At 75.7% G+C, this 56,476-nt stretch carries 48 protein-coding genes, 1 tRNA gene and 2 pseudogenes (1 of these 51 cut by a window edge); 28 read left to right on the top strand and 23 right to left on the bottom strand.

Annotation, left to right across the window (positions count from 1 at the left end; genetic code table 11):
• Nucleotides 1-488: the beginning of a DNA repair helicase XPB gene (locus tag IEY75_RS05410; RefSeq protein WP_189113093.1), read on the bottom strand. 1,174 nt of this gene lie to the left of the window's left edge; the window shows 488 of its 1,662 coding nt (coding positions 1-488); it begins with the start codon at nucleotides 486-488; its stop codon lies beyond the left edge, outside the window.
• Nucleotides 489-564: 76 nt separating this feature from the next.
• Nucleotides 565-2,982 carry a helicase-associated domain-containing protein gene (locus tag IEY75_RS05405; protein WP_189113092.1) on the bottom strand — a complete coding sequence of 806 codons (2,418 nt, stop codon included), beginning with the start codon at nucleotides 2,980-2,982 and terminating at the stop codon, nucleotides 565-567.
• A gap of 64 nt (nucleotides 2,983-3,046) precedes the next feature.
• On the opposite strand from IEY75_RS05405, the gene IEY75_RS05400 reads away from it, so the two are divergent.
• The gene (locus tag IEY75_RS05400; RefSeq protein WP_229789372.1) at nucleotides 3,047-3,646 is read left to right on the top strand and encodes an HAD family hydrolase; all 600 of its coding nucleotides are present in this window, start codon (nucleotides 3,047-3,049) and stop codon (nucleotides 3,644-3,646) included.
• Nucleotides 3,647-3,730: 84 nt separating this feature from the next.
• Nucleotides 3,731-4,117, top strand: a complete 387-nt coding sequence (locus IEY75_RS05395; protein ID WP_189113090.1) for a cold-shock protein — start codon at nucleotides 3,731-3,733, stop codon at nucleotides 4,115-4,117.
• 33 nt (nucleotides 4,118-4,150) lie between these two features.
• Here the strand turns inward: IEY75_RS05395 and IEY75_RS05390 are convergent, their stop codons facing one another.
• From IEY75_RS05390 to IEY75_RS05380, 3 genes are read right to left on the bottom strand one after another with little or no spacing between them, the layout of a single operon-like run.
• The gene (locus IEY75_RS05390; protein WP_189113089.1) at nucleotides 4,151-4,963 is read right to left on the bottom strand and encodes a 1,4-dihydroxy-6-naphtoate synthase; all 813 of its coding nucleotides are present in this window, start codon (nucleotides 4,961-4,963) and stop codon (nucleotides 4,151-4,153) included.
• A gap of 58 nt (nucleotides 4,964-5,021) precedes the next feature.
• Nucleotides 5,022-5,678: a futalosine hydrolase gene (locus tag IEY75_RS05385; protein WP_189113088.1), complete on the bottom strand. Its 657-nt coding sequence runs from the start codon at nucleotides 5,676-5,678 to the stop codon at nucleotides 5,022-5,024.
• Entirely contained in the window at nucleotides 5,675-7,207 is a 1,533-nt protein-coding gene (locus IEY75_RS05380) for a hypothetical protein (protein ID WP_189113087.1), read from the bottom strand. The genes IEY75_RS05385 and IEY75_RS05380 overlap by 4 nt, the downstream gene beginning before the upstream one ends.
• A gap of 94 nt (nucleotides 7,208-7,301) precedes the next feature.
• Here IEY75_RS05380 and IEY75_RS05375 point away from each other — a divergent pair, with 94 nt between their 5' ends.
• The gene (locus IEY75_RS05375; RefSeq protein WP_189113086.1) at nucleotides 7,302-8,144 is read left to right on the top strand and encodes a DUF3027 domain-containing protein; all 843 of its coding nucleotides are present in this window, start codon (nucleotides 7,302-7,304) and stop codon (nucleotides 8,142-8,144) included.
• 2 nt (nucleotides 8,145-8,146) lie between these two features.
• Here the strand turns inward: IEY75_RS05375 and IEY75_RS20775 are convergent, their stop codons facing one another.
• Nucleotides 8,147-8,332, bottom strand: a complete 186-nt coding sequence (locus IEY75_RS20775; protein ID WP_229789411.1) for a DUF2530 domain-containing protein — start codon at nucleotides 8,330-8,332, stop codon at nucleotides 8,147-8,149.
• A gap of 256 nt (nucleotides 8,333-8,588) precedes the next feature.
• On the opposite strand from IEY75_RS20775, the gene IEY75_RS05365 reads away from it, so the two are divergent.
• The 4 genes from IEY75_RS05365 to thpR all read left to right on the top strand — a co-directional run bounded on the left by IEY75_RS05365 (nucleotide 8,589) and on the right by thpR (nucleotide 11,933).
• Nucleotides 8,589-9,026, top strand: a complete 438-nt coding sequence (locus IEY75_RS05365) for a MarR family winged helix-turn-helix transcriptional regulator (RefSeq protein ID WP_189113084.1) — start codon at nucleotides 8,589-8,591, stop codon at nucleotides 9,024-9,026.
• Between the two features lie 66 nt (nucleotides 9,027-9,092).
• Nucleotides 9,093-10,370 (top strand): MFS transporter, encoded by a 1,278-nt coding sequence (locus IEY75_RS05360; RefSeq protein WP_189113083.1) that lies wholly within the window; start codon nucleotides 9,093-9,095, stop codon nucleotides 10,368-10,370.
• 154 nt (nucleotides 10,371-10,524) lie between these two features.
• A complete protein-coding gene (locus IEY75_RS05355; protein ID WP_189113082.1) occupies nucleotides 10,525-11,283 on the top strand; it encodes a maleylpyruvate isomerase family mycothiol-dependent enzyme in 759 nt (252 codons plus the stop codon).
• Between the two features lie 65 nt (nucleotides 11,284-11,348).
• On the top strand, nucleotides 11,349-11,933 hold the full coding sequence (gene thpR, locus IEY75_RS05350; RefSeq protein WP_189113374.1) for an RNA 2',3'-cyclic phosphodiesterase: 585 nt from the start codon (nucleotides 11,349-11,351) through the stop codon (nucleotides 11,931-11,933).
• A 36-nt stretch (nucleotides 11,934-11,969) separates the two neighbouring features.
• On the opposite strand, the gene sepH is transcribed toward thpR, so the two are convergent.
• Both sepH and serC read right to left on the bottom strand, forming a co-directional pair.
• Entirely contained in the window at nucleotides 11,970-13,058 is a 1,089-nt protein-coding gene (sepH, locus tag IEY75_RS05345; protein WP_189113081.1) for a septation protein SepH, read from the bottom strand.
• A 173-nt stretch (nucleotides 13,059-13,231) separates the two neighbouring features.
• Nucleotides 13,232-14,407, bottom strand: coding sequence for a phosphoserine transaminase (gene serC / locus IEY75_RS05340; RefSeq protein ID WP_373290209.1), 1,176 nt, complete (start codon nucleotides 14,405-14,407; stop codon nucleotides 13,232-13,234).
• A 216-nt stretch (nucleotides 14,408-14,623) separates the two neighbouring features.
• Between serC and IEY75_RS05335 the strand changes: the two genes are divergently transcribed.
• Nucleotides 14,624-15,052 carry a hypothetical protein gene (locus IEY75_RS05335; protein WP_189113080.1) on the top strand — a complete coding sequence of 143 codons (429 nt, stop codon included), beginning with the start codon at nucleotides 14,624-14,626 and terminating at the stop codon, nucleotides 15,050-15,052.
• Nucleotides 15,053-15,095: 43 nt separating this feature from the next.
• On the opposite strand, the gene IEY75_RS05330 is transcribed toward IEY75_RS05335, so the two are convergent.
• Nucleotides 15,096-16,202 carry a citrate synthase 2 gene (locus tag IEY75_RS05330; RefSeq protein ID WP_189113079.1) on the bottom strand — a complete coding sequence of 369 codons (1,107 nt, stop codon included), beginning with the start codon at nucleotides 16,200-16,202 and terminating at the stop codon, nucleotides 15,096-15,098.
• Between the two features lie 167 nt (nucleotides 16,203-16,369).
• On the opposite strand from IEY75_RS05330, the gene pdxH reads away from it, so the two are divergent.
• From pdxH to IEY75_RS05305, 5 genes are all read left to right on the top strand, one after another.
• Nucleotides 16,370-17,017 carry a pyridoxamine 5'-phosphate oxidase gene (gene pdxH, locus IEY75_RS05325; protein ID WP_189113078.1) on the top strand — a complete coding sequence of 216 codons (648 nt, stop codon included), beginning with the start codon at nucleotides 16,370-16,372 and terminating at the stop codon, nucleotides 17,015-17,017.
• Nucleotides 17,018-17,252: 235 nt separating this feature from the next.
• Entirely contained in the window at nucleotides 17,253-17,414 is a 162-nt protein-coding gene (locus tag IEY75_RS05320) for a hypothetical protein (protein WP_189113077.1), read from the top strand.
• Nucleotides 17,415-17,514: 100 nt separating this feature from the next.
• A complete protein-coding gene (locus tag IEY75_RS05315; RefSeq protein ID WP_189113076.1) occupies nucleotides 17,515-19,104 on the top strand; it encodes a 2Fe-2S iron-sulfur cluster-binding protein in 1,590 nt (529 codons plus the stop codon).
• Nucleotides 19,105-19,160: 56 nt separating this feature from the next.
• Nucleotides 19,161-19,646, top strand: coding sequence for an NUDIX domain-containing protein (locus IEY75_RS05310; RefSeq protein WP_229789369.1), 486 nt, complete (start codon nucleotides 19,161-19,163; stop codon nucleotides 19,644-19,646).
• Nucleotides 19,647-19,750: 104 nt separating this feature from the next.
• A complete protein-coding gene (locus IEY75_RS05305; protein WP_189113075.1) occupies nucleotides 19,751-20,767 on the top strand; it encodes a trypsin-like serine peptidase in 1,017 nt (338 codons plus the stop codon).
• Nucleotides 20,768-20,782: 15 nt separating this feature from the next.
• On the opposite strand, the gene IEY75_RS05300 is transcribed toward IEY75_RS05305, so the two are convergent.
• Entirely contained in the window at nucleotides 20,783-21,436 is a 654-nt protein-coding gene (locus IEY75_RS05300) for a hypothetical protein (protein ID WP_189113074.1), read from the bottom strand.
• Nucleotides 21,437-21,545: 109 nt separating this feature from the next.
• Here IEY75_RS05300 and IEY75_RS05295 point away from each other — a divergent pair.
• From IEY75_RS05295 to IEY75_RS05280, 4 genes and pseudogenes are all read left to right on the top strand, one after another.
• A pseudogene (locus IEY75_RS05295) lies at nucleotides 21,546-22,148 on the top strand (nitroreductase family protein); the annotation flags it as partial.
• A gap of 140 nt (nucleotides 22,149-22,288) precedes the next feature.
• A complete protein-coding gene (locus IEY75_RS05290) occupies nucleotides 22,289-22,579 on the top strand; it encodes a type II toxin-antitoxin system VapB family antitoxin (protein WP_189113072.1) in 291 nt (96 codons plus the stop codon).
• A 96-nt stretch (nucleotides 22,580-22,675) separates the two neighbouring features.
• Nucleotides 22,676-23,209, top strand: coding sequence for an inosine/xanthosine triphosphatase (locus tag IEY75_RS05285; RefSeq protein ID WP_189113071.1), 534 nt, complete (start codon nucleotides 22,676-22,678; stop codon nucleotides 23,207-23,209).
• A gap of 38 nt (nucleotides 23,210-23,247) precedes the next feature.
• Nucleotides 23,248-24,417 (top strand): acyl-CoA dehydrogenase family protein, encoded by a 1,170-nt coding sequence (locus IEY75_RS05280; protein ID WP_189113070.1) that lies wholly within the window; start codon nucleotides 23,248-23,250, stop codon nucleotides 24,415-24,417.
• Between the two features lie 38 nt (nucleotides 24,418-24,455).
• Here the strand turns inward: IEY75_RS05280 and IEY75_RS05275 are convergent, their stop codons facing one another.
• Nucleotides 24,456-25,382: a CDP-alcohol phosphatidyltransferase family protein gene (locus IEY75_RS05275; RefSeq protein WP_189113069.1), complete on the bottom strand. Its 927-nt coding sequence runs from the start codon at nucleotides 25,380-25,382 to the stop codon at nucleotides 24,456-24,458.
• Nucleotides 25,383-25,536: 154 nt separating this feature from the next.
• Here IEY75_RS05275 and IEY75_RS05270 point away from each other — a divergent pair, with 154 nt between their 5' ends.
• The 4 genes from IEY75_RS05270 to IEY75_RS05255 all read left to right on the top strand — a co-directional run bounded on the left by IEY75_RS05270 (nucleotide 25,537) and on the right by IEY75_RS05255 (nucleotide 31,453).
• Nucleotides 25,537-26,352, top strand: coding sequence for a DUF4230 domain-containing protein (locus tag IEY75_RS05270; RefSeq protein ID WP_189113068.1), 816 nt, complete (start codon nucleotides 25,537-25,539; stop codon nucleotides 26,350-26,352).
• Between the two features lie 173 nt (nucleotides 26,353-26,525).
• On the top strand, nucleotides 26,526-28,124 hold the full coding sequence (locus IEY75_RS05265; protein WP_189113067.1) for a N,N-dimethylformamidase beta subunit family domain-containing protein: 1,599 nt from the start codon (nucleotides 26,526-26,528) through the stop codon (nucleotides 28,122-28,124).
• Nucleotides 28,125-28,162: 38 nt separating this feature from the next.
• Nucleotides 28,163-29,533 carry an L-serine ammonia-lyase gene (locus IEY75_RS05260; RefSeq protein WP_189113066.1) on the top strand — a complete coding sequence of 457 codons (1,371 nt, stop codon included), beginning with the start codon at nucleotides 28,163-28,165 and terminating at the stop codon, nucleotides 29,531-29,533.
• Nucleotides 29,534-29,596: 63 nt separating this feature from the next.
• Nucleotides 29,597-31,453 (top strand): CDP-alcohol phosphatidyltransferase family protein, encoded by a 1,857-nt coding sequence (locus tag IEY75_RS05255; RefSeq protein WP_189113065.1) that lies wholly within the window; start codon nucleotides 29,597-29,599, stop codon nucleotides 31,451-31,453.
• On the opposite strand, the gene IEY75_RS05250 is transcribed toward IEY75_RS05255, so the two are convergent.
• Both IEY75_RS05250 and IEY75_RS05245 read right to left on the bottom strand, forming a co-directional pair.
• Nucleotides 31,443-32,492 carry a glycosyltransferase family 2 protein gene (locus tag IEY75_RS05250; protein WP_189113064.1) on the bottom strand — a complete coding sequence of 350 codons (1,050 nt, stop codon included), beginning with the start codon at nucleotides 32,490-32,492 and terminating at the stop codon, nucleotides 31,443-31,445. The genes IEY75_RS05255 and IEY75_RS05250 overlap by 11 nt on opposite strands.
• A 39-nt stretch (nucleotides 32,493-32,531) precedes the next feature.
• Nucleotides 32,532-33,164: a carbonic anhydrase gene (locus IEY75_RS05245; protein ID WP_189113063.1), complete on the bottom strand. Its 633-nt coding sequence runs from the start codon at nucleotides 33,162-33,164 to the stop codon at nucleotides 32,532-32,534.
• A 308-nt stretch (nucleotides 33,165-33,472) separates the two neighbouring features.
• On the opposite strand from IEY75_RS05245, the gene IEY75_RS05240 reads away from it, so the two are divergent.
• The 3 genes from IEY75_RS05240 to IEY75_RS05230 all read left to right on the top strand — a co-directional run bounded on the left by IEY75_RS05240 (nucleotide 33,473) and on the right by IEY75_RS05230 (nucleotide 36,306).
• On the top strand, nucleotides 33,473-34,195 hold the full coding sequence (locus tag IEY75_RS05240; RefSeq protein WP_189113062.1) for a cytidylyltransferase domain-containing protein: 723 nt from the start codon (nucleotides 33,473-33,475) through the stop codon (nucleotides 34,193-34,195).
• 849 nt (nucleotides 34,196-35,044) lie between these two features.
• Nucleotides 35,045-35,767 carry a hypothetical protein gene (locus IEY75_RS05235; RefSeq protein ID WP_189113061.1) on the top strand — a complete coding sequence of 241 codons (723 nt, stop codon included), beginning with the start codon at nucleotides 35,045-35,047 and terminating at the stop codon, nucleotides 35,765-35,767.
• 14 nt (nucleotides 35,768-35,781) lie between these two features.
• Nucleotides 35,782-36,306: a flavoprotein gene (locus IEY75_RS05230; RefSeq protein WP_189113060.1), complete on the top strand. Its 525-nt coding sequence runs from the start codon at nucleotides 35,782-35,784 to the stop codon at nucleotides 36,304-36,306.
• A gap of 776 nt (nucleotides 36,307-37,082) precedes the next feature.
• Here the strand turns inward: IEY75_RS05230 and IEY75_RS05225 are convergent.
• Nucleotides 37,083-37,155, bottom strand: a tRNA-Arg gene (locus IEY75_RS05225).
• 77 nt (nucleotides 37,156-37,232) lie between these two features.
• Nucleotides 37,233-37,760, bottom strand: coding sequence for a YbhB/YbcL family Raf kinase inhibitor-like protein (locus tag IEY75_RS05220; protein WP_189113059.1), 528 nt, complete (start codon nucleotides 37,758-37,760; stop codon nucleotides 37,233-37,235).
• 122 nt (nucleotides 37,761-37,882) lie between these two features.
• Here IEY75_RS05220 and IEY75_RS05215 point away from each other — a divergent pair, with 122 nt between their 5' ends.
• Nucleotides 37,883-40,873, top strand: a complete 2,991-nt coding sequence (locus IEY75_RS05215; protein WP_189113371.1) for a glycine--tRNA ligase — start codon at nucleotides 37,883-37,885, stop codon at nucleotides 40,871-40,873.
• A gap of 72 nt (nucleotides 40,874-40,945) precedes the next feature.
• Here IEY75_RS05215 and IEY75_RS05210 read toward each other — a convergent pair whose 3' ends face one another.
• From IEY75_RS05210 to IEY75_RS05195, 4 genes are all read right to left on the bottom strand, one after another.
• The gene (locus tag IEY75_RS05210) at nucleotides 40,946-42,355 is read right to left on the bottom strand and encodes an FG-GAP-like repeat-containing protein (protein WP_189113058.1); all 1,410 of its coding nucleotides are present in this window, start codon (nucleotides 42,353-42,355) and stop codon (nucleotides 40,946-40,948) included.
• Nucleotides 42,356-42,467: 112 nt separating this feature from the next.
• Nucleotides 42,468-43,637: a PepSY-associated TM helix domain-containing protein gene (locus IEY75_RS05205; RefSeq protein WP_189113057.1), complete on the bottom strand. Its 1,170-nt coding sequence runs from the start codon at nucleotides 43,635-43,637 to the stop codon at nucleotides 42,468-42,470.
• 149 nt (nucleotides 43,638-43,786) lie between these two features.
• The gene (locus IEY75_RS05200) at nucleotides 43,787-44,287 is read right to left on the bottom strand and encodes a DinB family protein (protein WP_189113056.1); all 501 of its coding nucleotides are present in this window, start codon (nucleotides 44,285-44,287) and stop codon (nucleotides 43,787-43,789) included.
• A gap of 75 nt (nucleotides 44,288-44,362) precedes the next feature.
• The gene (locus IEY75_RS05195; RefSeq protein ID WP_189113055.1) at nucleotides 44,363-46,225 is read right to left on the bottom strand and encodes a Xaa-Pro dipeptidyl-peptidase; all 1,863 of its coding nucleotides are present in this window, start codon (nucleotides 46,223-46,225) and stop codon (nucleotides 44,363-44,365) included.
• A 106-nt stretch (nucleotides 46,226-46,331) separates the two neighbouring features.
• Here IEY75_RS05195 and IEY75_RS05190 point away from each other — a divergent pair, with 106 nt between their 5' ends.
• Nucleotides 46,332-46,979 (top strand): HAD family hydrolase, encoded by a 648-nt coding sequence (locus IEY75_RS05190; RefSeq protein WP_189113054.1) that lies wholly within the window; start codon nucleotides 46,332-46,334, stop codon nucleotides 46,977-46,979.
• 90 nt (nucleotides 46,980-47,069) lie between these two features.
• Here IEY75_RS05190 and IEY75_RS05185 read toward each other — a convergent pair whose 3' ends face one another.
• From IEY75_RS05185 to IEY75_RS05170, 4 genes are all read right to left on the bottom strand, one after another.
• Nucleotides 47,070-47,705, bottom strand: a complete 636-nt coding sequence (locus IEY75_RS05185) for an MBL fold metallo-hydrolase (protein WP_189113053.1) — start codon at nucleotides 47,703-47,705, stop codon at nucleotides 47,070-47,072.
• Nucleotides 47,702-48,790 (bottom strand): S-(hydroxymethyl)mycothiol dehydrogenase, encoded by a 1,089-nt coding sequence (locus tag IEY75_RS05180; protein WP_189113052.1) that lies wholly within the window; start codon nucleotides 48,788-48,790, stop codon nucleotides 47,702-47,704. The genes IEY75_RS05185 and IEY75_RS05180 overlap by 4 nt, the downstream gene beginning before the upstream one ends.
• A gap of 181 nt (nucleotides 48,791-48,971) precedes the next feature.
• Nucleotides 48,972-50,564 carry a sensor histidine kinase gene (locus IEY75_RS05175; protein WP_229789368.1) on the bottom strand — a complete coding sequence of 531 codons (1,593 nt, stop codon included), beginning with the start codon at nucleotides 50,562-50,564 and terminating at the stop codon, nucleotides 48,972-48,974.
• A 3-nt stretch (nucleotides 50,565-50,567) separates the two neighbouring features.
• The gene (locus tag IEY75_RS05170; RefSeq protein WP_189113051.1) at nucleotides 50,568-51,338 is read right to left on the bottom strand and encodes a response regulator transcription factor; all 771 of its coding nucleotides are present in this window, start codon (nucleotides 51,336-51,338) and stop codon (nucleotides 50,568-50,570) included.
• A gap of 634 nt (nucleotides 51,339-51,972) precedes the next feature.
• On the opposite strand from IEY75_RS05170, the gene IEY75_RS05165 reads away from it, so the two are divergent.
• Both IEY75_RS05165 and IEY75_RS05160 read left to right on the top strand, forming a co-directional pair.
• Nucleotides 51,973-56,025 (top strand): Pls/PosA family non-ribosomal peptide synthetase, encoded by a 4,053-nt coding sequence (locus tag IEY75_RS05165; protein ID WP_189113050.1) that lies wholly within the window; start codon nucleotides 51,973-51,975, stop codon nucleotides 56,023-56,025.
• 76 nt (nucleotides 56,026-56,101) lie between these two features.
• Nucleotides 56,102-56,476 (top strand): annotated as a pseudogene (locus IEY75_RS05160) (lysine 2,3-aminomutase); the annotation flags it as partial.

The following is a 56,476-nucleotide window of genomic DNA, read 5'->3' as shown; positions in this document are numbered from 1 at the left end:
GCCTGGTCCTCCGCCGGCCAGCCCAGCTTCAGCAGCGCCTGCTTGAGCCGGCCGCGCTCGCTCGGGTGGACGGCGAGGGTGTCGTCGCCGAGCCGGGCGCCGAACATCCCGGCGAGCTTCTTGGCGCGGCTGACCTCGGTGAGCACCGCCAGGTCGGAGCCGTGCAGCACCAGCCCGTGCACGGGGTCGTTGCGCAGCGTCAGGCGGCCGTACCGGTCCATCGTCTCGGCGACGTCGACCAGCAGGCCGTGCGGCACCGGGTACCGCGACCAGCGCAGCAGCGCGTCCACGACCGCCTCCGCGTCGTGGCCGGCGGCCCGGGCGTTCCACAGGCCCAGCGGCGTCAGCCGGTACGTGTGCACGTGCTCGGGCGAGCGCTCCAGCTCCGCGAACGGCGCGATGGCCGCGCGGCAGGCCGCCGCGTCGGGATGGTCGACCTCCAGCAGCAGCGTCTTGTCCGACTGGACGATCAGCGGTCCACCGCTCACCCGGCACCCCTCCCTGACGGCAACATGCCAGTCTCCCACGGCGGCCGCGTTCCTCCCAGTCGCGCGGACGGCCAGGTCAGGCCGGTACGGCGGCCGTGATCCGGTGCAGCGCGAAGGTGTGCAGCGTCTCGGTGCGTTCGTCCTCGGCGCGCAGGTAGCCCGCCGCCAGCGACACCGGCAGCAGCAGCCGCGACAGCGTCGCCCCGTGCGGGTCGACGTACCCCACCCACACCGGCCGGCGGTCCCGCACCGCCTGCTGGAGGACCGCGATCGCCTCCGTGTGCGACTGGACCGCGGCCGGGCCGCTGTCCACCTGGCCCTGCGCGGCGCGCAGCGCGGCCGGCGCCCGGCGGATCGTCGAGGCGCGGGCCTCGCCGCGGCGCAACTGGTCCACGATCCCGGCCAGCCGGACGTCGGTCAGCGCCGGCACGGCGGGGTTGACCGGCCGGCGCGGGGCGGCGCCGCCGGGCGCGCGGCGGGTCCGCGGGCTGGCCAGCACCGCCGCGCCCGCGGCGTCCTCGGGCACCGGCGCGTAGCCGGCGTCGCGCAGCGCCTGCACCAGGCGGGCCTGCGGGAACGGGCTCACCAGCACGGTCGCCGCCAGCCGCCGCAGCGCCAGCGGCGCGAGTCGCCGGTCGGCGGCCGCCTCGGCGAGCAGGGCCTCGTCGTCGCTGCGCAGGTACGCCGCCGCGCTGCCCGCCCGCAGTCCGCCGTGCCGCCGGCCCAGGTCGTCGACGAGGTACGTGAGGGTCTGGGGCACCGGCGTGCGGGAGCGCCGGCCGAACAGGCCGTGCAGGTCGTCGGTGGTGTACCCGGCGTCCAGCGCCCGGCGGACGCTGGCCTCGGTGACCCGGTACACGTCGGCGCCGCCGCCGGACTCGTGGTCGGCGGCCAGCTCCAACTCCGCCGCCAGGGTCGGCTCCGGCGGACCGGGTACGACGACGGTCAGGTCGGCCTGGAGCAGGACGTGGTCGACGGGCGCCGGCAGCAGCGGGTCCAGCGCGACGGCCAGCGGGTCCAGCGCCGCGGCCGCGCCGCGGACGCCGAGCGGGTCCTCGTCGGCCGGCTCGACCGGCGTGAGCAGGAGCCGGCCGTACGACGTGAGCGCCCCCCGCCCGGTCACCCCCAGCCGGGCCGCCTCCGCCGCCGCCTGCCGGGCGGCCGCCTCGCGGCCCAGCACCCGCCGCGGCCACCGCCAGGCGGCGTGGTCCACCAGCGCCTCGTCGCCGGGGGCGGCGCCGTCGCCGAGTGCGGCCAGCGCGGCCAGCACCGCCCGCCGGACCACCGGCGCCCCGGACCGCTCCACCTCGGCCGCCAGGGCGTTGACCGGCCGGTCCCGGTCGTCCCGGGAGCCCACGAGGCCGGGCTGCCGGGGCATCACCCACCACGCGTCGGCGAGCGCCGACCAGCGGGCGGCCAGCGGGCTGACCCGCCACGTGTCGTAGCGCGGGGTCGGCAGCAGCCCCGGTACCGACTGCGACTCCACCTCGGCCACCAGCCCGGCGGCGGCGCACACCTCCAGCAGCAGGGCGGCCGTCGGCTCGTCCACGCCCGCGGCGCGGGCCAGCCGGCGCAGCGGCTGGACCCCGACGCCGCCGGTGCGCAGCAGGACGACCTGCTCGGCGGCGAGGGCGGCCAGCAGCGCGTCGGCCTGCCGGACCGCCTCCATCGCCTGGCCGGCGCCGGCCGCGTCCGCCTGCCCCTGCTCGCGCGTCGGCCCGACCGGCGGCGGCGTCGGCCGCAGCGGGCCGAGCGCGCCGGTGTCGCGGCGCAGCAGCAGGCCGACCTCGCGCGGCAGCTCCACCGACTCGTACCGGGCGGGGTCGCCCGCGCCGGCCGGAACGCCGGTCGGCGCCAGCAGGTGGGCGTCGACCAGCCAGACGACGGGGCTGTCCGGGTCCGGCCCGCTCTCCCGGCCGCGCCGGCCGCCGGAGCGCCGCTCGGGGCGACCGTTGTCGGCGGCGGCCGACACCGTGCCCACCGGCGGGCCGGCGGCCAGCCGCTCCAGGACCGCCCGGGCCGGCGGCGGCGCCGCCAGGACCGCGCGGCGCAGGCGCGCCGGGTCGGCCGCCAGGGTGGCGGCCGCGGCGCTGAGCTGGACGGCCGGCCGCCCCAGCCCGGCGGGGTACGGGCCGCAGACCTCGTCCACGCCCCCGGCGACCCGCAGGGTGTCCGGCGGCCCGTAGACCAGGTAGCCGGCGCGCAGGGTGGCGAGCGCCGCGGCGGCGGGCGCGGCGGCGGGCGCGGTGTACTCGGCGATCGCCGCCGCGCGCGCCACCCCGTCGGCGTCGCGGGCCAGCCGGACCGCGTCCAGCACCCGCAGGGTGAACTCGTCGAGGGTGTCCAGCGCCCGCGCGGTGCTGTGCCGGGTCTGCGCCCGGGCCGCCAGGGCGGCGAGGTCGGTGGGTACGGGCACGACGAGGTCGGGCCGGCGGCGCAGCAGCGCGGCCAGCCCGGCGTCGTCGAGGGTGCGCAGGACGTCGGCCAGGGACATGGTCCTCCCACGCTACCTGCGACCGGGGTGGCCGGGCGCCCGGCGCCTGGCTAGGGTGGCCGGCGTGGCGGCAGTGGTGGGCTTCGACCTCGACCTCACGCTCGTGGACTCGCGCCCGGGGATCGCCGCCGTCTGGCGCCGGCTCGCCGCCGAGACCGGCGTGGCGATCGACGTGGCGCTGGTGTGCGGCCGGCTCGGCCCGCCGCTCGCCGACGAGATGGCGGCGTGGTTCCCTGCCGACGAGGTGCCCGCGGCGGTGGACCGCTACCGCGCGCTGTACCCGCACCACGCCGTCGACATCAGCCCCGCCATGCCCGGGGCGGCCGAGGCGCTCGCGGCGGTCCGGGGCGCGGGCGGGCGGGTCGTGGTCGTCACCGCCAAGCGCGCCGGGCTGGCGGCCCTGCACCTGGCGCACCTCGGTCTGGCCGCGGACGCGGTGGTGGGGGACCGGTTCGGCCCCGGCAAGACGGCGGCGATCCGGGCGCAGGGCGTCGAGGTGTACGTCGGCGACCACCCGGCCGACATGGCCAGCGCACGGGCGGCGGGGGTGCCCGGGGTCGGGGTCACCACCGGGTCGCACGACGCGGCGGCACTGACCGGGGCGGGCGCGGCGGCGGTCCTGGACGGACTGGGGGCACTGCCGGCCTGGCTCGCCCGAGGTTAGCCTTGGTGTCCGGTTGTCCGGCGCGATCCGGTCGGCCGATCCTGCACGATGCCAGCATTTCCTACGCCGAAGTCGAGGTCAGCGGTGCCGACGGGTCGAGTGAAGTGGTACGACGCGGAGAAGGGCTACGGGTTCGTCACGAGTGACGAGGGCGGGGACGTCTTCCTCCCCAAGGGCTCGCTGCCGAACGGCGTGACCGAAGTCAGGAGCGGGCAGAAGGTCGAGTTCGGCCTCGTGGAGAGCCGCCGCGGCAACCAGGCGCTGGGCGTCACGCTGGTCGACGCCCCGCCGTCGGTGGCCGAGCTGCGCCGCCGGTCGCCGGACGAGCTGCACGGCGTCATCGAAGACATGATCAAGGTCCTGGAGGCCAAGGTCCAGCCGGACCTGCGCCGCGGCCGCTTCCCCGACCGCAGGTCACTCCAGAAGATCGCCCAGGTCGTCCACCACGTCGCCCGCGAGCTGGAGGTCTGAGGCCGCCCGCGGCACCCGCCTGCGCGGACCTCCTCAGCGCAGGCGGGGGGCCGGCGGGGTCAGGCCGGCGGCGGCCGCCCGGTGCAGCAGCGCCTCGGCGGCGGCGTACCCGGGCTCGCCCAGCGCGGCGGTGAACGCGTTGACGTACAGCGCGATGTGCGCGTCCACCACCCCGGGAGCCAGCTCCTGGGCGTGGGCGCGCACATAGGCGCGGCAGGCCCCCGGGTCGGCCCACGCCCGCCGTACCGACTCGGCCACCCAGCCGGCCGCCGCCGCCGGGTCCACGGCGCCGCGGCGGGCGAGGATCGCGCCGAGCGGGATGGGGAGTCCCGTGTCCTCCTCCCACCAGGCGCCGAGGTCGACGACGGCGGTCAGCCCGTGCTCCGGGTAGGTGAAGCGCGCCTCGTGGATCACCAGCCCGGCGTCGTACCGCCCCGCGGCCACCCCCGGCATGATCTCGTGGAACGGCACCACCTCGATCCGCGCCGGTTGCCGCGCGCCGGCCCACAGGCGCATGAGCAGGTACGCCGTCGTCCGGTCGCCCGGTACCGCCACCGCGGCGCCGGCCAGGTCCAGCGTGTCGCCGCGGGCCAGCAGCAGCGGTCCGCAGCCGCGGCCGAGCGCCCCGCCGCACGGCAGCAGGTGGTAGTCGTCCATCAGCCAGGGCAGGGCGGCGTAGCTGACCTTCACCAGGTCGAAGGCGCCGCCGGCCGCCGCGGTGTTGGTGACGTCGACGTCGGCGTACGTCACCTGGACCGGCGGCGCCCCCGGCACCTGCCCGTGCACGAGCGCGTGGAACACGAACGTGTCGTTCGGGCAGGGCGAGATCGCCAGCGACAGACTCACCCGCCCACCGTACGGACCCCGCCGCCGCCGCGGGCGGCCCGGGCACCGCGGGTGCGGGTCAGCGGGCGGCGGCCGGCAGCGCGGCGAGGGCGGGGGCCGCGGCGCCCAGCGCGGCGAAGGCGGCCGGGAGGCGCCAGGCGGCGCGGTCCAGCGGGCCGATGTCGTTGGAGACCGTGCGCAGCTCGACGAACGGCAGGTCCGCCGCGGCCGCCGCCACCGCCGCGCCGAAGCCCTCCATCGCCTCGGCGAGCATCTCGGGGTAGGTCGCGCGCAGGGCGGCCGTGCTCGCGGCGGTACCCGTCACCGTCGTCACCGTGAGGATCTCCCCGACCAGCGCCCCGGGCAGTGCGGCCGCGAGCGCGGCCAACGGCCCCGGCGCGGCGTCGACGCGCGTCACCGCGCCGAACCCGATCTCCTCCAGCGGCTGGAACCCGGCCGGCGTCTCCGCGCCCAGCCAGGCGGCGACCGACCGGCTGCCGAGCACCGTCGCGCCCATCGCGGCGCGGCCGGGCACCCCGCCCGCGATGCCGGCGTTGACCACCAGCGCGTACGGCCGCCCCCGCCCCTCGGCCAGGGCGACCAGGCGCGCGGTGCCGGCGGCGGCCGCCGCCGGGCCGATCCCGACGGCGTGCAGGTCGACGGCCGCGCCCGCGGGCAGGCCCGCGCGCAGCGCGTCGGCCTCCTGCGGGACGGCGGTGACGATGAGGACGGTCACGGCTCTCCCTCGGTCGGGTCGGTGGCCCGCGAGGAGGGCCGGTAGAGGTGGTACCCCGGCCGCGGTTCGGCGGGGGCGGGGCGCCGCTCGGGGCCGGTCCCGGCGTCCCGCGGCTGCGGCACCCCTTCGGCGCCACCGGGCGCCCGGTCGTGCGGCACCTGGGGGGCGCGGCCGCCCGGCGCCCGGTCGGCGCGGTCGCGCGTGGCCCGGTCCGCGCTGCCGTCCGCCCCGTCGGCGGGTGCGCGGCGGGTCCGGGTCGGCAGCGCCGCCCAGGTGAGCGCCGCCGCGCCCGCCAGCGCCGTCAGCGCCGCCGCCGCCACGGCGACGGTCGGCGTCGCCAGCAGCCCGCCGGCCAGTCCGAACGGGACCGCCGCCGTCCGCACCGCCACCGCCCCCACCCCCGGCTCGGCGGCCCGGTCGGCGTGGGCGGCCAGCAGCGCCTGCGCCGCGGTGGCCAGCAGGCACAGCAGCGCGAGCGCCGCGGGCCGGGTCAGCGCGAGCCCGGCCAACCCCCCGGCCGCGACCAGCAGGGCCGGCGGCAGCCAGCGGTACGGGTGGCGCCAGCGGCCCGCCGCCGTGCCGGCCAGCGCGCCGACGGCCACGGCGGCGCCCCCGGCGACGAGTGGCCCGTTGCCGGGCGCGCCGCCGGCGAAGGCGCGCAGGGTCAGCGGTACGACCAGGCCGACGGTGGCCAGCAGCCAGCCCGCCGCGGCCCCGACCGCGGGCCACGGCACCGCCGCGGCGGTGCGGCGGTCGCCCGGGCCTGCGGGAGTGCCGGCGCCGGCACGCGGACCGACGGTGGTCCCGGCGGCGGGTTCCGGGCCGGGACCCGCGGCGGGGGCGGGCAGGCGCAGGGCGGGGACGAGGGCCAGCGCCAGCACCACGAAGGCGAGCTGCGTCGGCCACCGCGGCCCGATCGCCAGCACGACCAGGCCGACCGGCGCGGCGGCGATGCCCGCCACCACGCCCGCCAGCCGGACCCGCGCGCGTACCAGGTCCGCCGGGCCGGGTCCGGGGCGACCCGGTCCGGGGGCGGGGCCGCCGCCGGGCGCGGCGACCGCGCCGATCACCGCGGCGAGCGCGGTGCGCTGTGCCAGGCTCAGCGCCAGCAGCCCGCCGGCCACGGCGTACCAGGTGGCGCCCGGCGGGGTCTGCGCCAGCCACCAGGCGAGGCCGGCCCGCCCGGCGAGGGCCGCCACGGGCACGTACCGCGCCCCGCCGGCCAGCCGGTGTCCGTACCGGAGCGCGCCGTACCCCGCCGCGGCCAGGACCGCGCCCGCCGCCAGCGCGGCGAGCGCGCCGCCGGTGCGCAGGTCCGCGCGGGCCGGGGCGAGCAGGAGCCGCAGCGCGCCGAGCACGATGAGGACGTCCGCGGCACAGGCCGCCGCGTGCACGCGGCGCAGCGGGCGCAGCGGGTCCGGCGCCGGACCGGGGCGGGCGGCCTGGGCCCGACCTGCCCGGACGGCGGTACCGAGCAGCAGGCGGAGCACCCCGCCGAGGACGAACGAGACAGCGCGGAGGACCGGCATGAGCCCATCCTGGCCTACCCCCGCGCGCCCCGCCGTACCGGCCACGCCGCCGGGCGGGGAGTCCGGCAGCGCGCGGCGGGTGCGATGCGGAAGAATGGCGTTCGTGACCAGGACTGCCGCCGCCCGGCCCACCTCCGCGACCCGGCCCCGCCTCGACTCCGCGTGCGCCGGGGCGGTCGATCTGGCGCGCGCGGCGATCACCGAGGCGGCGGCGGACGACGTCGGCGGGCACCTCGGCGCGGTCGCCGAGGGCGAGCGGGCCGCGACCCACTACTTCGGGTGCAAGCTGGACGGCTACGTCGGCTGGCGGTGGGCGGTCACCGTCGCGCGCGTCCCGCGCAGCCGCACCGTGACGGTCTGCGAGACGGTCCTGCTGCCCGGCGACGGCGCGCTGCGCGCCCCGGCGTGGGTGCCGTGGCGCGAGCGCCTGCAACCCGGCGACCTCGGCGTCGGCGACCTCCTGCCGACCTCGGCCGACGACGACCGGCTCGCCCCGGCGTACCAGCTCGCCGACGACCCGGCGGTCGAGGACATCCGCTGGGAGCTGGGCCTGGGCCGGGTGCGGGTGATGTCGCGGCTGGGCCGCGACGAGGCGGCGCAGCGGTGGTACGACGGTGACCACGGGCCGCAGGCGCCGATCGCGGTGGCCGCCCCGCGCACGGCCCGCTGCGGCGGCTGCGGCTTCTACCTGCCGCTGGCCGGCGCGCTGCGCCCCACGTTCGGGGCGTGCGGCAACGTGTACGCCCCGGACGACGGCCGCGTGGTGAGCGTCGACCACGGCTGCGGCGCCCACTCGGAGGTGCTGGTCGAGCAGCCGGCGCCGGTGGAGGAGCTGCCGACGGTGTACGACGACGGCGAGCTGGAGTCGGTGGAGGTGAGCCGGGCGGCGGGCTCGGTCGCCGACGACGAGCCGGCCGAGCCGTACGGGCACGGCTGAGGTCAGCCGGTCCGGCGGCGGTCGTGGCGCACCATCAGGGCCAGCCCCGGCAGGCCCAGCAGGAACCCGGCGAGGCAGATCCACAGCCAGTCGCCGTGCCCGTGGGCTTCCAGCCAGTCCCGGAACAGCAGTAGCGTGAGCCCGGTCCCGCCGAAGGCCACCAGACCGGCGACCGCCACCGGCACCATCGGCGGGTCCAGCGCGGGCAGGCGCCCGCGGGCCGCGCCCGGGCCGGCGCCGTCCCCCGCGGCCGGCCGGCCGGCGGGGACGGCCGCCCGCGGGCCGGGCGTGTCCCGGTCCGTGCCGCCGCGTCCCCCGGTGTCCTCGACCATGACCCCAGGTTACGGCGGCCAGTTGCCGGCCCCATAGTGACCGGTCCCATAAACGGGTGGTAGTTAGCTTGGCAAACGATTACTGTCCTGGACAGAGACGGAGCGTACGGCGATGGCGGAGCGCGGCACGGTCGACCCACGCGAGTTGGCGGTCGCACTGCGGGACGCGATCACCAGGCTCAACCGGCGGGTCCGCCAGGCCCGCCCGGTCGGCGACCTCACCGTCGCCCAGTTGTCGGCGCTGACCAGCCTGGAGCTGGCCGGCACCCTCACCCCCGGAGAGCTGGCCGACCAGGAGCGCGTCCGCCCGCCGACGATGACGAAGATCATCGCCCGGCTCGCGGAGCGCGACCTGGTCGAACGCCGGCCCCACCCGACCGACGGCCGGCAGGCGATCATCGCCGCCACCGCCGAGGGTCGGGCGGTGTACGCGCGGTTCGCGCAGGTCCGGGACGAGTGGCTGACCGGCCGGCTGGTCGAGCTGACCGAGGGCGAGCGGGAGACGCTGGGCGCCGCCGCGGCGATCCTGCGCCGGGTGGCCCGCGACTGACCGCCGACGCCCCGTCCCGGCCGGTGGACCGGTTCCACCACGGACGTACCGAGGGGGCGTATACGAGTGCGCAGCAGACTGGCCAGCGCGGTCCAATCACTTCAGGTCAGGAACTACCGGCTGTTCGCCACCGGGCAGCTCGTCAAGCTGCTCGGCGTGTGGGCGATGTTCACCGCCCAGGACTGGCTGGTCCTCCAGCTCTCCGGCGACTCCGCGACGGCGCTGGGCCTCGTCACCGCGCTCCAGTTCATCCCGGTCCTGCTGCTCACCCTGTACGGGGGGCGGCTGGCCGACCGGTACGACAAGCGGCGTCTGCTGATCGCCGCCAACGCCGCCTGGGCGGTCCTCGCGGTCCTGTTCGCCGTCCTCGTGGCCAGCGGTGCGGTGACGCTGTGGCACGTGTACGTGTTCGCCGCCGCCATGGGTGTCGCCGCCGCCATCGAGACGCCGATCCGGCAGTCCTTCGTCTCCGAACTCGTCGGGGCGACGCTGCTGCCCAACGCGCTGTCGCTGTCCGCGGCCACCTTCAACTCGGCCCGCATCCTCGGCCCCGCGCTCGCCGGCCTGGCCCTGGCCACCATCGACATCGGCCCCACCTTCGTCCTCAGCGCCGCGCTCGCCGTGGCGCCGGTGGCGACGTTCCTGCGGATGCGGACCGCCGACCTGTACCGCGACGCCACCCGCCCCGGCGGGCCGGCCCGGATCCGCGACGGCCTGCGGTACGTGCGCAGCCGGCCCGACCTGCTGGTGCCGATCGCGCTGATGAGCGTCGTCGGCCTGATCGGCCTCAACTTCACCGTCACCCTGGCCGCGCTAGCCAAGACCACCTTCCACACCGGGCCGGCCGCCTTCGGGCTGCTGACCACGGCGCTCGCCGCCGGTGCCCTGGTCGGGGCGCTGGTCAGCGGCGGGCGGCGGGCCCGCCCCTCGGTGTACGTCGTGGCCGGCGCCGCGGCCGGCTTCGGGGCGCTGGAGATCGCCGTCGGGCTCGCCCCGACCTTCCTGGCGGCCTCGGCGCTGCTGGTCCCGACCGGGTTCTTCATGGTGCTGTTCGGGCAGGCCGCCAACCAGCGGGTGCAGATGGGCACCGATCCCCGGTACCGCGGGCGGGTGATGGCCCTGTACGTCCTGGTCTTCCTGGGTACCACCCCGATCGGCGCGCCGCTGGTCGGCTGGATCGCCGAGCACGTCGGCCCCGGGGCCTCGATCTGGATCGGCGGGGTCGGTTCGCTGGCGGTCGCGCTGGTGGCGCTGGCCTGGAAGCTGCACCGGACGGGTGAGCGGCTGGCCTTCCGGTTCGCGCCGCTGCCCCGCCTCTCGGTGGTCCCCTCGCCCGACTGCTGACTTCTTCCTCACTGGACGCCCGCGCCGCGCCCGAGGTGCCCGCCCGGGTGTCGGCGCGGCGCCACGCCGGTACCGGCCGCGGATGACCGGTACGCGGCGCCCTCCCGGGCCCAAATCCCGCCACGGACCCGCCGGGTGTGCTGAGGTGGGGGGCATGGACGCACTCATCGGCGCGGGCGCCTTCCGCGAGGGCCTGGCGGTCGAGTACGCGCGGCTGCGCGCCGTGGCCGAGGCGGTGCCCCCGGAGACCCCGGTCCCCACCTGTCCCGAGTGGACGCTGGCGGACCTCGTCACCCACGTCGGCAACGTGTACCAGCACAAGGTCGCCTGTATGCGCGACGGCGAGGCCGCGGTCTGGGAGCCCGACGGCGGCGCCGCGCCGCCGGTGGAGCTGCTCGACCGCGGGTACGCCGCCCTGTGCGCCGAGTTCGAGAACCGCGGCATCAGCGACCCCGCCTACACCTGGTACCCGCCGGACATGACCGTGGGCTTCTGGCTGCGCCGGATGACCCACGAGACGGTCATCCACCGGCTGGACGCCGGCTTCGCGGCCGGGGCGCCGCTGCCGCCGATCAGCACGCCGCTGGCGGTGGACGGCATCGACGAGGTGCTGCGGCGGTTCCTGGCCTTCGGCAGCCTGGCGTACGCCGCGGAGTTCGGTGCCGACCTGCGCGAGGCCGACGGCCGCACCGTGCTCGTCCAGACCGCCGGCCGCGGCTGGGCGGTGCAGCTCGCGCCGACCGGCGTCGTGGTCACCGAGGCCGACGCCGACACCCGATCGGCGGCGGCGGTCTCCGGCGAGCCGTCGGACGTCCTGCGCTGGCTGTGGCGCCGCGGCGGGGCACCGGCGCGGTCCGGCGACGCCGACCTGCTCGCCCGCCTGCACACGCTGCTGCACACCGCGACCCAGTGAGCGGCCGGGCGCCCCGGCGCCCGGAGCCACCCGCGGCCGCGCCGGAGCCGCCCGGCGCGGAGGCGCTGCGGCTGTTCGTGGCCGTGGCTCCCGCCGCCGCCGCGGCGGCCGACCTGCGCCGGTTCGCGGACAGCCTGGCCGTCGGACGCGCCGCCGCGGTGGACGGGCAGCCGGTCCGGTGGGTGTCCCCGGGGCGCTGGCACCTGACGCTGGCCTTCCTCGGCGACCTACCGACCGGCCGGGTGGCGGAGGCGGCCGGGGCGCTGGATACCGCCGCCGCGGCGTGGCGGCGGTGGACGCCGGTGCCGCTGCGCCTGCGCCTGGCCGGCGGCGGGACGTTCGGCGCGGGGCGGTCGACCGTGCTGTGGGCCGGGGTGGGCGGCGAGGTCGAGGCGCTGCGGCACCTCGCGCGCCAGCTCCGGACCGCGCTGCGGGCGGCGCGGCTGCCGTACGACGCACGGCCCTTCCGGCCGCACCTGACGCTCGCCCGCCCCGGTGCCCACCTGGCCGTCGACGCCGATGTCGCCGCCCTGGCCGGCTACGCCGGCCCGCCGTGGACGGCCACCGAGGTGGACCTGGTGCACAGCGCGACCGGTCCGCGCCCCCGACACCGCCGGGTGGCGACGGCGGACCTCACCGTCGGGGCCTGACGCGGTCCGGGCGTCAGCGTTACTCGTGGGCGGGCGTCAGCTCGACTCGCGGGCGGGCGCGCCGCCGAACAGCACGTCGTCCCAGCTCGGCAGCCGCTTGCGGGACTTGGCGTGGGCCGCGCCCTCGGCCGCCTCGGCGGCGGTGCGGCGCGGGCGGAGCACCGCCAGCGACGGTACGGCCGGGACCTCCTTGGGGACGTCCGGGTCCTCGTCGAAGGCCGAGCCCGCGCCGCCGAGCAGCGCGGCGGCGCCGCCGCTGACCGGGCGGGAGGCCGGCCGGGCGAGCCCGCCGGCAGCCGGCGCCGCCGGCTCGCCCAGCGGGCGGTCGAGACTCGCCAGCAGCGCGTCGCGGCCCGACCGGATCGGGTCCGCGCGGCGCGGCTCGGCCAGGGCGGCCGGCAGGGCGCGCGTCCGGTTCGGCTCGGCGGCCGGCGGCACGCCGCGGCGCGGGTCCGGCCGGCCGTCGGCGGCCATCGGCAGCCCGTGCCCGCGGGCCGGCTCGCCGCGGCTGGGCAGCCCCGCCCCGGACTCCTGGCCGAGCAGCGGCGCCGGCCGCTCGGTGCACAGGTACTGGGCCATGTCGTCGTAGGCGCTCACGTGCTGGCGGGCCTTGTCCAGCTCCCACATCGCCTGGGCGGTCGCCTTGCCCGACGGCCAGGTGGCGACGATGCGCCAGGTGCCGTCGTCGCGGCGGTACGCGTCCCAGGAGATCTTGTCGGAGTCGACGCCGTGCTGGTGCAGCTTGCCGTCGACCACCTCGGCGAGGGTGGCGTTGCGGTCGGAGCCGCGCAGCCGGGTGCGGCGCGCGTGCTGGGCGAGCATCGCGCGCTCCTGGAGCACCGGGCCGGCGTACCGCAGGACCCGGTCGACCGGGACGCCCGCGACCCGGGCCACCTCGTCGGCGGACTCGCCCGAGCGGATCCGCGCCTGGATGTCGCGCGGGGCCAGCGTGCGCGACGGGTCGGGGGCCGGCGGAGGTACCGGGGATGCCGGTCCGTTGTGGCCGCCGTGCAGCACCGTCGCCACCCGGTCGTCGAAGGGCAGTGCGAGCAGCCGCCCCACCTCGTCGGCGAGGACCAGAGCCTGACCGTCCTCAGAGAGGGCAACGAAGCGTACCGGTCGCATCGCGCCGCCTCCCTCCCGCTGTCGTACCCGCGCCGGGGAACAGTGTCGCCGGGCGGACTTCCCGTCATCCCGGCGCTGCCGTCGTACCGGGCCTCCGGTAGCCAACCGGGACCCGTGGCACCACCGTACGACATGCGTCACTCATTGGGGTGAGTACACGCCGAGGTCGTCGGTCACATCCGGGCGATGAGGTAGTCGAGACAGTGGGTCAACGCCTCCACATCGGCCGGCTCGACCGCGGGGAACGTCGCCACCCGGAGCTGGTTGCGCCCCAGCCCGCGGTACGGCTCGGTGTCCACGACGCCGTTGGCGCGCAGGTGCGCGGCGAGCGCCGCGGCGTCGACCTCGGGCGCGAAGTCGATCGCCACCACGACCGGTGAGCGCAGTGCCGGGTCGGTCACGAAGGGTGACGCCACGGGGCTGCGCTCCGCCCACCGGTACAGCAGTCCGGCGCTCTCGGCGCAGCGCCGCGCCGCCCAGGGCAGGCCGCCCCGGGCGCGGAGCCAGTCGGTCTGCGCCGCGGCGAGCAGGACCGTGGCGAGGGCGGGCGTGTTGTAGGTCTGCTCGCGGCGGGAGTTCTCCAGCGCCGTGCCGAGGTCGAGGAACGCCGGGACGTACCGCCCGGTCTCCCGGATCCGCGCCGCCCGCTCGCGCGCCGCGGGCGACAGCACGGCGATCCAGAGCCCGCCGTCGGCGCCGAACGCCTTCTGCGGCGCGAAGTAGTAGACGTCGGTCTCCCGCAGGTCCACCGGCAGCGCCCCGGCGGCCGACGTGGCGTCGTGCAGCATCAGCGCCCCGGCGTCGGCGCCGGGCACCCGGCGGACCGGCACGGCGACGCCGGTGGAGGTCTCGTTCTGCGGGGTGGCGTAGGTGTCGACGCCGGCCTCGGCGACGAGCGTCGCGGCGGCGCCGGGGTCGGCCTCGCGCACCCGCGGGGGGTCCAGGAACGGCGCGGCGCCGACGGACTGGGCGAACCTGGCGCCGAACTCCCCGAACGCCGCCGCCTGCGCCCGCTGCCGGACCAGGCAGAACACCGCGACCTCCCAGAACGCCGCGGCCCCGCCGTTGCCGAGCACGACCTCGTACCCGTCGGGCACGTCGAGCAGCGCCGCGATCCCGCGCCGCAGCCGGGCCACCTGGTCGCGCACCGGCGCCTGCCGGTGGGAGGTGCCCAGCAGCCGGGTACCGGCGGCGGCCAGCTCCGCCACCGCCTCGGGCCGCACCTTCGCCGGCCCGCAGCCGAAGCGGCCGTCGCCGGGCAGCAGCGCGGCGGGGATGGTGATCGGGGTCGCCGCCCGCCCGCCGTCACCGGGCGCGCCGGGCGGGTGTACCGCGCCGTCGAGTCTCACCGCGCCATCCTCGCACCGCGGGGACCGGCGGCGCCCAGCCCCGGCCCGGTGTGTCGCCGCGCGGGCGGGGGTACGGGTGCGGCACCAACGGGCGGAACCCGGCCGCGGCCGGCCGGGTGGGTGTCGCCCGGCACGCGGAGCCGGGGTGCCGCCGCCGGGGCCGCCGCGGTCCGTACCGTGATCATGGTCGGTAGGCGGGGTCCGGGAGGAGCGCACATGATCGGACGGTTCCGGTCCAGGCCGGCCCGGGCCGCCGTCGTGGCGGCGCCACCCGCGCACGCTGTTCCCGGGGCGCCGCGGTGCGCCGAGTCCGGGGTGTCGGAGCGCGGCGGTCCCGGGACGGCAGCCGGTCCGGGGGTGTCGGAGTGCGGCGGTCCCGCGGCGCGGGAGGTGGCCGCGGCGTTCGCCCGGTACGACCGCGTCACGCTCGCCGCCGTCACCCCGCACCTGCGCGCCGGCCAGCTCGCCGCCCGCTGGGACCTGTGGATGTTCGTGGAGCGGGTGTGGGACGACGCCCGCCAGCGCGGCGACGACCCGGCCGCCGACCCCCGCTATGCGGCGGTCGGCGCCCTGCGCGACCTGGTGTGCAGCCTGTACGAGTCCGCCGACGAGGCGCAGCGCCTGGCCGGCGACGTCGACTACTGAGCCCCGTCCCGCGGGCGCCGGCCCGCGGGAGCAGGGCGGCGGCTCAGCGGCCGTCGGCGACGGCGTCCCAGCCGGTGACGTCCTCGGGGCGCCGCGGCGCCGGCCCCACGTAGCGGGCGGCCGGGCGCACGATCCGGCCCAGCTTCTTCTGCTCCAGCACGTGCGCGCTCCAGCCGGCGACCCGGGCGCAGGTGAACATCGAGGTGAACATGTCGGCCGGGACCTGCGCGAAGTCGAGTACCACCGCCGACCAGAACTCGACGTTGGTCTCCAGTACCCGGTCGGGCTTGCGGGCGCGCAGCTCGGCCAGCGCGGCCCGCTCCAGCGCCTCGGCGACCTCGTACCGCGGCGCGCCGAGCTGCTTGGCGGCGGCGCGCAGGACGCGGGCGCGCGGGTCCTCCGCGCGGTACACGCGGTGGCCGAAGCCCATCAGGCGCTCGCCGCGGTCCAGCACGCCCCGCACGTACGCGTCGGCGTCCCCGCACTCCTCGACGCCCTCGATCATGTGCAGGACCCGGGTCGGGGCGCCGCCGTGCAGCGGGCCGGACAGCGCGCCGATGCCCGAGGACAGGCAGGCGGCGACGTCGGCGCCGGTGGAGGCGACGATCCGCGCGGTGAACGTGGAGGCGTTGAGTCCGTGCTCGGCGGCGGAGATGAAGTACGCGTCGACCGCCTTGACGTGCCGCGGGTCCGGCTCGCCGCGCCACCGGCGCATGAAGCGCTCGGTGACCGTGGCCGCCTTGTCGATCTCCTTCTGCGGTACCGCCGGCACCCCGACCCCCCGGGCGGCCTGGGCGATGAAGCTCAGGGCGGTCACCGAGGTGCGGGCGAGGTCGGCGCGGGCCTGCGCGTCGCTGATGTCCAGGAGCTGGCCGAGCCCCCAGTGCGGGGCGAGCATCGCGACGGCCGACTGCACGTCCACCCGGGTGTCGCCGGTGTGCACCGGGACGGGGAACGGCTCGGCCGGGGGCAGCCCCGGCCCGAACTCGCCGTCCACCAGCAGCGCCCACACCTGGCCGAACGAGACCTTGCCGATCAGGTCCTCGATGTCGACCCCGCGGTACCGCAGGCTGCCGCCCTCGCGGTCGGGCTCCGCGATGCACGTCTCGAACGCGACGACGCCTTCCAGACCGGGCTTGAACTCCGTCATGCGAGCCTCCTGCGCCGTGCCTCGGGTGCCCATCGGAAACGCGCAGGGCACGATAGGGACATCATCTCCGCTCGGACCCGGGGCGGGTGAGTGACCTGCGTCGCACTCCCCAACCGCAGCGCGGTGCCGGGGGGCGGGACAGCGGGTGGAGGGGGAGTGGCGTGACCATGAACACACCGGACCCGGCGGGCCTGCGGCAGGAGTACGACCCGGCGCGGCCCCTGACCGAGGACGGGTTGGCGCCGACCTGGCGGGCGCAGTTCGCCCGGTGGCTCGCCGACGCCGTCGCGGCCGGCCTCACCGAGCCGAACGCGATGGTCGTGGCGACGGCCGACGCGGAGGGCCGGCCGAGCACCCGCACGGTCCTGCTCAAGGGGTACGACGACGCCGGGTTCGTCTTCTTCACCAACCACGCCTCGCGCAAGGCGGCCGAGCTGGCGGCCAACCCGCACGCGAGCCTGCTGTTCAGTTGGCTGCCGCTGCACCGGCAGGTCGTCGTCTGCGGTACCGCCGCGCCGGTGGACCGGGCGCAGGCCGCCGTCTACTTCGCCACCCGCCCGCGCGGCTCGCAGCTCGGCGCCTGGGCGAGCCCGCAGTCCGCGCCGCTGCCGGACCGGGCGGCGCTGGCCCGGGCGTACGCGGCGGCGCGGGAGCGGTTCGCCGACGCCGAGGTGCCGTGCCCGCCGCACTGGGGCGGCTACCTGGTGCGCCCGGAGACCGTGGAGTTCTGGCAGGGGCGGCCGGACCGGCTGCACGACCGGCTGCGGTTCGCCCGCGCGGGCGAGGCGTTCACCGTGACCCGGCTGGCCCCCTGAGCCGGCCGGCGCCCCCGCCGCGCCCGGCCGGCGGCGCTCACCTGATGTTGCGCAGACCGTCGACTGCCGGTCCGGCGGGTGTCCGCGCGGCGACGCCTGAGGTGGACAGCCTTCGATGGCCCGCGGTACCGGGCCGCGGCTGTGGCCCCGCTCACGCCGGTCGGCGACGGCTGGTGCCGCGGGGCCACAGCGACTACGTTCCCCAGGCAAGCCTTACCTAACTCAGGAGCAGCACATGGAACACCGGCGGGGAGTGGCGGTGGCCGCCGTGGCGATCGCCGTGGCACTCAGCGGCGGCGTCGCGTACCTCCAGCTCGCGGCCGCGTGCGACACCCTCGACGCGCCCGCCGGGGCCGCGGTCGAGCGGGCCGCGCCGGCACCGGGGATCGGCCCGTGAGCGCCCTCAGCCTGTCCTCGCTGCTCGCCGTCGGGGCCAGCGTCGTGCTCACCCTGCTGCTGGTCGCCGGGTTCGCCGCGCAGACCGTCGCCGCCGCGGGATGACCGACTACGCCGACCCGGGCTGGTACCTCGCCCGGGCCGCCGGGCTGACCGCCTGGTGGCTGGCCACGGCGGCCGTGCTCTGGGGACTGCTGCTGTCCAGCCGGTTCCTCGGCAGCCGGGCCACCCCGGGCTGGCTCGCCGACCTGCACCGGACCCTGGGGACGCTGACCGTCGTCTTCAGCCTCGTGCACGTCGCCGCCGCCGGGCTCAGCGACCACTTCGACCTCGGCCCCGTCGCGCTGCTGGTGCCGTTCGTCCCGCACGCGCGGACCGGCCCGGCGGCGTGGGGGATCGTCACGCTGTACCTGCTGCTGGCGATCGCGGTCACCTCCGCGCTGCGCCGCCGCATCCCGCACCGGCTGTGGCGGTACGTGCACCTCGGCGCGTTCCTGGTCTTCGCCGGGGCGACCGTGCACGCCTTCCTCGCCGGCAGCGACGCGCACACCGGGTGGATGCGCGCCAGCGCCGTCGCCGCCGGTACCGCCGCCCTGTTCCTGGCCGTGTACCGGGTGGCCGTCGGCCGGCGGCGGACCCGGGCGGTCGACGCGGCGGTGTCCGCGGCCCGGACCGCCGCCGCGCACCCGCCCGCGCCCGCGTTCCACCGGCTCGCCGTCGCCGCCGTGGAGCGGCTCGCCGACGACGCGGTGACCGTCGCCTTCGACGTGCCGCCCGCGCTCGCCGACAGCTACCGGTACCTGCCGGGGCAGCACGTGACCGTCCGGGCGACGGTGGGTGGGGAGGTGCTGCGGCGGTCGTACTCGATCTGCGCGGGACTCGGCGACGGGGAGCTGCGCATCGGTGTCCGGCACGTGCCCGGCGGGCGGATGTCCGGCGCCGTCCAGCACTGGCGGGCCGGCGACGTCGTCGAGGTGATGACGCCGGCCGGTACGTTCACCGACCTGCCCAACTCCCTGTCCCGCCGGCACGTGCTCGGGGTCGCGGCGGGCAGCGGTATCACGCCGGTGCTGGCCGTGGCCCGCAGCGTGCTCACCGTCGAGCCGCACAGCCGCGTCACGGTCGTCTACGGCAACCGGACCCCCGCGACGACGATGTTCCGGGCCGCGCTGGCGGCGCTGGCCGACCGCCACCCCGAGCGGCTGCGCGTCGTCCACGTCTACAGCGACGCCGACGGCGGCCGGCGCATCGACGCCGACCTGCTGCGCGAGCTGGACCTGATGCCGGCCGACCACGCGTACCTGTGCGGCCCCGCGCCGATGGTCGACGCCGTCCGGGGCACGCTGGTGGCGCTCGGGATGGCCGCCGACCGGGTGCGGTCCGAGCTGTACGGGGCGCCGCGACCGGGCGCGGGTGGCCGGGGGGCGGGGACGGTGACGGTCCTCGCCGACGGCGGCGTGGCCGAACTGGCCGTGGCGGCGGGGGAGTCCCTTCTCGACGCCGCGCTGCGGCAGGGCGTGGACATTCCGTACTCGTGCCAGGCCGGCGCGTGCGGGACCTGCCGGGTCCGGCTGGTCGCCGGGGAGGTCTCCGGCGGCGCGGACGCCGACGGGCGGATCCTCGCCTGCCAGGCCGGGCTCGCCTCGGCGACGGCGGCCATCGATCTGAGCAGCGACCGGACCTCGGTCTGATCCCTCCGGCGGGCACGAAATTACGCCCTAATTGTCCGAGCCCCTACCATGACGTGGTGACCAAACCCCCCGCCGACCCGTCCGCCGCGCCGCCCCGCACGCGGATGGCGGCCGCCGTGCTGTTCTCCGACGACCGGGGCCGGGTGCTTATCGTCGAGCCCGCCGCCGGCCAGGGCCACTGGGGGCTTCCCGGTGGCGCGGTGGGGGCCGGGGAGTCCCCGATGGACGCCGCGCTGCGCGGGACGAAGGAGGCGCTCGGCCTGCGCGGGCGGCCCGGCCGCCTGCTCGCCGTGGACTGGATGCCGGCCCGCGACGCCCGGCCCGAGGGCCTGACGTTCGTCTACGACGGCGGCGCCCTGCCGCCGGAGCCGGAGGCCGCCATCCGCCTCCCCGCCGGCCAGTGGCGCTCGTGGCGCTGGTGCGGGGCGGCCGACGCCGCCGAGCGCCTGTCGCCGCTGCTGGACCGCCGCGCCGCCGCCGCGCTCCAGGCCGCCCGCGACGGGACCACGGCGTACCTGGAGAACGGGTACGCCCGCCCGTAGGTGCCCGCCGGTGTAGGGCAATCCCCGATGCTGCCCGCGGCCCGCTCCGCCAGGCTCGTCCCGTGCGGCCGGCCGCTGTGGGCCGGCCCGGAGAGGGGACCGCGATGAACCTGGTACGACCGACCCTGGCGGGGCTGCTGGCAGGGGCGCTCGCGTCCGGCCTGGCGGCGCCCGCGGCCGCCGCGGCGCCCGCGCCGCGCGCCGGGGACTCGACCGAGCTGCTGGCGAAGGTCACCGACGACGCCCCGGCCGGCGCCACGGCGGCGGCGCGGGCGGCCAGGTACTGGGAGGACCGGCTCGGCAAGCGGCTCCCGACGGAGGTGGCCGAGGTCCTGGGCACCGACGACTCCGACGGCGAGGCCGACGACCCGGACGACCCGACCGACCCGGAGGTGACCAAGCCGCCGACCGGCCCCGACCCGGACCGCGCCGCGCCGGACCCCGCCGCGGCGGCCGGCGCCGACGCCACCGTCGCCGCGGTGGGGCGCCTGGTGGGGTTCAATCCCAAGAGCAAGAAGCACTTCCACTGCACCGCCGCGGTGGTGACGAGCCTGTCGAAGTCGCTGCTGCTGACGGCCGGGCACTGCGTGCACCGCGGCAAGGGCGGCGCCCAGGCGCAGAACCTGGCCTTCGTCCCCGCGTACGAGGGGGCCGCGAACCGCCCGTACGGCGTCTGGGGCGTCAGCCGGATCCGGGTGATGGACGGCTGGAAGGACCGCCACCTGCGCGGCCGGGACCTCGCCTTCGCCGTGGTCGAGCCGCGCGGCGGCCGGGCGCTCGCCTCCGTCGTCGGGGCCAACGGCCTGGTCTTTCGCGGCAAGCGCCGGGTCGCCGTCGTGGAGATCGGCTACCCGGCCAACGGCGCGTACACCGGCGACGTGCAGGTGCGGTGCGCGGACACCACGACGCGCTCCATCCTCTGGAAGCAGAACAAGATGGGCTGCGACACCAAGGGCGGGGCCAGCGGGGCGCCGTGGCTGCGCGGGTTCGACAGGAAGACGGGGCGCGGCTCGGTGATGGCCCTGCACAGCCAGTCGCCGGACAAGCTGGATGTCTGCTACGGCCCGATCCTGGACGGCGCCGCGCTGCGCGCCTACGACAAGATCAAGAACGACGCGTAGCGGCGCGACGGCGCCTCAGTACCGGACGGTGCAGCTCACCCGCGGGTTGAACGGTGCGAAGATCCCGACGGGGTTCTGGGTGTACGCCCAGACGTGCAGGTGGTAGTGGACCGGCATCGCGTCCCGGCCGGGGGTGGGGCCGTCGAAGGCGCGCCCGAACAGCGTGGGCCGGTCGCCGTCCGTGGCCAGGTCCTGGTCGCGGTCGGTGGCCAGGTACGCCACGGCGCCCAGGCGCCGCCCCTGCGCGGTCGGCACGTAGACGAGCGCCTCCGGCCGCAGGGCGTCGACCACGCCGTCCGCGACGTGTGCGGGCCGCACGTACTGGTAGCCGACGCCCCCGCTGCCGGGCAGCTCGACGCAGGTCGGCGCCGGCAGGAAGCCGTCCCGGACGGCCGCCCGCGGACTGGCGTACCGGTCGGTGCTCGCGCGCAGCCGGGCGAGCTGCCCGGCCAGCGCCGCGGGGGTCACCCGCGGGTCGGGCAGCGGCGCCGGGGTGCCGGCGGGCAGGGACCGCTGGTCGGGCGGCCCCGGGGCGGAGGGCGCGGGGGAGGGGACGGCGGCGGCGACGAACTGGGGCGCCGCGCCCGACGGGCTGATCGCCGCCGCGGCCAGGGCGGCGACGGTGGCGGCGGCGAGTGCGCAGAGGACGCCGGTGAGGAATCGGCGCATCGGGGGGCTCCTGAGGGCAGGGTATGGGGGGAGTGGGCGCCGCGAGGCGTCCACTTCAGAGCATTCTAGGTCTAATACGGACATGTCAGCTTTCTTTGGGGGTTGTGTCGTGGAGTTCCCGGAAGTCGTGCGGCGCCGGCGGATGGTCCGCAACTACGATCCCGACCGCCCGGTGTCGGCGGCGACGGTCGACGCGCTGCTCGACCTGGCCCGGCGCGCGCCGTCGGCCGGCTTCACCCAGGGGTGGGGTTTCCTCGTCCTCACCGAGGCCGCCGACCGCGCGCGGTTCTGGGCCGCCGCCAGCCCCGCGGACCCCGACCCGGCCCGGGCGAACTGGCGGGAGGGCCTGCGCCGCGCCCCGGTCGTCGTCGTGCCGTTCGCCAGCGCGTCGGCGTACCTGGACCGGTACGCCGAACCGGACAAGGGGTGGACCGACCGCGACCCCGCCCGCTGGCCGGTCCCCTACTGGCACGTGGACGCCGGCTTCGCCGCGCTGCTGCTGCTCCTGGGCGCGGTCGACGCCGGCCTGGGCGCGTGCTTCTTCGGCGTACCGGGGCCGCGCGTCCCCGCCCTGCGGGCGGCCTTCGGGGTGCCGGAGGAGTTCGCGCCCGTCGGTGCGCTGACCGTCGGCTACCCGGCGCCGGACCGGCGCTCGCCCTCGCTGCGCCGGGGCCGGCGCCCGCGCGACGAGGTCGTCCACCACGGCCGCTGGTGTCGGGAACACGACACTTCCGCCTCCGGGACTTCGGCGGCGGAAACAGAGAGTCTACGGGCGAACCCGGCAGCGGTGACGGATCGCTTTTTCCCGACTGACGGATAGGCTGGTCCGCGTCCGTCGGGAGGGGTGGCGTCGTGATTTTCAGAGGCGTGCGGGACGACCGGCCGTACCCGGAGCACCAGCTCACCCTGAAGGAGTGGGCGGCGATCCCGCCGCGCCCCGTGCGGCTCGACCAGCTCGTCACCACCAAGCGCGAGCTGGCGCTGGACAAGCTCCTGGCCGAGGATTCGACGTTCTACGGCGACCTGTTCCCGCACGTCGTGCAGTGGGACGGCGTCCTGTACCTGGAGGACGGGATGCACCGGGCGCTGCGGGCCGCGCTCCAGCAGCGCAACTCGATCCACGCCCGGGTGCACGTCATCTGAGGCGCGCGGGAACTCGGGCGTTCGGGCGGACTCGCCGGCCCCGCCGTGCCACGCTGGCGGGACAGTCGACCGCACGAGGCACGGAGTACGACGGACATGCAGGTACCCCGGTTGGGTCGGTGCGCCCTCGCGGCGCCCGCGGTGCTGCTGGCGGCGTGCGGCAGCCCCCCGCCCCCGTACGAGGACGTGATCCCGCGGGCGCTGCGCGCCGACTTCGGCCCCCGCGTGCGGGTACTGGTCGAGGAGTACCAGGACACCGTCGCCGTCGACGACGCGGGCGCCCGCAGCGCCTGCGCGGTGCACCTGTTCGGCATGGAGCCCAACGTCGCGCGGACGGTCGCCCGGGTCCGCACGATGTTCGCGTGGGCGTCCTGCACCTGGGTGCGGACCGAGGCCGGGTCGGTCACCGACGAGGCGTTCGCCATCGACTTCCAGCCGGGCATCCAGGTGCGGCCCACCGGCGAGAACGTGCGCGAGGGCGTCCAGCGGGAGTTCCCCGAGCGGCTGCACGAGGTCGCGCAGATCGGCCCGGTCGGCGAGCTGGCGCGGCTGGACCAGGAGCGGCGGCGGCGGGCCGGCGAGGTCGCCGCGAGGTCCCCGGTGCCCCGCCCGACGGCCACCCGGTCCTGAGCCCGCGGCCGCCGGCCGGCCCTGGCTACCCTGAGCACATGCGCACCGACCCGCTGGCCCTGCTCGACCTCGACTCGCTCCTGGACGACGAGGAGCGCGCCACCCGCGACATGGTCCGCCGGCTCGTCGCCGAGCGGGTGCGGCCGGAGGTCGCCGACTGGTACGAGCGCGGGGCGGCGCCGGTCCGCCAGCTCGCCGTCGCGTGCGGCGAGCGGGGCCTGCTCGGGATGCACCTGCGCGGGTACGGCTGCGCGGGCGGCTCCGCGGTCGCCTACGGGCTGGCCTGCTTCGAGCTGGAGGCGGGGGACTCCGGGGTGCGCTCGCTGGTCAGCGTGCAGGGGTCGCTGGCGATGTACGCGATCTGGCGGTACGGCAGCGAGGAGCAGAAGCGGCGCTGGCTGCCGGGCATGGCCGCGGGCGAGTGGATCGGCTGCTTCGGCCTCACCGAGGCTGACCACGGCTCGGACCCCGCGTCGATGGCGACCCGCGCGACGCCGGTGGACGGCGGCGGCTGGCTGCTGCGCGGCGGCAAGATGTGGATCACCAACGCGCCCGTGGCCGACCTGGCGGTGGTCTGGGCCCGCACGCCCGACGGGGTGAGCGGCTTCGTCGTACCGCTGGACCGGCCGGGGGTCGGCGTCCGGGAGGTCACCGGCAAGCTCTCGCTGCGGGCCAGCGCGACCGGCGAGCTGACCTTCGACGACGTGCTGCTGGAGGCCGACGCGCTGCTGCCGGAGGCCCGCGGCCTCAAGGCGCCGCTGAGCTGCCTGACCGAGGCGCGGTACGGGATCGTCTGGGGCGCGCTGGGGGCGGCGTACGACTGCCTGACCGCCACCCTGCGGTACGCCGCCACCCGCACCCAGTTCGGCCGGCCGCTGGCGGGATTCCAGCTCACCCAGGCCAAGTTCGCCGACATGGCCGTCGAGCTGCAGAAGGGCTTCCTGCTGGCCCTGCACCTGGGCCGGCTGGCCGACGCGGGGCGGCTGCGCCCGGCGCAGGTCAGCGCCGGCAAGCTGAACAACGTCCGCGAGGCGCTGGCGATCGCCCGGCAGTGCCGCACCATCCTCGGCGCCAACGGCGTCTCCGGCGCGTACCCGCTGATGCGGCACGCGAACAACCTGGAGAGCGTGCTGACCTACGAGGGGACCTCGGAGATCCACCAGCTCGTACTCGGCCAGGAGCTGACCGGCGAGTCGGCGTTCGCCTAGCGCCGGCCCGGCTCAGGCCGCGCGCCGCGCGGCCCGGCTCAGGCCGGGGAGGCGCGGCGGTGCACGGGCTCGCCGCGCCGCTGGCTCGGCTGCCGGACCGGCGGCGCGGGCGGCTCGTCGGTCGCCCGCACGGCATCGAGCACCTTCGTCGCCGCGTGCAGCTTGACGATGAGGAACACCTCGAACGCCACGAGCAGGGCCGAGGCGCCGACGGTCGCGGCGACGATCGCGCCGACGGCGGGGCCGACGATGAAGACGGCCATCTGGAACTCGATGCCGCTGACCAGGTGCGTGCGGATGCGGTGGCGCCGCAGCAGGTCCCGGAACCACAGGAACATGGACAGCCGGTCGCGGAACGGCCGGTAGAGGTCCACGGCGGCGGCCGCCGTCTCGTTGACCAGCCGGTCCGGGGCGGCGGGGTACATCGCGTCGACGGCGTCGCCGCCCGCCGGCTCCAGCTCGCGCGCGGCCCGCCGGATCTTGCTGTTGACGCGCTGCATCATCAGGGCGTTGAGGTACCGGAACATGTCCAGGAAGATCACCAGGCCGGCCAGGGCGAGGAACATCAGGTCGCCGGTGCGGGCGTACTGGCCGCCCATCAGCGCGGCGGCGCAGGCGAGCACCCGCAGCCGGTCCAGGATGTAGTCGAGCCAGGCGCCGAACTCCGAGCCGGTGCCGTGCAGCCGGGCCACCTTGCCGTCCATGCAGTCGACGACGAAGCTGACGTGGAACAGGGCGGCGCCGGCCAGCAGGTAGGGGTACCCGCCGTGGGCGAAGCAGGCCGCGGCGCCGAGGCCGAGCAGGAACGCGGCGAGGGTCAGCTTGTTCGGCGTCACGTGGCGGTACGGGCCGACCCACTGCACGAGGCGGGAGGCGAGCGGGTCCACGAGCAGGACGGTCCACCACGCGTCACGGGGCTTGTACGTGCGCGCGCGGACCTCGGATATCGCCAGTCGCTGGCTCATGTCGGACCTCGATGCGCGGGGCTGGGGGTAGGCGGGGCGGGGGACAGTAGGTAGGTCATCTGACGCTACCGACTGGCTCCGGTTCCCTGACCATCCGTTCTTCTCATTCGATCGGCCACTCGGTCCTGTCGGATCCAGGACATACAGTATGGATATGGCTGATCACGACGCGTCCCCCCGCCGCCCGGCCGACAGTCAGTCCCCCCAGACCGCGCAGACTCCTCCGACCGGCCCGGCCACGCCGACTGGCCCGGCCACGCCGGCCGGCCCGCCCGCGCCGACCGGCCCGGCCGCGCCCGGGGCGCCGGCCGATCGGCGCGGCCCGCGCCGGTGGCCGCTCCCGCTGTACCTGCTGGTCGCCGCGGCCCTGCTGGTGCTGGGCGTCGGGATCGGCGGCGCCGCCCTGCTGCGGATCCCGCGGTTCGGCGACTGGTTCGGCGTGCAGACCGTCGACCGCAGCCAGCCGGTGCTGCTCGTCCAGATGCGCGACCTCAGCCGGTTCGTCGCCGCCGAGGGCAGCTACCAGGTCGTCGTCGACCTCCAGCGGGACCGCCGCTACGTGCCGGACTTCCTGCTCCAGGAGCGCACGCTGCTGGTCGGTGCCGGCACGGTGGAGGCGTACGTCGACTTCGGAGCGCTCGCCCCGGGATCGGTGACGGTCAGTGACGATCGTCGGTCGGCGAGCCTGCGCCTGCCGCAGCCCCAGCTCACCCCGACGCGGCTGGACCTCGGCCGCAGCTACATCTTCGCCGAGCAGCGCGGCGTGCTGAACCGCCTGGGCGAGGTCTTCGGCGGCAACCCGGACCGGCAGCGCGAGGCGTTCCTGCTGGCGGAGCGCCGGATCGGCGAGGCGGCCGCGCAGGGCGGCGGGCTGCTGGAGCGGGGCCGCGCGAGTGCGCAGCGGATGCTGGAGGGCCTGCTGCGCTCGCTCGGCTACACGCGCGTGACCGTGTCCTTCGCCACTCCCTGAGCCACCCCGCGCCGTCCCAAAAGGATCAATCGCCGACGTCGCTTATTTCCGTTATCTAGCGAAAACGCGTCGCGCCATGCGGTGACTGTTACCGAAGCGATTACTCATAGTCGTCGTTCGATCGGTAGGATTCCGTCCCGCGGCATTGACGGGTTGTGATCTTGGAGGATCGCTTGAGTGGTATCGCGCGCCGTTCCGCCCTCGGCCTGGTGGGCCTGGGCGCCGCGGCCGGCCTCACCGGGGCCATCGCCGAGGCCGCACCCGCGGCCCGCAGCCGCGCCATCGGCCGGGCGCTGCCAGCGCCCCGCCGCCCCGGCGGCGCGCTGACCGCCAACCGCATCGCCGTCGAGAACACCCTGCCCGGCACCCACAACTGGGCGCCCTCGTCGTTCACCATGCGGGTCGACGACCGGCACCGCCAGGTCCAGGGCTACGCCTCGCGCTCCAGCGTCGACATCGGCGGCAGCATCTCCTTCCACGTGTCGGTGCCCTCGGCGGAGCGGTACACCATCGAGATCCTGCGGCTGGGCCACTACGGCGGCCGGGGGGCGCGGCGGGTCCACCGCACCGAGCCGCTGCCCGGCTTCCGCCGGCCGGTCCCGGTGCCCGCCGCGGGCGTGGGCACCATCCACTGCACGTGGCCCGTGTCGTGGACCCTGTCCGTGCCGCGCACCTGGACCTCCGGCACCTACCTCGCCCGGTTCAAGACCGTCAGCGGCTGGTCGTCCTACCACCCGTTCGTCATCCGCGACGACGCCCGGCGGGCCGACTTCTGCGTGGTCATGCCGACGGCCACCTGGCAGGCGTACAACCAGTGGCCGCGGGACCTGCGCACCGGGCGCAACCTGTACCACGGCTTCGACAAGCTGGGCCGGCTCGACCACACGCTGCGCGCCCGCCGGGTGTCCTTCGACCGGCCGTACCACGAGAACGGCCTGCCCAGCCGCTTCCAGGGCGACCGCCACGTCATCTCCTTCCTGGAGCGCAACGGCTACGACGTCACGTACGCCAGCAGCCAGGACCTGCACGACGGCACCCTCGACGCCAGCCGCTACCGGGGCCTGCTGTTCATCGGCCACGACGAGTACTGGACCGCCGAGATGCGCGCGCGCACCACCGCCGCCCTCGGCGCCGGCTCCCACCTGGCCTACCTGACCGCCAACAACGTGTACTGGCACGTCCGGCTCGACCCCTCGCCCGAGGGGGTGCCCGGCCGGACGCTCACCTGCTACAAGAACTCGCTGGACCCCCGGGCCGTCGCGGGCGGCGTCTCCACCAGCCTGTGGCGGGACGCGCGCCGGACCGGGCCGCAGCGCCCCGAGCAGGAGCTGATCGGCGTCATGTACAACGGCATCGTCGTCGCGCCGAGCCCGCTCGTGGTCGCCAACTCCGAGCACTGGTTCTGGGCGGGCACCGGCCTGCGCGACGGCGACGCCATCCCGCGCGTGGTCGGCGGCGAGGCCGACGGCTTCTGGCCCACCGGCGACGCCGGCCCGCGCCGGGGCCGCGACCCCGAGCGCCGCTACCCCGCCCCGCGGATCCGCCCGCTGGAGGGCGACCACACCCTGCTGTCCCACTCCCGCTACCGCGCCCACGGCGCCCGCGCCCCGCGGATTCAGAGCACGTCGCTGCGGGAACTCCCGCAGGGGCAGCTCGTGTTCGCCGCGGCGACCCTCGACTGGCCGGCCGCGCTGTCCCGCCCGGGCGTGCGCGACCGCCGGATCGAGCGGGCGACGCACAACGTGCTGGACCGGATGCGCGACCCGGTGTGACATCGTCGGGGTAGGGATCGTTAAGGAGTCGTACGGCGATGATCAGTGTCTTCGACCTTTTCAGCATCGGTATCGGGCCGTCCAGCTCCCACACCGTCGGGCCGATGCGCGCGGCGCGCACGTTCGCGCTGGGCCTCAAGGCCGACGGGCAGCTCAGCGCCGTCGCCCGGGTCCGGGCCGAGCTGTTCGGCTCGCTGGGCGCGACCGGCCACGGGCACGGCAGCGACGTCGCCGTCCTGCTCGGGCTCGCCGGTGAGGAGCCGGAGACGGTCGACACCCGCACCGTCCCGGAGCGGGTGGCCGGCTTCCGCGCCGCCAAGAAGCTGCCGCTGCTGGGCGGCGGGCCGGTCCCGTTCGACCCGGACCGCGACCTGGTCATGCACCGGCGCCGGTCGCTGCCCTACCACCCCAACGGCATGACGTTCGCCGCGTTCGACGCCGACGGCGCCGAGCTGCGCGCCCGGACGTACTACAGCGTCGGCGGCGGCTTCGTCGTGGACGAGGAGGCGGCCGGCGCCGACCGGATCGTCGCGGACACCACCGTCGTGCCGTACCCGTTCACCACCGGCGGGCACCTGCTCGCGCTGACCCGCGAGACCGGGCTGTCGATCAGCGAGATCATGATGGCGAACGAGTCCGTCCGGCGGCCCGAGTCCGCGGTCCGGGCCGGGCTGCTGGAGATCTGGCGGGTCATGCAGGAGTGCGTGGGCGCCGGCTGCGCCACCGAGGGCGTCCTGCCCGGCGGGCTCAAGGTGCGGCGCCGGGCGGCCGAGGTGCGCCGGGGGCTGGAGTCCTCGCCCTTCGACACGGACCCGCTGCGCGTCATGGACTGGGTGACCCTGTTCGCGCTCGCGGTCAACGAGGAGAACGCCGCGGGCGGCCGCGTCGTCACCGCGCCCACCAACGGCGCCGCCGGGATCGTGCCGGCCGTCATGCACTACTACACGCGGTTCGTGCCCGGGGCCGACGACGACGGCGTCGTCCGCTTCCTGCTCGCCGCGGCGGCGGTCGGCGTGCTGTTCAAGGAGAACGCCTCCATCTCCGGGGCCGAGGTCGGGTGCCAGGGCGAGGTCGGCTCGGCCTGCTCGATGGCGGCCGCCGGGCTGGCCGAGGTGTGCGGCGGCACGCCGGAGCAGGTGGAGAACGCGGCGGAGATCGCCATGGAGCACAACCTCGGCCTGACCTGCGACCCCGTCGGCGGCCTGGTGCAGATTCCGTGCATCGAGCGCAACGCGGTCGCCGCGATCAAGGCCATCACGGCCGCCCGCATGTCGCTGCGCGGCGACGGCCAGCACTTCGTCTCGCTGGACAAGGTCATCAAGACCATGCGCGAGACCGGCGCCGACATGAAGGTCAAGTACAAGGAGACGGCACGCGGCGGCCTGGCCGTCAACGTCATCGAGTGCTGACCGCGCCGCGACCCCGCCCGGCCGCCGCGCCCCGCCCCCGGGGTCGCCGGCCCGGCAGGGAGAATGGGCGGCACTGGTCGGGCGAAGGTGGTGGCGGTGGCGCGGGCGCTGGTGGTCGGGGACGTACGGGACGGGGAACTCGCCGCGAAGCTGCGCGCGGCCGGCGCGACGGGCGTCGACCGGGTGCCCGCGGCGGCGCTGCCGCGGGCGCTGCACGAGACGGTCGGGCCCGACGGCGTACTCGTAGTCGCCGGTGACCTGATCGCCCACGGGACGGTTCTGCGCCACCTGCTGACCGTGCCCGGCGGGGGGAGCGTCGCGCTGACCGGTACCGCCGACGACCTGGGCGCGCCCGTGTCCGTCGCCCGCGGCCAGGTCACCGGGTGCGGCGGCCCGCCCGTACCGCCGGCCGCCCCGGCGACGTTCCTCGGCGCCCTGCGCCTGAGCCCCGAGACCGTCGCCGCCGTACCGCGGGCCGCGGGCCGCGGGGAGGGGCCGGGCGCGGTCGACGCGCTGCTGGCGGACCTGCACGCCGCCGGTGCCCGGATCGGCACCCAGCCCGTGCGGCTGCTCGTCGCCGGGCGCGCGGCCGGCGACGCCGACGCCGCGGCGCTGCGCCACCGGCTCGACGCGGTCGACGAGGACGCCGCCGCGCTGCGGCTGGCGGTCAAGGAGCAGGACGACTTCTTCACCACGTTCGCGATCTCCACGTGGTCGCCGCACGTCACCCGGCTGGCCGCGCGGCTCGGCCTGACCCCCAGCATGGTCACCGCGCTGTCGGTGGTGCTCGCGGTGGTCGCCGCGGCGGGGTTCGTCCGCGGGACGCGGGCCGGCCTGGTCACCGGCGGGGTGCTGCTGTACCTGAGCTTCGTGCTGGACTGCGTCGACGGGCAGGTGGCCCGGTACACCCGCCGGTTCGGGGCGTTCGGCGGGTGGCTGGACACGATGGCCGACCGGACCAAGGAGTACCTGGCGTACGCGGGGCTCGCCTGGGGCGCGGAGCGCGCCGGGATCGAGGGCGTGTGGCCGCTGGCCGTGGCGGCGATGGTGCTCCAGACGGTCCGGCACCAGACCGACTTCTGGTACGGCGCGCTGCACGACGAGGCCGCCCGGCGGCCGGCCGCGGACGTCGGCGGGGCGCTGGGCCGGATGTCGGTGCGGGTCCAGTCGGGCGGCCGGTCCGCGGCGTACTGGCTCAAGCGGATCGTCGTGTTCCCCATCGGCGAGCGGTGGGCGCTGATGGCCGTCGTCGCGGCGCTCGGCGACGGGCGGGCGGCGCTGCTGGCGGTGCTGGCGTGCGGGGCGTTCGCCGCGGCGTACACCCTCACCCTGCGGACGCTGCGCGCCCGGGTGATGCGCGTACCGGTGCTGGCGGGCGCCGACCTGCCCGCGGTGCGCGACGAGCAGGGCCGGGAGCGGGCCCCGGCGCGGTCGCGGCTGCGCCCGCTGCCGCTGACCGGGCTCGCCCTGCTGGCCGCGCTCGCCGCGCTGGCCGTGGCGGTGGGAACGCTGCCGGGCGGCCGGCCGGGCGCGGTCCTGCTGGTGCTCGCCGCCGCGGGCCTGGCCGTCCTGCCCCGCGCCCGGCCGCACGACGGGGCGCTGGACTGGCTGGTGCCGGCGGCGCTGCGCGGCACGGAGTACGTCGCGCTGGTGGCGCTGGGTGCGGCGTTCGCGGTGCCGTGGCCATGGATCTTCGGCGCGACGGCCGTGCTGGCGCTGCGGCACTACGACCAGCAGACCCGGCTGGAGAAGGGCGCCCCGGCCGCCCGCCGGCTGGCGTGGGACGTCTCGTGGGAGCTGCGGCTGGCGGCCGTGCTCGTGCTGGTCTGGTTCGCCCCGGTCGCCGCCTTCGCGGCGGCGGCGCTCTACGTCGGGGTGCTGCTGGCGCTCCAGGTGCGACGGTCCTGGGTCACCGGCTGACGGCCGGCCTGGCGGCGGGGTCCGGGTCCGCGGCGGGGCCGGGGGCCGGGGGCGCCGGGGCGTCGGCGGTGTCCTCGGCCACCAGGTAGGTCGGGCGCTGCTGGACGGCGGTGTAGATGCGCCCGATGTACTCGCCGAGCAGGCCGAGGCAGATGAGCTGGACGCCCCCGAGCAGCAGGACGGCGACGAACAGCGACGCCCACCCCGGGACCGTGACGTCGTTGGCGTACGCGACCAGCCCGAACACCATCATCAGCAGGCAGAACAGGAAGCTGGCCAGCCCGAGCCAGGTCGCCAGCTTCAGCGGGGCGGCGGAGAAGTTGGTGACGCTGTCCACGGCCAGGCGGACCATCCGGCGCAGCGGGTACTTCGTCTCGCCGGCCACCCGGGCCGCCCGCGGGTAGTCGACCTCGCCGCCGCGGAACCCCAGCGACGGGATGAGCAGCCGGTACACCGGCTGCTGCTCGGGCAGCTCCCGCAGGATGTCGACGGCGGCGCGGCTGAGCAGCCGGAAGTCGCCGGCCTGCCGGGGGACCCAGGCGCCGGCCAGGCGGCGCATCAGCCAGTAGTAGGCGCCGGCGGTCCCGCGCTTGAAGCCGGTGTCGGTGCCGCGGTCGCTGCGGACGCCGTACACCACGTCGAGCCGGTCCCGCCGGGCGAGCGCCAGCATGTCGACGATCTTCTCCGGCGGGTCCTGGAGGTCGGCGTCGATGCTGACCACGTACGCGCCCCGCGCGCGGTGCAGGCCGGCGGTGAGGGCGGCCTGGTGGCCGGCGTTGCGGCGCAGCCGGACCACCCGTAGCTGCGGCCACATCCGGCGGGCGCCGTGCAGCAGCTCGGGGGTGGCGTCGCGGCTGCCGTCGTCGACGGCGACGACCTCGTACGGCTCGCCGAGACCGTCCAGCAGCGGGCGCAGCCGGTCGATCAGGGGGACGAGGGCGTCCTCCTCGTTGTACATCGGCACCACCACCGAGAGGGTCGGCGCGGCCGGCCGGGGGGTGCCGGGGGTGCGGTCCGGGGTGGTCGGGGGTGCCTCCATGGGGGGCCACGCTACCTGAGCGGCCGCGCGGCCGGGTACTCACGAACCGGCGGCGGCCTCCACGGTGACCCGGCCGTCGGCCAGCCGGTACGACATCCCGACGACCGCGCACCGGCCCTCGCGCGCCGCCGCGGCGATGGTCGGCGACTGCGCCACCATCGCCACCGTGCGGCGCACGTGCAGGGCGGCCACCTCGGCACTGTCCGTGATGTTGCGGGCGCGCGCCTGCCGGACGCTGGGCAGCACCCGGTCGACCACGGGCCGCAGCGCGGCCGGCGCCTCCCGCGCGTCGGCCAGCGCCGTCTGCGCGGCCTGCACCGCGCCGCAGCCGTCGTGCCCGAGGACCACCACGAGCGGTACGCCGACGACGTCGACGCCGTAGTCGATGCTCGCCTGCACCTCGGGGCCGACCACGTGGCCGGCGGTCCGCACGACGAACAGGTCGCCCAGCCCGCGGTCGAAGATGATCTCCGCGGCGAGCCGGGAGTCGGAGCAGCCGAACAGTACGGCGAACGGCCGCTGCCCGCCGGCGATCGCGGCGCGGTGCTCGGCGTCCTGGTGGGGGTGCTCGCGGGTACCCGCGACGAACCGCGCGTTGCCGGCGATCAGCTCGGCGAGGGCCGCCTCCGGCGTCTCCGGCGACGCCGGCCGTCCACGATGTTGATCATTCACCGGTCCAGCGTCCCACGCCCCGCGCGCAGGGTGCACGGCAGTCGGCCACCCGACGGTGAGGTGACGGTCACACCGGGGCGAGAACGGTAATACCGACAAAGCCCCTAGATAGGTTAAAAAGTGACAAGTGCCGTGCCTGTTGGCCGGGCCGGCCGTTCGGATCGGTAGCGGTTCGTCACGCGACCACGCAGGGGCGTCATCCTCGCCCGGCCCCCACCCGGTCGCGCCGGCCGCCCGTCGGCTCCGGTGGCGCACCTCGACTGCGGTACCGGCCGCCCGACCCCCTCCATCACCGACAGTAAGGAGCGATGGTGCGCGTCGTCGGCATCATTCAGGCTCGGATGGCGGCCAACGGGCTGCCCGGCCAGATCCTCCAGACCCTCAGCGGCCGCACCGTGCTCGACCGGATGATCCGGGCCGCCCACGACAGTGCCGCGCTCGACGACCTGCTCGTCCTGACCGGCGACGAGGAGGTCGACGACGCCATCGTGGACGAGGCCCTGCGCCTGGGCGTCGCCGTCCACCGCAGCGCCGACCCCGACGTCCTGCGGGCGCACCTCGACGCCCTCGCCGCGTACCCCGCCGACGTCGTCGTGCCGTTCGACGCCGACTGCCCGCTGGTCGACCCCGAACTGATCGCGCTCGCCGTCCGGGTGTTCCGCACGGTCCCCCACCTCGACTACGTCAGCACCGCCTTCACCCAGACCCTGCCGATCGGGATGGACGTCGAGGTCGTCGCCGCCGACACCCTGGCCCGGGTCGACGCGCTCGCCGAGGGCGAGGCGCGCGGCAGCGTGACCGGGTACGTCGCCGCCCACCTGGACGACTTCCGGGTGATGGGCCTGACCCTGCCGCCGGACCGCTCGCACCTGCGCCTGGCCATCGACTCGATGGAGGACTGGGCGCTGATCTCCATGGTGGTCAGCCACTTCGGGGACAACGCGGTCCCGGTCGACAAGCTCGTCGAGTGGCTGGACGCCAACCCCGCGGTCCGCGCCCTCAACGCCCGCGTACCGGCCCGCGCCGCCTGAGCCGTGGGGCCCCCGGCGCCACACTCCCCGGCGGCCGGTGCTCGTTCGGTCAGCCGGCGAGAAACGCGCGGGCACGCCCGAACCGGCCTCGAACCGGCATGATGCACTGAGATGCCGCCCGTCGGCACCATGTGGTCGATGTCGGCAGTCGGTCGATGTCGGCAGTGGGGAGTGCACATGGCAGCGTCGGCCGGCAGGTCGCCGAATGAGCGCCTCCGCGCGGCCCGGCTGCGCCGACCTTCGCCGTCCGGGGCCGGCGTTCCCATGTCGTGCCAGGAGCTGGCCGAGGCGGTGAATGCCTACTTGTGGGAGCGGTGCGGCCCTGACGCACCGACCGTCGATGCCCGCAGGGTGGGAGAGCACGAGCGCGGTCGGTACCGCTGGCCGACAGTCTTGGTGCGCGAGGGGTACCGGGCGGTCCTGGGCGCGGCATGTGACGCGGACCTCGGCTTCCACGGGGGTCGCCGGCCACGGCGCGTCGAGGGCGGCTCGGCCGGGGCCGACGACATCGCGCGCGGGAAGGACGACGTCGGGCGGCGCCCGTCATCGAGTTCCCTGCCGTCGGCTGGGGTCGTAGCCGCGTCGCCGGCTTTCCGGCGGTCTGCCGTCCGCGACTCCGCCAGCAACGCCGACCAGGCCAGGAGTGGACTTCAGGCCCTGGCCGAGGCCATATTCTCCACCGAATGCACCGGGTCTTCCCCCGGCCCCGCCTCGTCCGAAATCGGAATTTTACTTCAGACGGCGCGGGCGCACTACCGGCGTTGTGAGCATTCTGCCGCGGCCGTTCTGGTCGCTCAGGTGCTTGCGTATGTGCAACGCGCGCTCCAGCCCGCGCGGTTGGCGGCTGAGGTGAACCAGTTGGCAACGAGCCTGCTGTTGAAGGCAGGCGAAGTGTCGTTGGCTCTGGTTGCCGCGGATCGCAGCCTGAGGGCGGCTCGGCAATGCGAAGACGTCCTCTCCATCGCGGCGAGCAGCCGCGCCCTCGTGCACGCCCTGAGCCGCAGCGGACGTCACCGACGGGCGGCCGGGATGGCAGCGCGGACTGCCGCATACGTCTCGTCGACGGCACCGGGACGGACGCGTGCGGGGTTGGTGTTGACGGGTGCACTGCTCCTGCGCGGGGCGGTCGCCGCGGCACGCTCGGACGACCGAGACGCCGCCTTCTCCCTGCTCGACCAGGCCGCGGAGGCCGCACATCGGCTCGGAGAAGACGGCGGCGAGCAAGGTGTCGTATTCGGCCGCACGAACGTAGCTCTCCACCGGATCAGTGTGTGTACCAGGGTCGGGGACGCCGGCGCGGCGGTGCATCTCGCACAGTCGGTCCACCCGGCGCGCATCCCGTATGTCGAGCGCCGCGCGAATCTGCATCTCGATCTCGCGCGCGCCCATTCTCAACGCGAGAACTGGGTAGGCGCGGTGCGTGAGTTGCGTAACGCGGAACGCATCGCACCGGAGGAGGTGCGACTGCGTCCCGCGGTCCATCGGATCGTCACAGACCTGCACGGACGGTTACCGGCCGGCCGCCGGTCAGCCGTCCAGGACTTCGCCCGTCGGGTCGGTGTTGTCCTGTGAGTGACACCGGAGGAATGTTGTACGTCGTGGTCTGCGGCGCTGGGCCGGCCAGTGAGGTCGGAATCCTGGTGGGACATGCACAAGCCCGCGGCTGGGACGTGCAACTGGTGGCCACCCCTGCCGGAGCCGGGTTCATCGACGTTGCGGTGCTGGAGGCGCAGACCGGACGTTCTGTCAAATCCAGTTACCGCGCGCCTGACACTCCCCGCGGCAATCCCTCTGCGCCGGACGCTGTTATCGTCGCGCCCGCGACGTTCAACACCATCAACAAGCTGGCGGCAGGGATCAGCGACACCTACGCTCTTGGGTTCCTGGCGGAGTGGGTAGGCGCCGGCATCCCGATCATTGTCCTACCGTTTGTCAATGCCGCCCTCGCTGCCCGTAGGCCTCTCCGAAACGCTGTCCGCCAACTGCGTTCAGAGGGCGTCGTCGTGTTACTCGGCACGCCGGGCCACGAGCCGCACCCGCGGGGGGCCGGTCAGGGCCATATCGGCGCATTCCCCTGGCAGTTGGCGCTGGAGCGGGCAGTCGGGGGGTAGCGGACGGGGCAGTGAACATCACCCACGCACCGTGCTATTCACCAGGAGGGTCGAGGGTGTTCGTGGGGGTGGCGCGTAGCGCTCGCGGCGACGCCGCGAGCGGGCAGGGCACCGCGCAGCGTCCGCATCAATTCGGCGCGCCTGGTGCGAACTGTCTCGGAGACTGAACACGGAGTCGGCCGGCCGCACACGCAGTACCTTCCCACCTGTCGGTGCTGCGCCAGGATCGCGTCCGCCGTAGCGATTCCCCGACGTGTTTCGCGGTTCCCGTGACTCGCCGAGTTCGACGCGTCCACTCACCTCCCTCCTGCCCGCTGATGGCGTGGGACCACCGCGGCAGCCGGCGCCTGATCACATACGCCACACGTCACTCTCCTTCCGCAGTCCGGACACCAGCGGGCGACTCCGCGCAGCGTAAAGACACCGATGGCGAATCCCCATACGATGCCGATCATGGCTGCCAGGAGGTAGTCCACCAGCTCTCCTCACGTCGTCAGGCGGCCCGGATCCGGGCGACTGCCGCGAGGTCGCCGCAGCCGCCCGGTGTACGTCCACAATTGCCTGACGTCCGTGGTCCCGGAAGACGGAACCACGGAGTGATTTAGGGAGTGAATGCAGATCGCGGCACCCGCGGCAGCGGAGCGCGATTCGACATTGGCGCCCGTGTCCAGATTGTCGACCTGTCGGGGTGGTAGGCGCAGCCAGCTCCCGAACCTTGTTCAGGAACGAGGGCGCACCGCCCTGGGCGGCGCGAATCGGTACGCGGTCAGGATCGGTGCCCCCGAGAAGATTCGAACTTCCGACCTGCGGTTTAGGAAACCGTTGCTCTATCCCCTGAGCTACGAGGGCGCGCGCCCCGGCGGACCGGCGCACGCGCCCAGCCTACCCAACCCGCCGGCCACCCGCCGGCCCGCTCCCGCCGGCCGTCAGCGCGCGAACATCCCCACCGTCGCCGCGCCCGCCAGCGCGTGGCCCGCGAGCGCCCGCTCCACGTCGTCCACGTGCGGCTCCGCCGGCAGGTCCAGCGGCGCGTCGACCGCGATGAGGCGGAAGTAGTACCGGTGCGGCCCGTCCCCGACCGGCGGCTGCGGTCCGCCCCAGCCGGTCTCGCCGTACCCGTTGGGCCACTCCCGCGCGCCTGCCGGCACCTCGCCCTCGGGGATCCCGGAGGTCCGCGGGTCGATGCCGGTGACGAGCCAGTGCAGGAACGGCTGCGGGCCGGGGGCGTCGGGGTCCTCGCAGAGCAGGATCAGCTCCTCCGCCGTGTCCGGTACGCCGTCCCAGGCCAGCGGCGGCGACACGTTGCCGCCCCGGCGCGACAGGTGGTCGGGCAGCGCGCCGTTGTCGGGGAACGCCCCGCTGCGCACGGTGAGGCGGGAGCCGGGCACGCCGGGCGGCGGGCTCTCGTACGGGAAGGCGACCCCGGGGGTCCGGGGGGCGTCGCTGCGCGTCATGGCTACCTCCTGCGGGGCGGTCGCGTGCTTCGGGCGTACCCCCGGAGAGGGCGACAAAACGCGCGGCCAGCGGGCGCGGATAGACTGCCGCGGTCCCTCCCGGCGCGCGTACGGACGGAGTTCTGACCGAGATGCTGACGATGCAGCAGGCCCTGGCGCGGCTGGCGGAGTACTGGGCGGGGCACGGCTGTCTGACCGTGCAGCCGATGAACACCGAGGTCGGCGCCGGCACGCTGAACCCGGCGACGTTCCTGCGCATCCTCGGCCCGGAGCCGTGGCGGGTGGCGTACGTGGAGCCGTCGGTGCGGCCGGACGACTCGCGGTACGGCGACAACCCGAACCGGGTGCAGTGCCACACCCAGTTCCAGGTGATCCTGAAGCCGGAGCCGACCAACCCCCAGGAGCTGTACCTGGGCAGCCTCGCCGCCCTGGGCATCGACGTCGCGGCGCACGACGTCCGCTTCGTCGAGGACAACTGGGCCAACCCGGGGATGGGCGCGTGGGGGCTGGGCTGGGAGGTGTGGCTGGACGGTCTGGAGATCACCCAGTTCACGTACTTCCAGCAGGCCGGCGGCCTGAACCTCGACCCGCCGTCGGTGGAGATCACCTACGGCGTCGAGCGGATCATCATGGCGCTCCAGGGGGTCACGCACTTCAAGGAGATCCGGTACGCCGAGGGCGTCACCTACGGCGAGGTGTTCGGGCAGGCCGAGTACGAGATGTCGCGGTACTACCTGGACGATGCCGACGTGGACACCAACCGGGCGCTGCTGGAGGCGTACGCGGCCGAGGCGCAGCGGCTGATCGACGCGGAGCTGCCCGTACCGGCCCAGACCTACGTCCTCAAGTGCTCGCACGCCTTCAACGTCCTGGACGCCCGCGGCGCGGTCTCGACGGCGGAGCGGGCGGCGGAGTTCGCCCGGATGCGCCGGCTGGCCGGCGAGGTGGCCCGGCTGTGGGTGGCGCGCCGGGCGGCGCTGTCGCACCCGCTGGGGATCGCCACGCCGCCGGCCCCGGCCCGGCCGGCCGCCCAGTCGCCCGTGCCGGCCGACGACGCGGCGCGCACGCTGGTCTTCGAGGTGGGTACCGAGGAGATGCCGCCGGCCGAGGCGCGCGCGGCCACCGCCCAGCTCCGGCGCGAGGTCGCCGACCGGCTCGGCGCGACCCGCCTGGCGCACGGGGCCGTCACCGTCCAGGCGACGCCGCGCCGCCTGGTGGCGGTCGTGGCGGAGGTGGGCGCCCGCGAGCCGGACCACACCCGGACCGTGAAGGGCCCCAAGGTCGCCGCCGCCTACCGGGACGGGCTGCCCACCCCGGCGGTGCAGGGCTTCGCCCGGTCCCAGGGGGTCGAGGTCGCCGACCTGGCCGAAATCGAGATCGGCGGGGTCGTGCACCTGGCGGTGCGCCGCGAGGAGGCCGGGCGGCCGGCCGCGGAGGTGCTCGCCGAGGTGCTGGGCGGCGCGGTCGCGGCGCTGCGGTCGGCGAAGAACATGCGCTGGTCGGACCCGGAGCTGTCGTTCACCCGGCCGATCCGGTGGCTGCTGGCGCTGTGGGGCGCCGACGTCGTACCGGTCGCCGTGTCGGGCCTCGCCGCCGGCCGGACCACCCGGGTACACCGCACGGCGGCCGCCCCGGTCGTCGAGGTGGCCGTCGCCGACGGGTACGCGGGCACGGTCGCCGCGGCCGGCATCGTCGTGGACCCGCAGGAGCGGGCCGACGCCATCCGCGCGGGCGCGGCGGCGCTGGCCGCCCAGGTCGGCGGCGTCGTGGACCTGGCCGGCGAGGCGGGCCTGATCGCGCAGGTGACGTACCTGGTCGAGCAGCCGACGCCGCTGCTGGGCGCGTTCGACCCGGGGTACCTGGAGCTGCCCGAGGCGGTCCTCACCACGGTCATGCGCAAGCACCAGCGGTACCTGCCGGTGCGCGGTGCCGACGGGCGGCTGCTGCCGCACTTCGTCGCCGTCGCCAACGGGGCGGTGGACGTCGACCAGGTGCGGGCGGGCAACGAGGCCGTGCTGCGCGCCCGGTACGAGGACGCCGCCTTCTTCTACCGCGCCGACCGGCGCACGCCGCTGGACGAGCTGCGCGGCCGGCTGGCCCGGCTGACGTTCACCGACAAGCTCGGGTCGATGGCCGACCGGGCCGCGCGGATCGGCGGGCTGGCGGCGACGCTGGCCGACGCGATCGCGCTGGGCGGCGCCGAGCGGGCCACCCTCGACCGGGCGGCCGCCCTGGTCAAGGTGGACTTCGGCGCGCAGATGGTGATGGAGCTGACCAGCCTGGCCGGCGTGATGGCCGCGGACTACCTGCGGCACGCCGGGGAGCCGGCCGCCGTGGCCGACGCGGTGTCCGAGGCCGAGCAGCCGCGGGCCGCCGGGGACGCCGTGCCGGCCTCGCTGCCGGGGGCGGTGCTGTCGCTGGCCGACCGGCTCGACCTCGTCGTCGGGCTCGCCGCGACGATCGGCCTGCCGACCGGCAGCAGCGACCCGTTCGCCGTCCGCCGGGCCGCGCTCGGGCTGCTGGCCGTCCACCGCAGCCAGCCGGCGTTCGCCGCGCTCAGCCTGCGGGAGGCGCTGGCCGCCGCGGCGGCCCGGCAGCCGGTACCGGTGCCGGCCGAGGTGCTGGCCGCGACGGCCGAGTTCCTGACCGCCCGCTTCGCGCAGCTCCTCGGGGAGGAGGGCCAGCCGGTGGACCGGGTGCGCGCCGTCCTCCCGCACGCCGACCGGCCCGTGCGGACCGACCGGGTGCTGGCCCAGCTCGCCGCGGCGGTGGAGAGCGACCAGTTCCGCGCGCTGGCCGAGGCGATCCAGCGCTGCCGCCGGATCGTGCCCGACGACGTGGCCGCCGGCTACGACGCGGCGGCGCTGGTGGAGCCGGCCGAGCGGACGCTGCACGAGACCCTGTCCGCCGTCCGCGCCGAGCTGCCCGCGCACCCGGAGCTGGACGAGTTCGCCAAGGTGGCGGGGCGGCTCGTGGCGCCGGTGCGCGCGTTCTTCGACGAGGTGTTCGTCATGGCCGAGGAGCCGGCGCTGCGCGCCGCCCGCCTGGGCCTGCTCGCCGCCGTCCGGGACCTGGGCGCGGGCGTACTGGACTGGCCGCACCTGCGCCTGTGACGCCCGCCGGGCCGCCGGGGCGGCGGTTCAGCGGGCGGTGTTTCAGCGGGGGACGGTTCAGCGGGCAGCGGTTCAGGTCAGGGCGCGGGTGGTGAGCCACGGGCCGCGGACCCGCCACGCCTCCGCCCCGTAGGGGGCGCCGGCCCGCCCGTGGCGGTAGACGACCAGGTCGCCGTCCGGGGCGACGCCCATGAGGTCGCCGTACCGGTCGCCGTCGGCGTCGGTCGCGGCGAGCTGCCGGTGGGCCGCCCAGCGGGGGTCGGTGCTGCGCCAGGCGGGGGTACCGAACGGCACCGGCCCGGGGCGCCGCACGAAGCCCTGGAGCGAGCCGTCCGTGCCGGCGACCACGAGGTCGGCGAGCCGGTCCCCGTCCAGGTCGGTCGCCACAAGCTGGCGGGTGCCGACCCAGTCCGCGATCCGCCAGGCCGGCTGGCCGGTGAACGGCTGCCGCGGGTCCCGGGTGTTCACGAAGCCGACGAGACCGCCGGCCGCGTCCACGCCGACGAGGTCGGCATAGCCGTCCCCGGTCAGGTCGCCGGCCGCGAGCAGCCGCAGGAAACCCCACTGCCCGGGCGTCGACCACGTCGCCTCGCCGTACGGCGGGGTGGCGGCCGGGGTCGCGGCCCCGGCATGCTGGTGGACCGCGAGCGTGCCGTCGGTGCGGACCGCGATCAGGTCCGGCCGGCCGTCGCGGTCGACGTCCGCCCGGGTGAGCGCGGTCGTCGCCGACCAGTCCCGGGCGGTGTCGTGCCAGCGGGCCGGGCGGGCCTTCGGCCCGGCGGTCGCGCGGCTCCCGGCGGCGGGGGAGTACCCGAACAGGCGGCCGTCGCCGTCGACGGCCGCGAGGGCCGGGGCGTTGCCGGGCGCGGCCGGCGGGCCCGGCGGCACCGCGGGGGCGACCGCGGCCGGCCGGGCCGGCGGCGCGCCGCCCGGGGCGCGGACGTAGCCGGAGATGGGGACGTCGTCGGCGCCCGCGCGGGCGGTCAGCGGGTCGAGGCGCCGCTCCACCACGCGGTTGCCGTAGTTGCCGTCCACGGTGCTCAGGGTGCCGTCGGGGTGGACGGCGCTGACCACGGCGACGTGTCCGCCCAGGTCGTGGCCCGGGACGCCGTAGACCGCCAGGTCGCCGGGCAGCGGGCCGCCGCCGCGGGTGCCCGGCGGGCGGGCGCTGTACAGGCCCCGCTGCTGGCCCCACACGCCGAGCGCGGTCGCCACGTACTGGCCGCGCGGCACCCCCGGCACCCCGGCCTGCTCCCACACCCAGGTGGCGAACATCGCGCACCAGTCGGTACACATCGGCCCGTAGGGCTGGCACTTGCGCCCGCTGGCGGCGCGCCCCACCTCGGCCCGCGCCAGGGCGACGATCGCCGCCGACCCGGTGCCGGCGGGCGGGGCCGGCGGGGGCGCGGCGCTCGCGGGCAGCCCGGTGACCAGCAGCGCCGCCGCGGTCAGCCATCCGCACCAGATTCGCGCCCTGCGCACCCGTACCCCCCACCGCGTAGCTGGATTCTCTGGCCGGGTCGTGACCGCGTCCGACGGCAGGCGACGGGACGCCGGTGCGGTGACCCGCGCGTGTCGGGACCGACCCTAACGGCTAGCTGGTCGACATAGTGGACACCGTCGATGACGGATCCGATTTCTGGCCGGTCCGCCAGCCGCGAATCAGGTCAACGGCCAGAAAGCCCAGCAGGCTCACCCCCAGGACCGGCAGCGCCCAGCCGACCGCCCCGACCGCGACGGCCGCCGCGACCAGGCCGACCGGGTGCGCGCCCCGCCAGGCGCCGCGCCGGGGCGCCCGCCCCCACCGCCACAGGCGCGGGTCGGCGGCGGGCCGGCGCTGCCACCACATCCGGTACCCCCAGCAGATCCCGGCGACCAGGCCCGCCGCGACGAGCACCAGCAGGACCTGGTTGGCGACGCCGAACAGCTTGCCCATGTGGCCCTGGATGCCGAGCTTGCTGAGCTGGGCGAACACCGGCCACTCCCGCCAGCGGACGCGGTCGGTGACCTGGCCGGTGGCCCCGTCCACGGCCAGCGCGTCGTACCGGACCGGCCACACGTTGTCGGTCTGCGCGAACACCCAGGCGTGCCCCGGTGTCGCGGGCGGGGTGAGCTGCACCGGGCCGGTCAGCCCCGCCCGTCGGCCGGCCGCGAGCACGGTGTCGGCCTCGGCGGGGCTCGTGCGGCCGGCGGCGTCCCCGCCGTGGCCGGTGTGGGCGCCGCCGGTGGCCGCGCCCGAGGGCGCCGTCGCCACGGCGGGCCGGCTCGCGCCGACCCACTCCTGTACGGCGTCGAACCGCGCCCCGGCGTGCCGCGACCAGGTCAGGCCCGTGGCCGACAGCCCGACCAGCACGACCGACAGCCACACGCCGGTGGTCGCGTGCCAGCCGCGGGTGCGCCGGACCCCGCGCCCGCGGCCGTCGGGCACGAGCAGCCGCCGGGCGGTCCGCCGGCCGTACCGCCGCTGCCACCACAGGGCCAGCCCGCCCAGCACCAGGACCCACAGCCAGCTCGCCGCCAGCTCCGAGTAGTATCGCCCCACGTCGCCCAGGTGCAGGTTCTTGTGCAGCGCGCTGAGCCACGCGGCGACCGGCGTCGCGCCGAACGAGGTGTCCAGGGTGCCGCGCACCTGCGCCCGGTACGGGTCGACGAACACCGTGCGCTGCAGGTCGTCGGCGGTCAGCGCCGGTACCGCGAAGGCCACGCGGGTCGTCTCGCCGGGCGCCCCGCCGGCCGTGACCGAGGCCAGCGTCCCGTCGGGCACGGCCTTCCTGGCTGAACGGAGCCGCCGCTCCGCGCGCCGGCACCCCGTCAGTCGCTGCCGCGCCCGCCGGAGTTCCCCGGGGGCACCGCACTCTGCCCGCACGGCCCCCCGCCCGCGAGCCGGTCGGCCACCGGGACGCCGCCGGCCGATCAGTCGGGGCGGTGGTCCCCGACCGTGCCGTCGAGCAGCTCCCGCACGATGTCGACGTGGCCGGCGTGCCGGGCGGTCTCCTCGACCATATGCACCAGGACCCAGCGCAGGGTGACCTTCTCGCCGAACCAGGCGGTGCCGCGCGTCTCCAGCGCCGTGTCGGCGATGACCGCGTCGGCGGCCGCGCGGGCGCGGGCGTGGAAGGCGAAGATGTCGGCCGTCGACTCGTGCGGCCCGACCCGCAGGTCGGCCTCCGGGTCGTCGGCGTCGAAGGGCAGCGGCTCCGTCGGCCGCCCGAAGGTCTCGCAGAACCAGCCGTACTCGACGGCGGCCAGGTGCTTGAGGAGGCCGAGCAGGTGGGTGCCCGACGGGGTCACCGGCCGCCGGAGCTGGGCGTCGTCGAGCCCTTCGAGTTTCCACAGGATCGCGTCGCGGTGGCGGTCCAGCGCCACCGTCAGGCTGGTCTTCTCGTCGCCGGTGAACGGCACGCGTAACGGCATGGCCGCACGGTAGCCGGCGGGGCCGACAGGCGCGGGCGGAACGGCGGCAACCGGCCGCCCCGCCCGCGCCGGCGGTCAGGGGCCGGCGAACCGCATCGGCAGGTGCAGGGCGCTGCGCCGCTCGTCGACCTCGACGGTGGTGCCCGCGCGGTACCGCAGGGTGTGCGCGCGGTCGGTGGAGATCAGCACCAGCCCCAGCCGGTGGCCGGCCGGGAACACGTGGTCCTGGGTCTGCAGCGGCACCGTGACCTCGTGGAAGCGGCCCGGCCGCAGCGGCCGGTCGGCCCACAGGCCGTGCCGGTTGCGCAGGTCGAGCCAGCCGCGGCTGACGATCTCGTGCGGGGTGTCGGCCAGGACGTACCGCGCCTTGGCGAAGCAGCCCGGGTCCTCGGGGGTGCCAGGCCCGATGCAGTCCAGCTCGTCGGTCAGCCGCTCGGTGCGCTGGAACCGGTTCGCCCGCCCGTAGTCCACCAGCAGCGCGGTCAGGTACGGCGACGCCCCCGCCGCGCGGACCCGCACGGTCACGCTCCCGGTGCCGGAGTACCGGACGGGCGCGGGCAGCGGGTCCGACACGTACTGGAGCCGGCCGGGGTCGGCGCCGGTCTCCCGGGCCACCAGGTCGTCGGCGGTCCTGGCGGGGTCGTCGGTGAAGGAGCGGCCGGCCTGCCCCGGGGTCAGGCGCAGGGCGGCGGGCCCGCCGTCGAGCGGGATCCGCTCGGTGGCCGTACCCGGCTCCGGCCAGTCGGCGGCCTCGGTCCAGGTGCCCGGCCGGGTCTCCACCGAGGCCGTCGGCTCCCGCATGATGCCGGTGTCCACGCCGTACAGCCACTGGTCGAACCAGCGGTGCAGCGTGCGCAGCCACTGCGCCCGGCGGACGTCGAACGGGCTGCTGTGCGCGCCCTGGTGCAGCCAGATCTTGCGGGGCACCCCGTGCGTGGCCAGCGCCGACCACCACGGCCCGACATGGCCCATCCGCACGTTCCAGTCGTGCAGGCCGTGCACGAGCAGCACGCTGGCCCTGACGTTGCCGGCGAACCGCGCGTAGTTGCGCTCGTGCCAGAACGTGTTGACGTTCCCGGTACGCCGGTCCTGTGCCTTGTCGAGCGCCGCCAGGACCGGCGCGCAGACCTCCGGGTTCTGCCGGGTCAGCACCGCGCGGGCCAGGATGTCGGCGTCCTCGCCGAGGAAGCCGCCGGGGTGCACGACGCCGCCGCCGGAGCGGTAGTAGTCGTACCAGTTGGAGATCGCGGCCACCGGCACGATGGTCGCCAGGCCGGGCACCCCGGTGGCGGCCACCGCGTTGGGCAGGGTGCCGTTGTACGAGGTGCCGATCATGCCGGTGCGGCCGGTGCTCCAGGCCGCGGTCACCGGCGCCCCGGCGGCGTCGGCGCCGCGGGCCCGGCCGTTGAGCCAGTCGACGACCGCCCGCATACCCTGCGTCTCGTTGCGGCCGCCGCTGGTCGGGCAGCCGGTGGAGCCGCCCGAGCCGAGGCTGTCGGCGAACACGACGGCGTACCCGCGCGGGACGAAGTAGTTGTCCAGGTAGTCGGCGAAGGTCAGCGCCGGGTCGCGGCGGGCGGTCGGCGGGGCGAGGGCGTCGTCGGCGCGGTCGATGTCGTCGTGCATCGGGACGTCCAGCGTGCCGGAGTAGTACGGGCTCGGCTGGAAGATGACCGGCACCCGGACGCCCGGGGCGGTCCGCGGCCGGATCACCCGCACCGCCACCCGGTCCGGGGTGCCGTCGGCGTCGCTGTCGGCCGGTACCTCCACGGTGAGCTGCTCGCGGATGGCCTCGGCGTAGTCGTACACCGGCTCGGTGCCGGCGGCTGCGGGCGCGGCGGCGCGCCCGGCGCCCGGCGGCGCGGCCGGCGCCGGCAGCGCCGGGGCCAGCAGCGCCGCGGCGCAGCAGGCCGCGAACAGTGGACGGATCGGCGACATCGGTGCCCTCCCCAGGGTCGGACCCGCGTGGGGTCCCGGTCACTCCGCGCGCACTATAACGGCGACCCGGCCGCGCCGGGGGCGGTCGGCGGGTAACGTGCCAGCGGTGATCAGATGGGACACCGTGGACGGTGTGGTCTTCGACTGCGACGGCCTGCTCGTGGACACCGAGCCCTGCTGGTTCGCCGCCGAGCGGTCCATCTTCGCCGAGTACGGCCGCGTGTACGGCCACGCCGAGCAGGCCCAGCTCATCGGCACCCAGTACCGCGCCGCGGCCGCCCGGATGGCCGCCATGCTCGGCCGCCCGCAGGACGCGGCGCCGATCGCCGACCGCCTCCTGGCGCGCACGGCGGAGGCGATCCGGCGCGACTGCCAAGCCATGCCCGGTGCGCGGGAGCTGGTCGGCGCGTGCGCGGCGCGGGGGCCGGTGGCCGTGGCCAGCAACAGCCCCCGGGCGCTCGTGGACCTGTCGCTGGCCGCGGCTGGCTTCGCCGCGCTGCCGGTCGTGACCGCCGACGACGTGCCCGCCCCGAAGCCGGCCCCGGACGTCTACCTGGCGGCCTGCGCCGCGCTGGGGGTGCGCCCGGCGCGCGCGGTGGCGTTCGAGGACTCGCCCACCGGCGCCCGGGCGGCGCGGGCCGCGGGCCTGTACGTCGTGGCCGTGCCGTCGCTGCCCGACCAGCCGATCGACGCCGACCTCACCCTGGCCAGCCTCGCCGACGCGGACCTGCCCGCCGGCCGGGAGCGGCCCTGACCCCGGCCGGAGCGAGTGGTACCGACCCCGGCCCGGAGCGGCCCTGACCCCGGCGTCCGGCGGCACTGGCCGGGCGGCGGTCCCGGGTCCTCAGCGGGCGGCGACCTCGGCCAGCCACCGCGGCAGGGCCGGCGCCTCGGCGCCGATCGTGGTGGACGCCCCGTGGCCGGTGTGGACGGTGGTCTCCGGCGGCAGGGTGAGCAGGCGGTCCCGGATCGAGGCGACGATCGTGGGGAAGTCGGAGTACGACCGCCCGGTCGCCCCGGGCCCGCCCGCGAACAGCGTGTCCCCGGTGAACACGACCTCCGCCCCGGGCGCGTACAGGCAGCACGCGCCGGGCGCGTGCCCCGGCGTGTGCAGCACCCGCAGTTCCACGCCCCCAACCTTGATCACTTCGCCGTCGCCCAGCTCGGCGTCCGGGGCCCGGCCGGGGTGGGTCAGGTCCCACAGCGGCCGGTCGTCGGGGTGCAGCAGCACCGGGGCCCCGTACCGGTCGGCCAGCGCCGGGGCGGCGTTGACGTGGTCGTTGTGCGCGTGGGTGCAGACGACGGCCACCAGGCGGCGGTCGCCGACGGCCGCGGCGACGGCCCCGGCGTCGTGGGCCGCGTCGATCACCACGCACTCCTCGTCGTCGCCGACGAGCCAGACGTTGTTCTCCACCTCCCACGTGCCGCCGTCCAGCGTGAACACCCCGGCCGTGACGACCCGGTCGACGCGCGCGCTCACGGCAGCACCACCACGCTGCGCAGGACCTCGCCGCGCTCCATCTTCTCGAACGCCGCCGCCACGTCGCCGATGCCGATCGTCTCGGTGACGAACCGGTCCAGCGGCAGCCGGCCCTGCCGGTGCAGGTCGACCAGGACCGGGAAGTCGCGCTCGGGCAGGCAGTCGCCGTACCAGGAGGACTTCAGCGCGCCGCCGCGCCCGAACACCTCCAGCATCGGCAGCGTCAGCTCCATCTCGGGCCGCGGCACCCCGACGAGCACGACGGTGCCGGCGAGGTCGCGGGAGTAGAAGGCCTGCTCGTACACCTGCGGCGCGCCGACCGCCTCGATCGCCACGTCGACGCCGTGGCCGCCGGTGAGGCCCCGGATCGCCGCCACCGGGTCCGTCGTCGCCGAGTTGACCGTGTGGGTGGCGCCGAACTCCCTGGCCCAGTCCAGCTTCCGGTCGTCCACGTCCACGCCGATGATCGTCGTGGCCCCGACCAGCGCCGCGCCCGCGATGGCGGCGTCGCCGACCCCGCCGCAGCCGAACACCGCGACGCTGTCGCCGCGCTGGACGCCGCCGGTGTGCACGGCCGCGCCGATCCCGGCCATGACGCCGCAGCCCAGCAGGCCCGCGACGGTCGCCGGTACGCCGGGGTCGACCTTGGTGCACTGGCCTGCGGCCACCAGCGTCTTCTCGGCGAACGCGCCGATGCCCAGCGCGGGCGACAGCGGCGTGCCGTCGGTCAGGGTCATCTTCTGCGTCGCGTTGTGGGTGGCGAAGCAGTACCACGGCCGGCCGCGGCGGCACGCCCGGCAGGAGCCGCAGATGGCCCGCCAGTTGAGCACGACGAAGTCGCCGGGGGCGACGTCGGTGACGCCGGGGCCGACGGCGCAGACCACGCCCGCCGCCTCGTGCCCCAGCAGGTACGGGAACTCGTCGCCGATGCCGCCCTGCACGTAGTGCAGGTCGGTGTGGCAGACGCCGCACGCCTGCACGTCGACGACCGCCTCGCCCGGCCCCGGGTCCGGGACCACGATCGTCGTGAGCGCGGCCGGCCCACCCTTGCCTGACGCGACCACCGCACGGACCTCGACCGCCACCCTGCCTCCACTCCCCACCCGAACGCGACCGGCCCGCCCCGGGCGACGCGGCACCCGTCGCCCCGTCGCCGGGCCGTCCTGACCAAAGCGTACGGCCCCCGGCGCCGCGGCGGCTCCGATCGGTGCGCGACCGGGAGATCGCGGACGCCTGCCGCGCCGTTTCCGGTCGGGGACCGCGTGATCAGCGGGCGACCTCGGGGGTCCGGGCCGGGGGCGGGGCGGGCTGGTCCGCCGGCAGCAGGACCCGGAACGTGGCGCCCCCGGCGGCCGGGCGGTGCAGCTCGACCCGCCCGCCGTGCGCGGTCACGATCGCCGCCACGATCGCCAGTCCCAGCCCGGTACCCCCGGCCTGGGACGTTCGGCTGCGGCTGGAGTCCCCGCGGTAGAACCGCTCGAACACCCGGTCGGCGTGCGCGTCGGGCACCCCCGCGCCGGTGTCGGTCACCTCCAGGACGGCGCACGGCCCGGTGACCCGGTCGGCCCCGACGGCGGCCGCCCGCCCGTGGTCGCCCGGGCGGTGCTGCCGGCCGATGCGGACCGTCACCGTCGCCGGGGCGGCGGTGTGCTGGAGCGCGTTGGCCACGAGGTTCGCCGCGACCTGGCGCAGGCCCGGCTCGTCCCCGGCGATCGTCACCGGCTCCAGGCCGGTCGCGTCGTCGTGCAGCGCGGCCAGCCGGACGGTCCGCTCGGGTACCCGGGCGTGCGCGTCGCGGATCGTGTCGGCCGCCACCTGGAGCAGGTCGACGGGGCGCCGCTGGAGAGCCCGGCGTTGGTCGAGGCGGGCCAGCAGCAGCATCTCCTCGGCCAGCACCGCCATCCGGGTCGCCTCCTGCTCGATCCGGGACATCGTGTCGTCCAGGACCGGGCCTGGCGGGGCGCCGCCGCGGCGGTACAGCTCGGCGAAGCCCCGGATCGAGGTCAGCGGCGTGCGCAGTTCGTGCGAGGCGTCGGCGACGAACCGGCGCAGCCGCTCCTCCGAGGCGCGCCGGGCGGCGACCTCGGACTCGATGCGGGCGAGCATCGTGTTCAGCGCGACGCCGAGCTGCCCGGTCTCGGTGTGCGGGTCGTCGTCGAGCCGCCGGGACAGGCCCCCGTGGGTGATCGCGGCGGCGGTCTCGCCCATCCGGGTCAGCGGCAGCAGGCCGAGCCGGACGACGGTGCGGCCCAGCAGGCCGAGCACCAGCAGGACGGTCACCGTGACGCCGATGTCGATGAACAGCAGGCGCTCGCTGGTCTGCTCGACCTCGTCCAGCGCCACCCCGACCAGGACCAGCCCGCCGGTGTTGCCGACGGGGACGGCGAGCAGCCGCCACTCGGTCTGGCCGTCGGTGGCCGGCACGGTGTACGGCTGGCGGGTGCGCGCGCGGGCGAGCAGCGCCTCGAACGGCTCCAGCCGCGGCTGCGAGGCGCCGGTGATCCAGCCGTGCCGGTTCTGCCGGTTGCCGTCCGGACCGAAGACGATCAGCGCCTGGTCGGGGCCGAGGCGCTTGGCGACGCGGCGGTGCCCGCCGTTGGCGGTCGTGCCGGTGTCCAGGTCGGCGCCGCGGGTGTACGGCCGGCCGAGCCCGATGAGCTGCCGGTCGATCTTGGCAGTGAGGTAGCTACGGAGCAGGACCAGCCCGGCGGTGTCGGCGACGACCAGGGCCAGCGCCGCCATCGCCGCGGCGACCAGGACGAGCCGCGAGCGCAGGGTCCACTGCCGCCACGGGCGCGGCCAGCGGCGGCGGGGCGGCCGGGGACGCAGGTCGAGCGTGGGCTCGTCGGCGTCGTCCACGGCTCAGGTGTCTTCGCGGGGCAGGCGCAGCGTGTAGCCGACCCCGCGGACGGTGTGGATCAGCGCCGGCCCGTCCCGGTCGATCTTGCGGCGCAGGTAGTAGACGTACGACTCGACGATCCGGCCGTCGCCGTCGAAGTCGTAGTCCCACACCCGGTCCAGGATCTGCGCCTTGCTGACCACCCGGCCGGCGTTGAGCAGCAGGTACCGGAGCAGCTTGAACTCGGTCGGCGACAGGTCGATCTGCCGGCCGCCGCGGCGGACCTCGTGGGCGTCGTCGTCCAGCTCCAGGTCGGCGAAGGTGAGCGTCGGCGGCGGGGTGTCGGCCTCGGGGCGGCTGCGGCGCAGGATCGCGCGGATCCGCAGCACGACCTCCTCCAGGCTGAACGGCTTGGTCACGTAGTCGTCGGCCCCGGCGGTCAGGCCGGAGATGCGGTCGGAGACCGCGTCGCGCGCGGTGAGGAAGACGATCGGCACGTGGCGCCCCTGGGCGCGCAGCCGCTGCGCGACGGCGAACCCGTCCAGGTCGGGGAGCATGACGTCCAGCACCACGAGGTCCGGGTCGAACTCCTCGACCACGGCGAGCGCGTCGGTGCCGGTGTTGGCGACGCGGACGTCGAACTCCACCAGGCGCAGCGTCGCGGCGAGCAGCGCGCAGATGTTCGGTTCGTCGTCCACGACGAGTACCCGCTCGACCCGCGCGGATGTGACCGTATGGTCGAGCGCCGTCGGACTAATGGTGTTTCCCGCCACCCAGTTGGTTTCAGACTGCATCCAAATTCCTGTAGCGAGTCCTGCGAATATCTGTCGTTGGCAGCCTAACGGTAGCCGAGCGGTCAATCGACGGCACTCATTGCATCATTCCGTGAACGAACCGATCTTCAAGCCCGTGATCCCCTGTGAGACAGTGATCACAGAATGTATTGATGGTCGTAGTTTCTTACCGTACATACCGGACAGAAGCACGGCTCCGAGCTTGCTCCGAGGTTGCTTCGAGCTTTTCCTCAGCGTTCATCGGTTCGATAGCCGAGCGTGCCCGGGTCATGGGGGAGGAACCGCACGTAGCCGCCTAGTTCGGCACAAGCCAAGCCGAGAGATGGGTGTTCCCGTGACGATCGTGCCGATCAACCGTCCTGAGTGTGGGTCCCGTCGAGTTGCGGCGTACCGCGATCGCGGCCATAGTCGTTCCGTCTTTGTGGTCGGTCAAGCGCGCACGTCGGTCCGCCGGTGATGATCGCGTAAACACGGCGAACGCGAGCGAACACCCCGGGCGCACGGCGCCGGCGGCCGGAATGCCCACACAATTCCGGCATAGCGGGTTCTTTCGCTCGCCTGTGGACTCACCCCACTGCTCGTCCGCCCACCCGCGGTGCGAGTGCCCTGTGCCAGAGCTGGAGAAAGGACCGCCATGGAGTCGGCAGCGGAGCTGTGCCTGCACGAGCTCTTCGAGGCCACTGCACGCAAGTCGCCGGACGCGATCGCGGTGACCTGCGGCCCCCGGGAGACCACCTACGCTCAGCTGGACGCCGCCGCCAACCGGCTCGCCCGGCACATCAAGTCGCTCGGCGCCCGCCGCGGCGAGTACGTCGCCCTGTTCCTGCACCGCTCCGACCTCGCCGTCGCCGCGATCCTCGCCTGCCACAAGGCCGGCGTCGTCTACGTGCCGATCGACCCCGGCTACCCGACCGAGCGGATCCGCCACATCAGCGACGAGCTGGGCGTCGTCCTCTGCCTCACCGACGAGGACCTGGCCCCGCGCACCGCCGACGCCTACCCGCACATCCGGGTCGAGGTCATCGGGGTCCACTCGCCGTGCGTCGCCCTGGAGGCGCCCGCCCCGGCCGAGCCAGAGCCGTCGCTGGGCCACGTCTCCCCGTTCGACCTCGCCTACGTGATCTACACCTCCGGCACCACCGGTCGGCCCAAGGGCATCATGACCGAGCACCGGAACGTGACCCGCTTCGTCCACGCCTTCAACGAGGTCTGCGCGACCGCGCCGACCGACCGGGTGTACCAGGGATTCTCGCTCTGCTTCGACGGCAGCATCGAGGAGATCTGGATGGCGTTCTCCAACGGCTCCACCCTCGTGGTGCCCGAGCTGGGCGCGCCCAAGTTCGGCGACGACCTGGCCCGGCACCTGGCGGAGCTGGAGGTCAACTACTTCTCCACCGTGCCGACGGTGCTGGCCACGCTCGGCGTGCCGGTGCCCAGCCTGACCACCGTCGTGCTCTCCGGCGAGGTCTGCCCGCCGGACCTGGTCGCCCGCTGGGACCGCCCCGGCCTGGCGCTGTGGAACGTCTACGGCCCCACCGAGGCGACCGTCAACACCACCGCCTTCCGCTGCCGCGCCGGCCAGCCGATCAACATCGGCCGGCCGCTGCGCGGGTACCACCTGGAGGTCGTCGACGAGGAGCTGCGCCCGGTGGCCCGCGGCGAGTCCGGCGAGCTGGTGATCCGGTCCGAGACGCTGGCCCGCGGGTACGTGCGCCAGCCCGACCTGACCGCGAAGACCTTCGTGAGCATGGACGGCGACGACCCCTGCCGGATCTACCGCACCGGCGACCTGGTGCGGGTCAACGACGACGGGGAGTACGAGTTCTTCGGCCGGATCGACGGCCAGGTCAAGATCCGCGGCAACCGGGTCGAGCTGGGCGAGATCGAGTCCGTGCTCACCGAGTGGCCGCAGATCAAGGCCGCGGCCGTGAAGGTCGTGGAGATCGAGGGCATCCAGGAGATCGCGGCGTACGTCGTCACCGACGCGCCCGCCGCGCACCTCGACCGCGACGGCGTCCTGCGGCTCGCCCAGGACCGCCTCATGCCGTACATGCTGCCGAACTTCCTCGACGTCATGCCGGAGATGCCGCGCACCACCAGCGGCAAGGTGGACCGCAAGCTGCTGCCGCCGCCGGCCAGCCCGCTCACCCGGGCGCTCGGCGACGTCGAACCGCCGGCCACCGACATGGAGGTGGCGCTCGCCCGGGTGTACGCCGACGTGCTCGGCGCGCCGGCGGTGTCGGTGACCGCCGACTTCTTCGTCGACCTGGGCGGCCACTCGCTCGTCGCCGCCAGGGCCGCGACGGCGCTGCGCGACAGCGTCGGGCACATGGTGACCGTGCGCGACATGTACAAGTTCCCCTCGGTCCGGGCGCTCGCCGCGTACCTGGAGACCTTCGGCCCCCCGTCGGCCGGCGGCGGCGTCCCGGCCGGGCCCACCGGCCCGACGGCCCGGGAGGTGTACGAGAGCCAGTCGAAGCTGAGCCGCTGGACGACCTGGACGCTCCAGGCGCTGTCGATGTACCTCTTCGGCGCGATCTTCGCGCTGCTGCCGGCCGTCCTGTTCTTCCTCACCGTCTTCTGGGTCCTCGGCGAGGTGGCGACGCTCTGGTACGTGATCATCGTCGGCCTGCTCGCGCTCGGCGCCTGGCCGATCGTCATCCTGCTGGCGATCGGCGCCAAGTGGGTGCTCATCGGGCGGTACAAGCCCGGCGAGCACAAGCTGTGGAGCTTCTACTACTTCCGGTTCTGGCTGGCCGCCCGGTTCACCGCGATGAGCGGGGCCGAGTCGCTGGTCGGCACGCCGGTCATGCCGCTGTACTACCGCCTGATGGGCGCCCGGGTGGGCAAGCGCTGCCACCTGCTCACCGGCCAGGTGGGGGCGTGGGACCTGCTGGAGATCGGCGACGACACCAGCATCGGCGCGGACACCCAGCTCATGGGCTGGCGGGTCGAGGACGGCCTGCTCAAGATCGGGCGGATCGACATCGGCGACCGCTGCTTCGTCGGCCAGCACTCCGCCCTGGGCCTGGACACCGTCATGGGCGACGACTGCGCGCTGGACGACCAGTCGCTGCTGCCCGACGGCCACGTCATGGCCGACGGCGAGCAGCGCCGCGGCTCGCCGGCCATCCCGGCGCGGGTCGAGCTGCCCAGCCGCACGGTGCACGCCTCCACCGCCCGCCGGTTCTTCTTCGGCTGGCTGCACGTGGCCGCCGTGGACTTCTTCTTCTGGCTCGGCGCCGGCATGTTCCTGGGGCTGATGTTCCTGTTCCGGTGGATGCTGCTGCACCTGGGCATCTCCACGTCGGTGGCGATCCTCGCGGTCGCGGTACCGGTCGTCCTGGTGTTCACGGCCGCCTTCTCCGCCGTGCTCAAGTGGGTCATCCTGCACCGGATCGAGCCGGGGGAGTACCCGACCGAGAGCGTCACCTACGTCCGCAAGTGGATGTCGGACCTGCTGATGAAGCGGGTGAAGCAGGCGTTCCTCCCGGTCTACACGACGCTGTACCTGCCGCCGTTCCTGCGGATGTTCGGCGCGAAGATCGCCCGCCGGGCGGAGATCTCGACGATCTGGAGTATGCAGCCGGAGCTGACCGAGATCGGCCCGGAGAGCTTCTTCGCCGACGGCGCGATCATCGGCGGCAAGCGGGTGCACCACGGCGTGTTCCAGGTCGACTGGAACCGGATCGGCGCCCGCAGCTTCGTCGGCAACAGCGCCATTCTGCCGATGGGCAAGAGCATGGGCGACAACGGCCTGCTGGGCGTGCAGTCCCTGCCCCCCTCGGGCATGGACACCACGCCGGACGGCTGGGAGGGCCTGGGCTCGGAGGCGTTCACGCTGACCCACCGGGTCAAGGTCGAGTCGTTCGACGCGGCCGTCATCTTCCAGCCGTCGCTGGGGCTGTACCTGCAGCGGGCGATCATCGACGGCCTGCGCGTGCTGATCCCGTACTACGCGGCGCTCGCCGCGCTGGTGCCCTACCTCTACTGCCTGTGGTGGGCGCTGTCCACCGGCGGCGTCCTCAAGGTCACCCTGGTCGCGCCGGTGGTGGCGATGGGCTTCGCCGTCGCGGCGATGCTGTTCGTGGCCTTCATGAAGAAGGCCATCATGGGTACCTTCAAGCCGGTCGTGAAGCCACTGTGGTCGGTGTACGTCTGGCTGAACGAGATGATCAACGGCATCTACGAGTCGGTCTTCTCCCCGTCGGTCTCCGTCTTCCTCGGCACGCCGTTCGCCGCGCCGTTCTTCCGCCTGATGGGCGTGAAGCTCGGCAGGCGCGTCTATCTGGCGACCACCCTGTTCTCCGAGTGGGACCTGGTGGAGATCGGCGACTACGCCGCGCTCAACTACGGCAGCGTCCTGCAGAACCACCTGTTCGAGGACCGGGTGTTCAAGTCCAGCAGTATGCGGGTGGAGGCGGAGACGTCGGTCGGGAACATGGCCATCGTCCTGTACGACTCGGTGCTCTCCCGCGGGGCCTCGCTCGGCCCGCTCTCGCTGCTGATGAAGGGCGAGACCCTCCCGGAGTACACCGCCTGGCACGGCATCCCGTGCGAGCGGGCGACCGCGCCCGCGGCGACGGTCCCCGTCGTCACGGCGCCGCCCCGGCGGGAACTGCCCGCTCAGCGCAGCACCGACGACACCGTGGTCCTGCGCGCCCTCGCGGGCGCCGGCCGGCGTTGATTCTGTTCCACCCCGTCCGCGACCCGCGCGGCCGGCGACCTTTCCAACACATCCGCAACATGTGGGGGTACGCACGATGACCATCACCGCAGAGCCTGCCGCGGGCGCGTCCATCGACGCCCCCGCCCTGGGCCAGCCCTACGAGTACCGCCGCCGCCCGCTGGTGGAGCCGGACTGGACGCGTTTCCCGGGTTGGCGGGATGTCACCCGGGAGCAGTGGGAGTCGGCGCAGTGGCAGCGGGTGAACTGCGTGAAGAACGTGGCGCAGTTGCGGGCGGTGCTGGGGGATCTGGTCGACGAGCGTTTCTACAGTGATCTGGCTGACGACCAGGCGCAGATGGCGACGATGTCGATGTTGGTGCCGCCGCAGATGGTGAATACGATGGTGCCGTTTGAGGTGATGTCGACGGAGGCGTTTTATGCGGATCCGGTGCGGCGTTACATGATTCCG

Origin of the sequence: Pilimelia terevasa (genome assembly GCF_014647915.1) — a bacterium.
GTDB lineage: Bacteria > Actinomycetota > Actinomycetes > Mycobacteriales > Micromonosporaceae > Pilimelia > Pilimelia terevasa.
The sequence above is the reverse complement of the archived record's forward strand: the minus strand, read 5'-3'. Positions and strand labels throughout refer to the sequence as shown.

Bases quoted from the DNA above. Each gene is read 5' to 3' on its own strand.
- IEY75_RS05405 (WP_189113092.1), bottom strand. From the start codon at position 2,982: ATGTCCCTGGCCGACGTCCTGCGCACCCTCGACGACGCCGGGCTGGCC.
- IEY75_RS05380 (WP_189113087.1), bottom strand. From the start codon at position 7,207: ATGCCGGTCCTCCGCGCTGTCTCGTTCGTCCTCGGCGGGGTGCTCCGC.
- IEY75_RS05375 (WP_189113086.1), top strand. From the start codon at position 7,302: ATGGCGTTCGTGACCAGGACTGCCGCCGCCCGGCCCACCTCCGCGACC.
- IEY75_RS20775 (WP_229789411.1), bottom strand. From the start codon at position 8,332: ATGGTGCCGGTGGCGGTCGCCGGTCTGGTGGCCTTCGGCGGGACCGGG.
- IEY75_RS05365 (WP_189113084.1), top strand. From the start codon at position 8,589: ATGGCGGAGCGCGGCACGGTCGACCCACGCGAGTTGGCGGTCGCACTG.
- IEY75_RS05355 (WP_189113082.1), top strand. From the start codon at position 10,525: ATGGACGCACTCATCGGCGCGGGCGCCTTCCGCGAGGGCCTGGCGGTC.
- sepH (WP_189113081.1), bottom strand. From the start codon at position 13,058: ATGCGACCGGTACGCTTCGTTGCCCTCTCTGAGGACGGTCAGGCTCTG.
- IEY75_RS05335 (WP_189113080.1), top strand. From the start codon at position 14,624: ATGATCGGACGGTTCCGGTCCAGGCCGGCCCGGGCCGCCGTCGTGGCG.
- IEY75_RS05330 (WP_189113079.1), bottom strand. From the start codon at position 16,202: ATGACGGAGTTCAAGCCCGGTCTGGAAGGCGTCGTCGCGTTCGAGACG.
- pdxH (WP_189113078.1), top strand. From the start codon at position 16,370: ATGAACACACCGGACCCGGCGGGCCTGCGGCAGGAGTACGACCCGGCG.
- IEY75_RS05320 (WP_189113077.1), top strand. From the start codon at position 17,253: ATGGAACACCGGCGGGGAGTGGCGGTGGCCGCCGTGGCGATCGCCGTG.
- IEY75_RS05315 (WP_189113076.1), top strand. From the start codon at position 17,515: ATGACCGACTACGCCGACCCGGGCTGGTACCTCGCCCGGGCCGCCGGG.
- IEY75_RS05305 (WP_189113075.1), top strand. From the start codon at position 19,751: ATGAACCTGGTACGACCGACCCTGGCGGGGCTGCTGGCAGGGGCGCTC.
- IEY75_RS05300 (WP_189113074.1), bottom strand. From the start codon at position 21,436: ATGCGCCGATTCCTCACCGGCGTCCTCTGCGCACTCGCCGCCGCCACC.
- IEY75_RS05285 (WP_189113071.1), top strand. From the start codon at position 22,676: ATGCAGGTACCCCGGTTGGGTCGGTGCGCCCTCGCGGCGCCCGCGGTG.
- IEY75_RS05280 (WP_189113070.1), top strand. From the start codon at position 23,248: ATGCGCACCGACCCGCTGGCCCTGCTCGACCTCGACTCGCTCCTGGAC.
- IEY75_RS05275 (WP_189113069.1), bottom strand. From the start codon at position 25,382: ATGAGCCAGCGACTGGCGATATCCGAGGTCCGCGCGCGCACGTACAAG.
- IEY75_RS05270 (WP_189113068.1), top strand. From the start codon at position 25,537: ATGGCTGATCACGACGCGTCCCCCCGCCGCCCGGCCGACAGTCAGTCC.
- IEY75_RS05260 (WP_189113066.1), top strand. From the start codon at position 28,163: ATGATCAGTGTCTTCGACCTTTTCAGCATCGGTATCGGGCCGTCCAGC.
- IEY75_RS05255 (WP_189113065.1), top strand. From the start codon at position 29,597: ATGGGCGGCACTGGTCGGGCGAAGGTGGTGGCGGTGGCGCGGGCGCTG.
- IEY75_RS05250 (WP_189113064.1), bottom strand. From the start codon at position 32,492: ATGGAGGCACCCCCGACCACCCCGGACCGCACCCCCGGCACCCCCCGG.
- IEY75_RS05240 (WP_189113062.1), top strand. From the start codon at position 33,473: ATGGTGCGCGTCGTCGGCATCATTCAGGCTCGGATGGCGGCCAACGGG.
- IEY75_RS05230 (WP_189113060.1), top strand. From the start codon at position 35,782: ATGTTGTACGTCGTGGTCTGCGGCGCTGGGCCGGCCAGTGAGGTCGGA.
- IEY75_RS05220 (WP_189113059.1), bottom strand. From the start codon at position 37,760: ATGACGCGCAGCGACGCCCCCCGGACCCCCGGGGTCGCCTTCCCGTAC.
- IEY75_RS05200 (WP_189113056.1), bottom strand. From the start codon at position 44,287: ATGCCGTTACGCGTGCCGTTCACCGGCGACGAGAAGACCAGCCTGACG.
- IEY75_RS05195 (WP_189113055.1), bottom strand. From the start codon at position 46,225: ATGTCGCCGATCCGTCCACTGTTCGCGGCCTGCTGCGCCGCGGCGCTG.
- IEY75_RS05170 (WP_189113051.1), bottom strand. From the start codon at position 51,338: ATGCAGTCTGAAACCAACTGGGTGGCGGGAAACACCATTAGTCCGACG.
- IEY75_RS05165 (WP_189113050.1), top strand. From the start codon at position 51,973: ATGGAGTCGGCAGCGGAGCTGTGCCTGCACGAGCTCTTCGAGGCCACT.